Annotated in this window: 44 protein-coding genes (2 of these 44 cut by a window edge); 31 read left to right on the top strand and 13 right to left on the bottom strand. The window is 30.0% G+C overall.

Going from position 1 to position 57,671, the window contains the following annotated elements; all coding sequences use genetic code 11:
- From O3801_RS02565 to O3801_RS02525, 9 genes are all read left to right on the top strand, one after another.
- On the top strand, positions 1-178 hold the 3' end of the coding sequence (locus O3801_RS02565) for a GyrI-like domain-containing protein (protein ID WP_371453988.1). 458 nt of this gene lie to the left of the window's left edge; the window shows 178 of its 636 coding nt (coding positions 459-636); the start codon falls outside the window, past its left edge; it ends in the stop codon at positions 176-178.
- A gap of 104 nt (positions 179-282) precedes the next feature.
- The gene (locus O3801_RS02560; RefSeq protein WP_294681893.1) at positions 283-717 is read left to right on the top strand and encodes a CopY/TcrY family copper transport repressor; all 435 of its coding nucleotides are present in this window, start codon (positions 283-285) and stop codon (positions 715-717) included.
- A 15-nt stretch (positions 718-732) separates the two neighbouring features.
- Positions 733-1,506: an SDR family NAD(P)-dependent oxidoreductase gene (locus O3801_RS02555; RefSeq protein ID WP_371453987.1), complete on the top strand. Its 774-nt coding sequence runs from the start codon at positions 733-735 to the stop codon at positions 1,504-1,506.
- Between the two features lie 200 nt (positions 1,507-1,706).
- Positions 1,707-3,923, top strand: a complete 2,217-nt coding sequence (gene nt5e, locus O3801_RS02550) for a cell surface ecto-5'-nucleotidase Nt5e (protein WP_371453986.1) — start codon at positions 1,707-1,709, stop codon at positions 3,921-3,923.
- 563 nt (positions 3,924-4,486) lie between these two features.
- The gene (locus O3801_RS02545) at positions 4,487-6,301 is read left to right on the top strand and encodes an ABC transporter substrate-binding protein (RefSeq protein WP_371453985.1); all 1,815 of its coding nucleotides are present in this window, start codon (positions 4,487-4,489) and stop codon (positions 6,299-6,301) included.
- Between the two features lie 382 nt (positions 6,302-6,683).
- Positions 6,684-8,426: a 2-oxoacid:acceptor oxidoreductase subunit alpha gene (locus O3801_RS02540; protein WP_371453984.1), complete on the top strand. Its 1,743-nt coding sequence runs from the start codon at positions 6,684-6,686 to the stop codon at positions 8,424-8,426.
- A gap of 1 nt (position 8,427) precedes the next feature.
- On the top strand, positions 8,428-9,300 hold the full coding sequence (locus O3801_RS02535; protein WP_371453983.1) for a 2-oxoacid:ferredoxin oxidoreductase subunit beta: 873 nt from the start codon (positions 8,428-8,430) through the stop codon (positions 9,298-9,300).
- 10 nt (positions 9,301-9,310) lie between these two features.
- Positions 9,311-9,580: a hypothetical protein gene (locus O3801_RS02530; RefSeq protein ID WP_371453982.1), complete on the top strand. Its 270-nt coding sequence runs from the start codon at positions 9,311-9,313 to the stop codon at positions 9,578-9,580.
- Positions 9,581-9,584: 4 nt separating this feature from the next.
- Positions 9,585-10,646, top strand: a complete 1,062-nt coding sequence (locus tag O3801_RS02525; protein ID WP_371453981.1) for a M42 family metallopeptidase — start codon at positions 9,585-9,587, stop codon at positions 10,644-10,646.
- Between the two features lie 40 nt (positions 10,647-10,686).
- Here O3801_RS02525 and O3801_RS02520 read toward each other — a convergent pair whose 3' ends face one another.
- Complete coding sequence (locus O3801_RS02520; protein ID WP_371453980.1) at positions 10,687-11,970, bottom strand: FtsW/RodA/SpoVE family cell cycle protein; 1,284 nt, start codon at positions 11,968-11,970, stop codon at positions 10,687-10,689.
- 249 nt (positions 11,971-12,219) lie between these two features.
- Here O3801_RS02520 and O3801_RS02515 point away from each other — a divergent pair, with 249 nt between their 5' ends.
- The 20 genes from O3801_RS02515 (at position 12,220) to smc (ending at position 43,928) form a co-directional block, all read left to right on the top strand.
- Positions 12,220-13,842 carry an LPXTG cell wall anchor domain-containing protein gene (locus tag O3801_RS02515; protein WP_371453979.1) on the top strand — a complete coding sequence of 541 codons (1,623 nt, stop codon included), beginning with the start codon at positions 12,220-12,222 and terminating at the stop codon, positions 13,840-13,842.
- A 217-nt stretch (positions 13,843-14,059) separates the two neighbouring features.
- Complete coding sequence (locus tag O3801_RS02510; protein WP_371453978.1) at positions 14,060-15,715, top strand: hypothetical protein; 1,656 nt, start codon at positions 14,060-14,062, stop codon at positions 15,713-15,715.
- A gap of 959 nt (positions 15,716-16,674) precedes the next feature.
- Entirely contained in the window at positions 16,675-17,601 is a 927-nt protein-coding gene (locus O3801_RS02505) for a helix-turn-helix domain-containing protein (protein WP_371453977.1), read from the top strand.
- An 81-nt stretch (positions 17,602-17,682) separates the two neighbouring features.
- Complete coding sequence (locus tag O3801_RS02500; protein ID WP_371451868.1) at positions 17,683-18,609, top strand: helix-turn-helix domain-containing protein; 927 nt, start codon at positions 17,683-17,685, stop codon at positions 18,607-18,609.
- A gap of 258 nt (positions 18,610-18,867) precedes the next feature.
- Positions 18,868-19,143, top strand: a complete 276-nt coding sequence (locus O3801_RS02495) for a hypothetical protein (protein WP_371453976.1) — start codon at positions 18,868-18,870, stop codon at positions 19,141-19,143.
- 155 nt (positions 19,144-19,298) lie between these two features.
- Positions 19,299-20,228 carry a helix-turn-helix domain-containing protein gene (locus O3801_RS02490; RefSeq protein ID WP_371453975.1) on the top strand — a complete coding sequence of 310 codons (930 nt, stop codon included), beginning with the start codon at positions 19,299-19,301 and terminating at the stop codon, positions 20,226-20,228.
- A 165-nt stretch (positions 20,229-20,393) separates the two neighbouring features.
- On the top strand, positions 20,394-23,156 hold the full coding sequence (gene mutS, locus O3801_RS02485; RefSeq protein ID WP_371453974.1) for a DNA mismatch repair protein MutS: 2,763 nt from the start codon (positions 20,394-20,396) through the stop codon (positions 23,154-23,156).
- Positions 23,157-23,161: 5 nt separating this feature from the next.
- Entirely contained in the window at positions 23,162-25,285 is a 2,124-nt protein-coding gene (gene mutL, locus O3801_RS02480; protein ID WP_371453973.1) for a DNA mismatch repair endonuclease MutL, read from the top strand.
- A gap of 8 nt (positions 25,286-25,293) precedes the next feature.
- Complete coding sequence (gene miaA / locus O3801_RS02475) at positions 25,294-26,187, top strand: tRNA (adenosine(37)-N6)-dimethylallyltransferase MiaA (protein ID WP_371453972.1); 894 nt, start codon at positions 25,294-25,296, stop codon at positions 26,185-26,187.
- 223 nt (positions 26,188-26,410) lie between these two features.
- Positions 26,411-28,069 (top strand): SulP family inorganic anion transporter, encoded by a 1,659-nt coding sequence (locus O3801_RS02470; RefSeq protein ID WP_371453971.1) that lies wholly within the window; start codon positions 26,411-26,413, stop codon positions 28,067-28,069.
- Between the two features lie 298 nt (positions 28,070-28,367).
- Positions 28,368-29,261 (top strand): Mbeg1-like protein, encoded by an 894-nt coding sequence (locus O3801_RS02465; RefSeq protein ID WP_371453970.1) that lies wholly within the window; start codon positions 28,368-28,370, stop codon positions 29,259-29,261.
- Positions 29,262-30,854: 1,593 nt separating this feature from the next.
- Positions 30,855-31,313: a MarR family winged helix-turn-helix transcriptional regulator gene (locus O3801_RS02460; protein WP_371453969.1), complete on the top strand. Its 459-nt coding sequence runs from the start codon at positions 30,855-30,857 to the stop codon at positions 31,311-31,313.
- 2 nt (positions 31,314-31,315) lie between these two features.
- On the top strand, positions 31,316-32,044 hold the full coding sequence (locus tag O3801_RS02455) for an ABC transporter ATP-binding protein (protein ID WP_371453968.1): 729 nt from the start codon (positions 31,316-31,318) through the stop codon (positions 32,042-32,044).
- Entirely contained in the window at positions 32,044-33,558 is a 1,515-nt protein-coding gene (locus O3801_RS02450) for an ABC transporter permease/substrate-binding protein (RefSeq protein WP_294682862.1), read from the top strand. Before O3801_RS02455 ends, O3801_RS02450 begins: the two co-directional genes overlap by 1 nt.
- A gap of 687 nt (positions 33,559-34,245) precedes the next feature.
- Positions 34,246-35,547 (top strand): YkvI family membrane protein, encoded by a 1,302-nt coding sequence (locus tag O3801_RS02445; RefSeq protein ID WP_294683573.1) that lies wholly within the window; start codon positions 34,246-34,248, stop codon positions 35,545-35,547.
- Between the two features lie 242 nt (positions 35,548-35,789).
- Positions 35,790-36,575: a RecX family transcriptional regulator gene (locus O3801_RS02440; RefSeq protein ID WP_371453967.1), complete on the top strand. Its 786-nt coding sequence runs from the start codon at positions 35,790-35,792 to the stop codon at positions 36,573-36,575.
- A 12-nt stretch (positions 36,576-36,587) separates the two neighbouring features.
- Positions 36,588-38,405, top strand: a complete 1,818-nt coding sequence (gene lepA, locus O3801_RS02435) for a translation elongation factor 4 (protein ID WP_371453966.1) — start codon at positions 36,588-36,590, stop codon at positions 38,403-38,405.
- Positions 38,405-39,538, top strand: coding sequence for a radical SAM family heme chaperone HemW (gene hemW / locus O3801_RS02430; protein ID WP_371453965.1), 1,134 nt, complete (start codon positions 38,405-38,407; stop codon positions 39,536-39,538). Before lepA ends, hemW begins: the two co-directional genes overlap by 1 nt.
- Positions 39,539-39,638: 100 nt before the next feature.
- The gene (rnc, locus tag O3801_RS02425) at positions 39,639-40,352 is read left to right on the top strand and encodes a ribonuclease III (RefSeq protein WP_371453964.1); all 714 of its coding nucleotides are present in this window, start codon (positions 39,639-39,641) and stop codon (positions 40,350-40,352) included.
- 21 nt (positions 40,353-40,373) lie between these two features.
- A complete protein-coding gene (gene smc, locus O3801_RS02420; RefSeq protein ID WP_371453963.1) occupies positions 40,374-43,928 on the top strand; it encodes a chromosome segregation protein SMC in 3,555 nt (1,184 codons plus the stop codon).
- 68 nt (positions 43,929-43,996) lie between these two features.
- Here smc and O3801_RS02415 read toward each other — a convergent pair whose 3' ends face one another.
- From O3801_RS02415 to mbhE, 12 genes are all read right to left on the bottom strand, one after another.
- Positions 43,997-44,908, bottom strand: a complete 912-nt coding sequence (locus O3801_RS02415) for a TDT family transporter (RefSeq protein WP_371453962.1) — start codon at positions 44,906-44,908, stop codon at positions 43,997-43,999.
- A gap of 103 nt (positions 44,909-45,011) precedes the next feature.
- Entirely contained in the window at positions 45,012-45,962 is a 951-nt protein-coding gene (locus tag O3801_RS02410; protein WP_294683504.1) for a metal ABC transporter substrate-binding protein, read from the bottom strand.
- 216 nt (positions 45,963-46,178) lie between these two features.
- A complete protein-coding gene (locus O3801_RS02405; protein ID WP_371453961.1) occupies positions 46,179-47,012 on the bottom strand; it encodes a metal ABC transporter permease subunit in 834 nt (277 codons plus the stop codon).
- Positions 47,005-47,733 (bottom strand): metal ABC transporter ATP-binding protein, encoded by a 729-nt coding sequence (locus O3801_RS02400; protein ID WP_371453960.1) that lies wholly within the window; start codon positions 47,731-47,733, stop codon positions 47,005-47,007. The genes O3801_RS02405 and O3801_RS02400 overlap by 8 nt, the downstream gene beginning before the upstream one ends.
- Positions 47,734-48,477: 744 nt before the next feature.
- Entirely contained in the window at positions 48,478-49,821 is a 1,344-nt protein-coding gene (gene glmM / locus O3801_RS02395) for a phosphoglucosamine mutase (protein WP_371453959.1), read from the bottom strand.
- Positions 49,822-50,029: 208 nt separating this feature from the next.
- Positions 50,030-50,398 carry a cation:proton antiporter gene (locus O3801_RS02390; RefSeq protein WP_371453958.1) on the bottom strand — a complete coding sequence of 123 codons (369 nt, stop codon included), beginning with the start codon at positions 50,396-50,398 and terminating at the stop codon, positions 50,030-50,032.
- Positions 50,385-50,675, bottom strand: coding sequence for an MrpF/PhaF family protein (locus tag O3801_RS02385; protein ID WP_371453957.1), 291 nt, complete (start codon positions 50,673-50,675; stop codon positions 50,385-50,387). The genes O3801_RS02390 and O3801_RS02385 overlap by 14 nt, the downstream gene beginning before the upstream one ends.
- Positions 50,668-51,165 (bottom strand): Na+/H+ antiporter subunit E, encoded by a 498-nt coding sequence (locus O3801_RS02380; protein ID WP_371453956.1) that lies wholly within the window; start codon positions 51,163-51,165, stop codon positions 50,668-50,670. Before O3801_RS02380 ends, O3801_RS02385 begins: the two co-directional genes overlap by 8 nt.
- Before the next feature lie 2 nt (positions 51,166-51,167).
- Positions 51,168-52,649 (bottom strand): proton-conducting transporter transmembrane domain-containing protein, encoded by a 1,482-nt coding sequence (locus tag O3801_RS02375; RefSeq protein WP_371453955.1) that lies wholly within the window; start codon positions 52,647-52,649, stop codon positions 51,168-51,170.
- Positions 52,642-53,001: a Na(+)/H(+) antiporter subunit C gene (locus O3801_RS02370; RefSeq protein WP_003147003.1), complete on the bottom strand. Its 360-nt coding sequence runs from the start codon at positions 52,999-53,001 to the stop codon at positions 52,642-52,644. Before O3801_RS02370 ends, O3801_RS02375 begins: the two co-directional genes overlap by 8 nt.
- Positions 53,001-53,426: an MnhB domain-containing protein gene (locus O3801_RS02365; RefSeq protein ID WP_371453954.1), complete on the bottom strand. Its 426-nt coding sequence runs from the start codon at positions 53,424-53,426 to the stop codon at positions 53,001-53,003. The genes O3801_RS02370 and O3801_RS02365 overlap by 1 nt, the downstream gene beginning before the upstream one ends.
- Positions 53,416-55,782 carry a hydrogen gas-evolving membrane-bound hydrogenase subunit E gene (mbhE, locus tag O3801_RS02360; protein ID WP_371453953.1) on the bottom strand — a complete coding sequence of 789 codons (2,367 nt, stop codon included), beginning with the start codon at positions 55,780-55,782 and terminating at the stop codon, positions 53,416-53,418. Before mbhE ends, O3801_RS02365 begins: the two co-directional genes overlap by 11 nt.
- Before the next feature lie 391 nt (positions 55,783-56,173).
- Here mbhE and deoD point away from each other — a divergent pair, with 391 nt between their 5' ends.
- Positions 56,174-56,884 carry a purine-nucleoside phosphorylase gene (deoD, locus tag O3801_RS02355; protein WP_294683496.1) on the top strand — a complete coding sequence of 237 codons (711 nt, stop codon included), beginning with the start codon at positions 56,174-56,176 and terminating at the stop codon, positions 56,882-56,884.
- 25 nt (positions 56,885-56,909) lie between these two features.
- Positions 56,910-57,671: the 5' end (the start) of a phospho-sugar mutase gene (locus O3801_RS02350; protein WP_294683495.1), read on the top strand. Its footprint extends 960 nt past the window's final position; 762 of the gene's 1,722 nt are visible here — the first part of the coding sequence; the start codon lies at positions 56,910-56,912; its stop codon lies off the right edge, out of view.

The following is a 57,671-nucleotide window of genomic DNA, read 5'->3' as shown; positions in this document are numbered from 1 at the left end:
TTATGATAAAGAGCCAGAAACTGTCGCTAAGATGCATGAATATATAATTTCTGAAGGGTATGAATTGGACATTAATGAGATGAGATTTCACCATGAAATTTATATATCTGATGTGAGAAAAACATTACCAGAGAAGCTTAAAACAGTTATTAGACATCCAATTAGGAAAAAATCTTAAACTTGATTCTAGTCTTGCTAGAATCAAGTTTTTTATGAATTGACATTATATGATTAAAATAGTATTATAGTTACAGATGTAACTGAAAAAAAGGATGATAATAAATGGAAATTAATATTTCGGAAGCGGAATGGGAAGTAATGCGAGTAGTTTGGAGTAATAAAGAAACTACAAGTAAATTTGTAATTGATACTCTAGGTGAAGAAAAGTCTTGGACACCTTCTACTATTAAAACCCTATTATCAAGGTTAGTGGAAAAAGGATTTTTAGAAACTAGAAAACAAGGGAATAAATTTTTATATTCAGCAAAATGTGTGGAAGACGAATGTTTAGATATATTAACACAAAATTTTTTAGAGAGAATTTGTGAAAGAAGAACTCATATTATTGTTAAAAACATAATTGAAACTGATAATTTAAGTAAAAGTAATATTGATGAAATTATTGAGTTGCTGAAAGAAAAAAGAAAAACAGCACCTGAGGTAATTACGTGTAAGTGCCTAAAAGGGCAATGTAGCTGTGCAGCGAAACACGGATAAGAGAGGGATTATTGCATGGAAAATAGTAAACAAAAGATACTTATAACAGGAGCTTCAAGTGGTCTTGGTCGTGAATTGGCGCACCAATATGCACAAAAAGGTAATGTGGAATTGATATTGGTAGCCCGCAGAAAAGAAGCGCTTGAAAAAGTGGCTAAAAAATGTGAAAGTTTTGAAAATGTTAAGACTAGAGTATATAGTGTGGACATCGGTTCTCAAGATCAAGTAGATCAACTTCTTTCGGCAGTTGATGATGTAGATATCCTAATAAATGGTGCTGGCTATGGTATTATGAAAGACTTTAGCGAATTTTGCGATGCTGATGTAGTAAATATGTTTGATACTAATGTCATCGGAACTATTCAATTAACTACTGAAATTGCTAAAAGAATGAGAGAAAGAAAATCTGGAATTATTGTAACTATAGCTTCTCTAGCAGGAAAAATTGCAACACCAAAGAGTTCTGTCTATTCAGCAACTAAATTTGCTCTAATTGGATATTTTAATTCTTTACGTTTAGAACTAAAAAATGACAATGTTCATGTTATGACTGTAAATCCTGGGCCAGTAGCTACAAATTTCTTTAATATTGCCGATGAAGACAAGAGTTATCAAAAAGCAATGGGTGGTAAAACATTAACGCCTAAACTAGTTGTCAGTAAGATAATAAAAGGTATTGAACAGAAAAAACGTGAAGTTAATTTACCATTTAAGCTAGTTTTAGCTGTTAAAATTAGTCAATTATTCCCAAGATTAAGCGATAGAATACTTTTAAGAATGTTTAAATAAGAATATTGAATCGAGATTGGATTATATCTAATTTCGGTTTTTTTATTTTCAAAATAATATTAATAAACAAAAATTTTAAAATAGTACGTTTTTAAATCGTTATCATAAGAAAATATTTAAATTTTAGTTGAAAAACACGTATTATTGTGATATTATGTAAATACTAAATTACAAATAAGAAAGTGAGAAAAAAAGTTATTATGAAGAAAAAAAATTACACACTAGCATCAGCTACAATAGTAGGTTTAGCAATAGCAACTTCAGGAGGAGCTGCATTCGCGGATGAGTCAACACCAGCTCCAGCAACTTCACCAGTAGCTGCACCATCATCAGAGCCGTCTGAGGTTTCAGTAGCTCCAAAAACAGGAGATGTAAAACCATCATCATTACCAACTGATACTACAGAACCATCTACAGCATTAGTGCCAAAAACAACTGAAAAAGATTTAGTATTAATTCACACTAATGATGTTCACGGACGTATCGTAGAGGAAAAAGGTCGTGATAAAAACACATCAGTTGTTGGGGATGCAAAACTAGCAACAGTAATTGAAAATGAACGTGCTAAAAAAGATCAAACAACAGTAGTTCTAGATGCAGGGGATGCATTCCAAGGGTTACCTATCTCAAACTCAACAAAAGGGGAAGCGCGTGCTGAAATTTTAAACAAAATGAATTACGATGCTATGGCCGTAGGAAACCATGAGTTTGACTTTGGTTTAGATGAAGCTAAAAAGTATAAACAAATTTTAAAATTTCCTCTTTTAAGCTCAAATACTTATGTTAATGGCGCACGTTTATTTGAAGCTTCTACAATCATTGATAAAGATAAAAGTGTTAAAGGTGATGAGGTTGTTGTTATTGGGGTAACAACACCAGAAACTGCTACAAAAACACACCCTAAAAATGTTCAAGGTGTAACGTTTAAAGATCCTATCCCAGAGGTACTAAATGTAGTTAAAGAAATCCAAGCAAAAGCAAAAGCTACTGGTGATGACTATAAAACATATGTTGTTCTAGCTCACCTTGGAGTGGATACAACAACACCTAACGAATGGAGAGGTTCTACTCTTGCTGACGAACTATCTAAAAGTCCTTTATTAAAAGGAAAACGTGTAGTAGTAATCGATGGTCACTCTCACACAGTAGAATCAAAAACATATGGAGACAACGTTACTTATAACCAAACAGGAAGTTATTTAAATAACATTGGTAAAGTTACGTTAAAACCAAAAAGTTTATTAGGAACTCCAAGTCTAATTAAAGCTTCAGAAACTACTAATGTAACGCCTAATCCAGAGGTGAAAAAATTAGTTGATCAAATTAAAGCGAAATACGATGCAGAAAATGCTGTTGTTGTAGTGAAAAATAGTCCTGTTGAGTTAAGTGGTACTCGTGAAAATGTTCGTGTACGCGAAACTAACTTAGGAAATGTAGTAGCTGACTCACTATATGAATACGGACAAACTGGATTTAAAAATAAAGCAGACATCGCAGTAACAAACGGTGGTGGTTTACGTGAAACTATCGCTAAAGACAAACCTATCACAAGAGGTAGTGTAATTGCTGTTCTTCCATTCGGTAATACAATTTCTCAAATTAGTGTTACAGGTAAAGACGTATTAGCTATGTTTGAAAAATCTCTAGGATCTATTTTACAAGTTGATAAAGCTGGTAAAACTGTCTTAGATGAAAATGGACAACCATTATTAGAACCAAGTGGTGGTTTCCTACATGTATCAGGGGCTAAAGTATACTACGATACAAACTTACCATCAGGAAAACGTGTATTACGTGTAGAAGTTAAGAACCACGATACAGGTGCATATGATAAATTAGATTTAAATAAAACATACTACCTAACTACAAATGACTTCTTAGCAGCAGGTGGAGACGGATATACAATGTTAGGTGGGGCTCGTGAAGAAGGACCATCTATGGATGAAGCATTCAAAAATTATTTAGAAAAAGCTGATTTAACTAAATATGCAGTAGTAAATCCAAACTCACGTACAATTTCTGTAGATTCAAAAACTTATAAATTTGATACTGAAAAACCTCAAACATCAAATGGACAAGATGCTCCAGTTTTAGTAAAAGAAGAATTAGTTGTAACACGTCATATTGATGCAACAGGAAATGAACTTGCACCAGTAGAACTAGGAGAAAAAACACCTAAAGTTCTTAAAGGATATAGCACTGTTTCAACATCTAAAAAAGATGGAATTACAACTCATGTGTACGGAGTAGAAAAAGCTAGTGTTAAATCAGGTGAAAAAGTTGCTGGAAAAGCTAATGTTGTTAACAATGAGAGAAAATTACCTAATACAGGTATGAATTCATCTAGTACAACTGCGCTAGGGTTAAGTTTAATTGCGCTTGTTGGAATTGCCGTTAGACGTAAACTTTCTAAATAATAAAGTTAATTTGCTAATAAAATAAATTAAGAGTATGGATAATTCTATACTCTTAATTTTTTGGAGTTTTATTATAAATATTCCCATAGTGCTGATATAGTAAAGTATTAGTAAAAACTAATTTTTTCTGTAGTGTTGTAATTAATAGTGTAATGTAATTTATTCTTTATAATTTACTTTCTGTAATAATTTTACTATATCGTTTCTAAAAAAAATATTGACAAGGGTTTCTTATCTTGATATACTTAAAACACAACAAAAAATTACACTTTGAAAAGAAGAGTAGTAGTTGATATTTGCTTAGAGAGTCTCGGTGGGTGAAATGAGATCAAAGATGATACTATGAAGATGGTCTTTTCGTGTTAGTAGTTGAATAGTTAAACTACTACGGGATAGCCCGATACAGCTAGGAGTATTAAAATGGTATTTTAGTACTTTTTGAGATGGTATTTGTGAAAATACTATAAATCAAGGTGGTAACACGTCTATAGATACGTCCTTGTGGAAGTTAATAGCTTCTACAAGGGCTTTTTTCTTTGTGTAGGAAAAGTGAGGTAAATTTTATGAAAAAAAATAATAAAAAAATAACAAAAGTTGTTAGTTCTAGTTTAGCTTTAACATTGTTATTAGCAGGTTGTGCTACTAATCAAAATAAGAAAACAGGGGATATTACAAAACCATCGGTTGAATTTAAAACTTTGGTTCAAAATGATGGAAATGCGGTATCAGATAGTCATTTAAAAGTAGGAATCTTATCAGCAGATCCACTTACAGGAATGTTTAATCCAATATTCTTCTTACAAGCAACGGATTATTATGTTATGAGAGATACAATGCTTTATACTTTTGCATTGGATAAAGATTACAGATTAAAACAAGATGATAATGATGCTCCTGCGAAATTCCATTTAGATAAAGAGAAAAAAGAAGCAACGATTACTCTAAGGAAAGATCTGAAATGGAACAATGGTGAAGATGTTACTGCTGATGACGTAATTGCTACATATAATTTAATGGGGAATCCTAAGTATGTAGAAAACATCAGATATTCTTCTGATTATGAAGTAATCGAAGGAATGAAAGAATATCACGAAGGTAAAGCTTCATCGATAAAAGGTATAGAGAAAAAAGATGATAAAACAGTAGTAATTAAATACACAGACGTTAGACCATCATTACTTTGGGGTAACGGCTTTATCACCACATTCTTAAATAAAGCACAGGTCGAAGAAGCGTCTAAAGATTTTGCTAAGTTTTCTGGTGCTAATCTAAATACAAAACCATTATCATATGGTCCATATTACTTAGACAAACAGGTTAATGGAGAAAGTGTTCTAGCCAAACAAAACCCACATTTCTTTAATAAAGATAAAGTAAAAGTAAAAGAAATAGAATTTAAAGCTGTGTCACCATCACAAGCAGCATCAGTTATTAAGAATGGAGACGTAGACTACATTCGTTCACTTAGTCCAAATATTTGGGAAGGAATAAAAGACTCTAAAAATGGAGATGTTTTAGGTCAAACAGATCTTTATGTGTCTTATGTAGGATTTAAATTAGGTAAATTTGATAAAAAAGAAGGAAAAGTTCTAACTGATACAAGTGGAAAATTAGGCGATGTTAAATTAAGACAAGCTTTTGGATACGCAGTGGATTGGGATCAAATTAATGATAAACTATTTAAAGGATTAAGATATACACCAACTGGTTCAGGATTCTTCCCACCTAGAATAGAATTAGCGGTTAACCCTAATGGTAAGAAATTCAAAAAAGATGTAGAAAAAGCTAAAAAATTATTAGATGAAGCAGGATATAAAGATACTGATGGAGATGGATTACGTGAAAACAAAAATGGTGAGAAATTAGTATTTAATTATGCTGCAAGAAATACTGGTAGTGATTTAGATCAAGCGTTAGCAGATAATTTTATTAAATCATGGAAAGAAGTAGGTCTTGATGTTAAATTGGTAGATGGTAAATTATTATCACCGAAAGATTGGTCAACAAGAGTACAAGCAGATGATCCTTCTATTGATATTTTCCAAGGAGCATGGGGATTCTTTAATAATCCAAACCCTAACTATATAGCTGGTGGAACTTCTAAATTAAATTTACCTAGATATATAGATGAAACTCTAACGAAAGATTTAGAAGCGATTGATTCAAAAGATTCATTTGATGATAATAAAATAAAAGAAGCATTTAATAAATTTGATAATGATTTTGCTGAGGTTGCACCATGGATACCTTTAAGCTGGAGTACAGATATAGTATGGGTTAATAAACGAGTGAAAAATATAGATCTTAAAAAATACAATACTTTTGAACAACAATTCTATGAACTAGAATTAACTTCAGATAAAGGTATTAAAAGCTAAATATAAATAAAAACATACGTTACTTGATAAGACTTATGAATAAAGTTTAAATACTGATAGTTAGGTAAAGTGATTCAGATAAGACTAAAATTTATAATCTAATAAAAAATATGTTGAGCGGCTTAATAAAATTAATTCCTAAGGGATTGTAATTTTTGAGTCGCTCTCTTTAAAGGATTATTCTCCCTAAATATTATACAAATTTTTTAAAAAATGAAATAAAGGTCTTTATCAAAATAAATTGTGAAATAATAATATCTTATAAGAATTATTGTACTGATAATTAATATTATTGGATGGAAAAATTTTCTTAAATATGGTAAAATAAAGTATTGAGAAATCAACGATTAAATTTCTAATGAAAGAGATTAAAGGAGATTATATGATTAATAAATTAGGATGGAAAATTGGTGGAGAACAAGGTGAAGGGCTAGAAAGTACAGCCGAAATCTTCTCTACAGTAATAAATACACTAGGTTATCACATGTATTCTACAAGAGACTTCGCAAGTAGAATTAAAGGTGGACACAGTAATAGTAAAATTTGTATTTCAGAAGAAAGAATTAATGTTATTGACTATAAGACAGATATTCTTATAGCCTTTGACCAAGCTACATTAGATAGTTATATTCCAGAATTGGATGAAAACAGTATTATTATTGCGGATGCTAAAATTAAACCAGAAATTTCAGAAGAAATTAAAGGATTAGTTGCGGTATTCCCAATTACTGATATAGCAAAAGAGATTGCAAATCCAATTATTAAAAACATTATCACACTTGGGATTTGCTCAGCATTATTAGATATTGATTCAAAAATATTCTACGATATGATTGAAGCAAAATTCTCTAGTAAAGGTGAAGAAATCGTAAATATTAACATTCAAGCCTTCGATAAAGGTCGTGAAATCATGAATGAGTTCATGGCTGAAAATAATATTAATGATAGGTATTATCTAAAAAAATTAAATCCAACTCACAAAAATATGTGGTTAGTTGGTAACCATGCAGCGGGTCTTGGTGCACTAGCAGCAGGATGTAGAATGTATGCAGGATATCCAATTACACCGGCTACGGAAATTATGGAATATTTATTCGATAAACTTCCACTAGTAAATGGTGCATATATCCAAACAGAAGATGAGATTGCAGCGTTAGGTGTAGCTATTGGAGCGAACTTCGCAGGTGTTCGTGCTATGACAGCCACTTCAGGACCTGGTATTTCATTAATGACTGAGTTCTTAGGTATGGCAGCGATGGCAGAGCAACCAGTTGTTATAGTCGACGTTCAAAGGGGTGGACCTTCTTCAGGGCTTCCGACAAAAACTGAACAATCAGATATTTTCCACGCAGTTTATGGTGGAACAGGAGATGCTTCTCGTATTGTATTAGCACCAACATCTGTAGAAGATTGTTTCTATACTATGATTGATGCATTCAATATGGCAGAAAAATATCAAACACCCGTTATTGTCTTAATGGACTTACAATTAGGTATGAACAAATCTACAGTACCTAACTTTGATTTTAGTAAGGTTCAAATCGATCGTGGAAATCTATTAAAACAAGAAGAAATCACAGAAGAAGATATTATTTACTTCAAACGTTATGCGACAGATGTATTAGTTTCAAACAGAACTATCCCAGGTCAAAAAGGTGGAATTCACAACGCGAACAGTTATGAACACTCTGTTGTAGGATTACCTTCTGAGGTTAAACGTAACACAGTACGTCAAAAAGAAAAACGTTCTAATAAGATTGAATCTGCATTAGTAGAAAAACCATTTATCTTAAACGAATATAACGATGAAAAAGATATTCTATTAGTAGGTGTAAATTCAACATATGGAGTTCTAAATAAAGCCGCTAAGCAATTACAAGAACAAGGTATGAAGATTGATACTATGCACATTCGTCAAATTTATCCAGTTGCTCAACCTATTCGTGATGCATTTGATAAATATAGAAAAATCTATATTGTCGAGCACAACCACAATAAACAGTTACGTACAGTAATAGCAAGTAAATATCACAATTCAGAAAAAATTGGTAGTTTACTGAAATATAATGGAGACATTTATTATACTCACGAACTTGTTGAACAATTACTAGAGGAGGAGAAATAGTTTGAAAGTAACATTAAAAGATTATAAAAACGATGTTAAGCCCGATTGGTGTGCCGGTTGTGGAGACTTCTCGGTACTTGCGGGTATAAATAGAGCTGTTGTAAATCTAGGGATTAAGCCTGAAAATGTTGTAATCTCAGCAGGGATTGGATGTTCTGGGAAAATTAGTGGATATACAAAAGCATATGGAGTTCAAGGATTACACGGACGTTCACTACCAATTGCTCAAGGGATAAAACTAGCTAACCAAGATCTAACAGTTTTCGCTATGGGTGGAGATGGTGATGGATATGCTATCGGAATTGGACATGCTGTTCACGCTATGAAACGTAACGTAAACATGACATACGTAGTAATGGATAACCAACTTTATGCCTTAACAAAAGGTCAAATGTCGCCTAAATCTGATGAAGGTTTAGTAACGACAACAACTCTAGAAGGTGTAATGGAAAAACCGTTATCAGCTATGAAAATTGCCTTATCTTGTGAAGTTACATTCTTAGCGCAAGCATTCACAGGTGATATGAAAGAAATGATGCAAATCTTCGAAGAAGCTGTTAATCATGATGGATTCTCACTAGTTAACGTGTTCAGCCCATGTAAAACATATAACTATAAAAATACACCAGCATGGTATAAAGAACACTTAACAAAACTTTCTGATATCGAAGGTTATGATAATACTAATAAATTAGAAGCGTATAGAGTCTTAGAAGAACATAATGACCTTGTAACAGGGGTAATCTACAAAAATGAGAAAAAACCTCATTACGAAGACACTTTACGTAATTATAAACGAGATGAACCTATTGCTCATCAAAACCTAGAACTTAGTGAGGAATTATTTAACTCGTTATGTGATGAATTCAGATAAGAGGTAAAATATGAAATTAAAAAGAATATTATTGCCATTAGCTGCAGTTTATGTAGGATATCGTGTTTATCAAAAAACAGAAGAACAAGAATTAAATAATGACCACATAGACAGGTGTAGAAATAAATTAATCGCATTAGGTTACGATGTTATAGATAGCTATACGCTAAACTTAAAAGAAAACTCATATTTAATGTTCTATTTTGACAATAACAATATCGAATATGAAGTACGTTATGATAAAGAAAGTGAAACAATAGAGTACATAAAAGAGGTATAAGAAAATGAGTAAATCAATAGAAAGATTCAGAGAATTAACAATGTTAGACGGAACATCAGGATTTGAAAGTGAAATTTCAAAATATTTAGAAGAAAATTTATCTAAATATGCTGATGAGATTAAGTTCGATAATCTTGGTGGAATCTATGCTATTAAAAAGTCTAAAAAAGAAAATGCTAAAACAGTTATGATTTCAGCTCATATGGATGAAGTTGGATTTATCGTAACTAAAGTATTACCAAATGGTATGCTTAAATTTGAAACACTTGGTGGTTTTAGGGAAGATGTTCTTTTAGCTCAAACTTACACAGTAACTTCATATGAAGGGAAAAAATTCACTGGAGTAATAGGTTCAATTCCTAAACACTTCACTGCAGGAGTAGCGCAAAATGTAAAAATTAGCGATATGACTATAGATGTAGGTGCAGCTTCAAGAGAAGAAGCTTTAGAAATGGGAATTCGCGAAGGTGCATTTGTTACACCAAAAACAACATTCGAACAACTTACTGAAAACAGATTTATGAGTAAAGCTGTTGATAACCGTTACGGATGTGTAATTATTACAGAAATCTTAGAAGAATTTTCTGATAAAGAATTAGACTTCAACCTAGTAGTTTGTGCTACTGTTCAAGAAGAAGTAGGTCTTCGTGGAGCAACTGTGGCAGCAAATATGATTAAACCTGATGTATGTTTCGTTGTAGACTGTAGTCCGGCAAACGATATGGATGGAAAAGAAACTAGTAACGGACGCTTAGGAGAAGGATTCTTAGTAAGATTAGTTGATAGAACTATGGTACTTCGTGCTAACATGAGAGAAAAAATCGTTGCACTTGCTGAAGAAAATGGAATTAAATACCAATACTTCACTTCACCAGGAGGAACAGATGCGGGTAATATTCACCAAGCATTAAATGGTATTCCAACAACTGTAATCGGTATTTGTGCACGTTATATTCATACTCATAATGCAGTATTCGATATCCGTGATTACTACGCAGCTAAATCAATTTTAGGAAAATTATTAGAAACTATTGATGATAAATTCATTGAAGATGTAAGAAAATAAAACGAAAAATGAGGATAGAAAAAATTTCTATCCTCATTTTTTATCTTTTTCTTTTGCTTCTTCGATATTGTTGAGGTTCTTCCTCATAATAGTTATTGTTGTTATTCTCGTATATAGGATCTAAAGGATGAGAATCATCAATATATTGATCTTCATCATATTCTTCTTCGTAGTTTTCGTAATATTCATCTTCCAAATATTCTTCGTGAATCGTAGCGTTTATTTTAACGATTATTCCGAAGAGAATACTGTTGGCTATTAATGAACTTCCACCATAACTTATAAATGGCATACTTATACCAATTACAGGAATAATACTAAGTGTTGAAAAAATATTGATGAAGAATGAGAAGCAAAAACTACAAATAGCTAATAAAATAAAGTAATAGCTGTAGTTACCTTGTTCACATTTTTTCATTATATTGAATAATCTTAGTATGAATATAAAGAATATAGTTAAGAAGATTGCCGCACCGATAAATCCAAAGTTTTTAGCAACTATAGAAAAGATAAAATCATTAAATTGTTCATCTATATAGTTTTTATTTTTAGCAAATGTACCAGTAAGTCCACCTAATTTAATCTCACTAAGAACTTGAGTGATTTGGTAAGAGTAATCTAGCTTGTAAGCTTCAGGATTTAACCATGAAAGGATACGATTAAGCTGATAAGATTTTAATCCAACTAGACTTAGAAGTCTTGGGAAATATAAGGCAGCAAGAATAATAATTGCTAGACCAGCTATAACTACAGAGTAAATTCTGAATAATGTCTTCCCTTTATTACAGACTAAAAATACTAAACCTAAGAATAAAAAGATGAAAAATAAGCCATTACCTAAGTCATTTTCTTTAGCGACCAATACGAAGGGTATTGAAATTATTAATGCTATTTTTAAAAGTTTTACAGTATCTGTATTATCTTTGAAACTCTTTTCTTTAATCAACATACTAATCATAGCTACTGTGGCTATTTTACCAAATTCTGAAGGTTGTAAAGTGAGTAGTCCAAGATTGTACCAGCTACGTGCACCATTTACGATAGGAGCATAATTATTAGGTACTAAGAATATCCCAACCAAAAGAACTAGTGCGAATATATAGAATGCTATAGAGAATTTTTCTATATAATCTATTGGTATTTTTTGAAGTAAATATATTATTCCAAGACCAATTAAATAGAAAACAAATTGCTTAAGGAATAATGTAGGTGTTTTATTGTTATTATATTCAGCTAGTAATATAAATAATAAACTAGAAAAACTAAATATAAAATAAAAAATTAATATTGATAAATTTGTTTTATTTTTTATGAAATTTAACATAAGTCAACTCCTTTGTTGTAATTATACAATATTGAAAGAATATACGCAACTTATGAGGTGGTTTGAGTGATTTTATGAGGTCAAATAATAGGTTACAGATTTGTAACTTTTTCTTAAATTCAAGGTTGTTAAAACAGAGAAATATACAATTTTGTAATATTTTATAATTTTTCTAAGTAATTATAGTAAAATATACTTGTCTTATTATATTAATATTTATGATAAATTAGATAGAAGGAGAAATTATTAATGAAGAAAAATACAAAAACAACACTTAAAGTGCTATCAGGGATAGCTTTAGCAGGGACTGTAGCAGTATTAACAGATAGTAATGCTGATGCTAAAACTTATAAACCAGAAGTAAGATATCAAGATGGAAAATACTTCGTAAAAACTTCTGATCCAGCAACAAAAGGTAAACTAATGGCTTTTTCTGTTAAAAAACCAAATTCAGATGAATTTTTACGTATCTCAGACGAAGTAAATTATAATAATCAAGAAGTTGTAATTAAAAAAGGATTCGATGAACAGTTTGAAGGAGAAATCTCAGACAATACGCTTGTTGCTATTCAGGACCAAGAGAAAAGACCTAATGGATCTGAGGATGCTATAGATAATCCAGCAGAACTTGCGAAATACAAACAAGAAGAAAAAGAATTTTTTGCCGAAGCAAAAGCTAGTGGAGTTACATTTAAGGATGCAATGAAGAAAGAAGACAAACCGAAAGAAGAGGCAAAACCGGCAACTACTTCAACAATAGCAGAACGTTTCATTGATTCTTTAACAGGAGAAGTGACACCTGAAGGGAAACTTGTTTATACGATTAAAAGCAAAGAGCCTTTAAGTGGTGATGTTGCTTTACGAATATATAATGATAGAAATGGTAAAACTGATAATCATTTACATTTTAATAAAACAGATGATAACACATATGTTGGAGAATATAGTATTAGTAATCTGCAAAAAGGAGTTTATAAACCATATGAGCTAAGTTTTACAGATTCTACCAATAAGGCCCATATTTTAAATAGTTTTGATTTAATACCATTTCAGGATAAATCGAAGGTAGCTGTTGGAGAAGCAATGGAAGAACCAATTAATAGGCCACAATTACAAGGAAAGAAAATTGGAGTGTTTGCAAATTATAAAAAGGTAAAAAGAGGAACAGTAGTAAAATATACTTTAAAAATAGCAAACGATAAATTAAAAGATAACGATTATCTTCTTTTACATAAGGAAGGACAATTTGATCATGTTAATGCATCTGGAAATCATTTATATGATATTAATGGTAACAGGATAGTATATATAGAAACAGATCGCTTAGATCCTGGTATCTATAATGTATTTGGCTTTGAGGGTAACAGCGATTATAAATTAGAAGATATTTATAATGAAGATGGTTGGTTTGAAGTAGGAAATGAAGATGTTCGTCGTGAGGGACCAGCTGTTAGTGATACAGTTCCAACTACTAAACCAGATGAGACACCAAAACCAACTCCGGAGCCACAACCAGAGAAACCAAGTGAAACACCAAAACCGACTCCGGAGCCACAACCAAAGAAAGATGAAACGCCAAAACCAGGTAAAGAAGAAACATTAAAACCAAGTGAAACACCGAAAGGTGATAAAAAAGAAACGACAAAATCTGAAAAAGACTACAGTTCGAAGCCATTTGCTCAAGGACAAAAAGCAAAAGAAGATTCAACTGAAGTAAAATCTGAAGGTGGAGAAGTAGCTACAAAACCTGTGAGTAACAGAAAAGAAGGGAAAGCATTACCTAACACAGGATTACAAACAACTTCTTATGGATTCTTAGCAGCAATCGTAGGATTATTCGGGGCTGTAGCTTTAAGAAGAAAAAATAAATAATTTAGCTATAGATAGACTACAGACAATGTGTTTGTGGTTTATCTTTTTTATAAGTTTAAGGTTACAGATTTGTAACTTTCGCAAAGAAAAATACAATAAATATGATAGAAATATCCAATTTTGTAACGTTTTATAATTTATATAAGTATTTATAGTAAAATATAATTGTCTTATTATATTGACATTTTAGTTATTATTTTAAAAAGGAGAACAATAGATGAAGAAAAAATTATTAACAAGTGCAGCAATTGCATCGTTTTTAACTGCAGCTGGTGTAGTAATACCTCAAACAGATATTTTTGCAGTGGATACACCAAATACACCACACCCAAGTACACTTTCAAATGAACAGCCAAGTGAAAATACAAATTCAACAGAAAATAACGGTCTAGTTAAAGAATGGAATAAAATATATGATAAAAAAAAGGTTGATAGTTTTGCTGATTATTGGATAGAAAGTATCACAAGAGATAAAAACTATCTTACAATAAAAACTAAAGATCATAATAGTGTTGATTATGTACATTATGTTGACGCTGAAAAGATTCCTACGCAATGGGATGCTCCAGGAGCACATATGTTAAACGCTACTAAAATTGCCGATGATTTATATCGAGTAGATACAAATGAACTTGTTAAAGGAGAAAACGAAAATAAGAAGTTTATTTTGAATGCAATAAGTTTAGTACCAGATTATTCTGATGATAAAAATAATTATACAACTCAAAATAGTAATATACTTAAAAAATATAAGGATAGTAATGGAAATATTAAGGAATCTTTTGCATACGCTGCAGTAGAAGAATTAGATTTTAAAGATTTACATAAGTATGCTGATATAACACGAGTTGTAGGACCTAAAGCAACCGTAGAAAATAAACAAAAGTCACCAGAAGTAGGAGATAAAGATTATGTAGTTTATACGGATAAATCTCAAGTTGAATTAAATGGTACTATTAAAACTACTATAAAATATAAACCAGGAGTGAAAAAATACTCTGATGTGTTAATTGAAAAATATGTAGGAAAAACAAGTGATGGAAAGCTAGGATTCGAAAATATTTATGGTTATATTTCTAAAGACTTTGTAATCAGTTTTGCTAATGATAAAGACGATAAGGATGATAAGGAACTAAATCTTCCAGGTTGGTATTCAATGGATAGTGAAGGAAATGATGTATTTTATACATGGTTAAAAGGAATGGCTCCTGGTCATTATCATATTACAAAATTATTTGGATTAGATTTAACAAAAGGTAACTTAGATAATTCAGAATTTACTATTGGTGAAAATGAGAAATTTGTTTATAGAACAGAAAGTGATTCAACTAAACCAAAAGATAGTAACCCAATTATAGAATCTACACCAACATCAAAACCAGGTGAAACACCAAAACCAAGTGAGACACCAAAACCAGGTGAAACACCTAAATCAAGTGAGACACCAAAACCAGCCGAAACATCGAAACCAAGTGAGACACCAAAACCAAGCGAGACACCAAAACCTGATGAAACACCAAAACCGGATGAAACGTCAAAACCAGGAAAAGAGGAAATATTAAAACCAGGTGAAGCGCCAAAACCAGGAATAGAAGAGACATTAAAACCAAGTGAAACACCGAAAGGTGATAAAAAAGAAGAGACAAAATCTGAAAAAGATAACAGTTGGAACCCATTTGCTCAAGGACAAAAAGTAAAAGAAGGTTCAACTGAAGTGAAATCTGAAGGTGGAGAAGCAGCTGTTAAATCTGTAAGTAACAGAAAAGAAGGTAAAGCTTTACCAAACACAGGATTACAAACAACTTCATATGGATTCTTAGCGGCAATCGTAGGATTATTTGGAGCTGTAGCTTTAAGAAGAAAAAATAGATAATATTTAATATTATTTTTAATAGACTATAGAGCATTAATTGTTCTGTAGTCTATTTTTTGTTAATGAGGTTATTGCTTTGTAGATTTAGTATTAAGTAGTTACAGATTTGTAATTTTTCACCTTAATATGATATAAAAATGATGAAAATCATCAAATTTGTAATATTATATTAGTTAGTTTAGCAATTAATGTAAAATAAAATATAAAGATCAAGAAAAGAAGAAAGCCTAAGGTCGATGAATATCTATGAATAACAAATCTGAATATGGGAAAATATTTAAAAGCTGTGTTTAGAGTGAGAATTAAGACTAAAAGAAGTGGCAGGAGATATTATTTTTACGCAAAGATTAAGATGTTTCGAAGCTGATGAAACGAGTATTTTATTAGTTGTTTTTAAAAAATTGATATTGTAATGAGGCGGAAGAGGCATGTAGAAAAATGGTAGAAATTTTAGATTCAATAGATATTACCTTGAGTCATATTAAACCAACATTTGCTGTTCATACTTATATATTACTTGCCTAGATTAAACTTACCCAAAATCAAGTTGAAGTCGTAGAATTGGTAAATAAATGCATTCGTCAAATAGATGCATCAATAGATTTATATAATAGTAAAAAAGAAATAAATAATAGGAAAGATTATGTTGAGAGTTTTTATGAACTAAACAAAACGGGGTTTGAGTTTGATTTTTAAAAGTAGTATAAATAGGTGTAACTCTAGATTTCTATTAAAATCTTTAAAATCTGCTACGAATGGTGTTTTATGTCTAATTTGATATTGATAGTTACTTTTAAAAATACTTTATGATAAAATATAAGTATATTATGATTTTACGAAGGTATTATAATAATCAACTTAGAGATCTAATCCAAATATTATACGAGTGAAATACTATATTTATAAATATATTGATTGTTTAGCGTTTAATTAATATTTAGTTTAACTAGGAGAAAAGAATGAGCGAAAAAAATATGCATGGAAGAATTTTTAAAAAGCTAAGAGAGGAAAGAGGTTATAAACTAAAAGATGTTGCAGGAGATGTTATTTCTACAAGAACATTAACACGTTTTGAGGCAGATGAAACAAGTGTTTCAGTAGTAGTTTTTGAAAAATTATTAAAAAATTGTGATTTGGATTCAGTTGACTATTTAATATATTATGTCAAGAATACTGAAATAGAAACTACGGAGTTTGCAAAAAGAATGCAGGGGTATATAGAATCTGGTTCTTCAGTAGAGATAGTAAATGAATGTATGAAAGAATTAAAAAAGAGTGATATTAAATTTGCTGTAAGGTTAGATATTTTAAATTTCATGCAACTAATAGAATGGAATGGTAGAAGTGAATTATTTGAAGAAAACAAAAGAATAATTAAGGAGAAGATAGAGTCAACGAGTAAATTGGGATGGAGTGAGATACACGGACTCATAAATCTAATAAACTCAGCCTCAAGTGAGGATTATTCATGTGAGTATATTGATAGAGTTATTGAGGACTGTTTCCAAAATATTTATGATGGAAATTATCCGAATAGTTTATTTAATGGGGCATACGGTATGTTATTAATCTCTTCGTTATCATTTTTATCAAGAAATGGATACTATGAATTAGTGGAAAAGCAATGTAAAGAAACACTTATTAATTTTAATAAACTATCATCCTTATATGATAGATCAAAATATTATATTGATGTTACAGAAATATTAGCTATGGTATATTTAAGTCAAAATAAAGAAGAAGGTATAGAGATTGCAAATAAAGTACTAAAATATCGTAATACACTTGCAGAAAGTATTAATAATCCCTTATATAAACAGAAAAGAGATATTAGTTATGAAAAATTTTGTGAAGTAAATAAAACCGGTATTGATTTTGAATTTTAGTGTATAATTAATTAGAATAAACCGTTAAAATATACGAAGAGATATTAAAAAATAAAAGTATTTTAAATATGGAGAAGAAAAATGGAGAAGAAAAATAAACATGGAAGTATTTTTAAAAAATTAAGGGAGGAAAGAGGATATAAGTCAAAGGACGTTGCAGGTGATGTTATATCTACAAGAACATTAACTCGTTTCGAGGCAGATGAAACAAGCCTACCTATCGCTACATTTGAAAAATTATTAGAAAATTGTGGTATACTTCCTATAGATTATTTAGCATATTATAATAATTATATCGAAGATGAGAATACTGAATTTTCAAGAAGAATGGATAAATATCTGCAATCAGGTTTTACAGCAAAGGTAATAAATGAATGTAAAAGAGAGCTGAAAAAGAAGGGAATTGATTTTGTAAGAAGGATATATATATTATTATTCATGATTATTTTAAATCATAGAGATGATAGTGAGTTTTTTGATGAAAATAAAAGAATAATTAAAGAAAAAATAGAGTCAACGAATAAATTAGGATGCAATGAATTGGGTTTGCTGGCTATATTAATAGATATATCTTCACGAGAAGACTTTACTGTTGAGTATATTGATAGGATAATTGAAGAATGTATACATAATATTTCTACCATAGATTATCTGAGTAAATCTATATCTTTTGGGTATTGTGGGTTATTATTAGCCTTGTTAAAATTTTTATCAAGAAATGGTTACTATAGCATAGGTGAAAAGCGATGCAAAGAAGTGCTTAATTATTTAGAAAAACATCCACAGTTATTTAATTATGAGCATTTTTATTTTAAAGTTATTGGATTATTGGCAATGATATATTTGCATCAAAATAAAATAGAAGGTGTAGAACTTGCGAATAAGATGTTAAAATATAAGAATGTGGAAGTAGAAATTATAGATGACCCTTCTGTTAAAGTGATGGCTGATATTGATTATAAGGTTTTATGTAAAGCTAATAAAACAGGTATTGATTTTGAATTTTAAACGTTATATGATATAGATATAATGTATCAGGAGAGTATTTAAGATGATTAATTTTTCTTAAATACTTTTTTTTGTTTGTTTTATGATGAAGTTCGTTTTTAGATAATATTAATCGGACAAATTTGTCTGATTATTTTTATTTAGCCCTTATTTTCAGCTATATTTATTTCGAATCGGACAATGTTTTCTGATTATGAAAAAAGTGCTTTAATCCGTGATAAAATAAGCATACGATAACTTATAGAAATGGAGATGCTTATGAAAAATAGAAATCAACACTTATTAAATGAGAGACAATGTGGCTTAAGTATGTATCTATTTGGATTAAGCATACTAGGGGAATTATCTGATAACTTTACAAAGGAGAGTAAATTCATAGAAGATCAAGATGAAACTATACAAAGTGTTGTAAATGGTATTTCAAAGGTAACAACACTAAAATGTAACAAGATCCATAGTGACAAAAATGACCTTGTTGATTATAAGAAAAAAGAGATCTCGACTGTAGTAGGATTATTGTCGGTGTTTAATTAGTCGAATTTATCAAATTTGTAAGTTTTCGATGTATTCTAGTATAAAAATGATGAGAAATTATCAATTTTGTAATATTTTAATAGTAAATTTTGTAATTATTGTAAAATAGTATTATAGGTAAAGGATTGAAAGAAAATATTGGGTGGAGGAAATTTATGACAAATAAATCAATTCATGGGAAGGTGTTTAAAGAATTACGACTTGAACGTGGAGTCAAATTAAAGGATGCAGCTGGAGAAGTGATTTCTGCACAAACACTAAGAAGATTTGAAGCGGATGAGACGAGTGTTTCGCTTGTAGTATTTGAAAAACTGCTTGGAAGTCTTGGGATAGGCTATATTGAATATTTAACAGAATTACTTCCTAGATTAGAGTCTGATTATAAGGAATTGACAATTGATGTACTAAAATTTGCTAGAGTTGGTAACTATTCTGGAATGATGACTCATCTAGTTAGAAAATTAAAGGATGAGAAAATCACCTTATCCGAGAGATTATTTATAGCTGTTATGATTACTGGATATTCAGGGATACTTCCAGAAAAATTTAAAGAAAATAACAAGATTCTTTTAAAGTATTTCCAAGGGATTGAAATGCTAAGCTTGAATGAAAAAGCAGCTCTAAATGGGATAATTACTACTAGTAGTACAAAAGAGATACCGTTAGAATTTGTAAGAAGGACTATAGCGGACAGTCTAAGTTATAATCCAGATGTTGAAGGGATAAATATTATATCAACTATTATTTCATTTAGAATTTTACATAGCAGTATTGGATTTCTGCTAAGAAGTGGAAATTGTAATGAAGCAGAGGAAATATGTAAAAAAGTAATCGAAATACTAGATTTAATAGATATTACATTAAGTCATATTAAACCAACATTTGCTGTTCATACATACATACTACTTGCTCAGATAAAACTTGCTCAAAATAAAGTTGAAGGTGTAGAGTTAGCCAATAAATGTATTAGACAAATCGATGCCTCTATAGACTTATATAATAGCACTAAAGAAATAAATAACAGAAAAGATTATGTTGAGAGATTCTATGAATTAAATAAAACAGGAGTCGAATTTGATTTCTAAATGAATGTTAAATATTTAAAGAGTTACGTTAGTAAGCCGTGATTTACTAGCTAACTCTTTTTTATATGTTTTACCACATGTCACACTACTAAAAAATAACGATTTATGCTAAAATTATATATGTTATAAATACATGGAAGAAATAAAGAGAAAGGAACTTTTGAGATGAAATATACTCCAATGATAGAACAATATCTGAAGATAAAAAAAGATTATCAGGACATGTTTTTATTTTACCGTCTTGGTGATTTTTATGAGATGTTCTTTGAAGATGCGACTAGAGCGTCAAAAATATTAGAAATAACCTTAACTGCTCGTGATGGAGGAGCTGAAAAAATTCCTATGTGTGGAGTTCCATTTCATTCCTCAGCAACGTACATTGATACTTTAGTAAATAACGGATATAAAGTAGCTATCTGTGAACAAGTTTCAGAACCTGGTCAAGGGAAAATTGTAGAGCGTAAAGTAGTTCAAGTAATCACACCAGGAACTTATATGAACTATAAAAACTATGATGAGAATAATTACCTTGGTAGTGCATATGTGAAGGATAATAATATCTATTTCGCATTTTGTGATATTATGACAGGGGATAGCCGTTGTACTGTCCTAAAAACTATGGCTGATCTACAAGACGAAGTATTAAAAAATAATATTAAAGAAGTAATTAGCATAAAAGATCAAGAGTTGGATATTAGTGCTTATATTACTGAAGTTGAATTAACTAATGATATTACTAAGGAAAAGACGAGTAATCTTACTGACAACAATCTACGTGTAGCATGTGATGTTCTTTTAGACTATATTGAAAAAACTCAAAATAAAGATATTTCAAGCCTTAAAGATTTTGAAGTATATTTCAAAGATAAGTTTGTTTATATGACAAACTACTCATTAAAAAACTTAGAAGTTACTCAGAACATGGCTAATGGTGGTAAGAAGGGTTCTCTTCTTAGTATTGTGGATAAGACTTCAACAGCTGCGGGATCAAGAAAACTTAAAAAATGGTTAGAAAATCCATTACTAGATCTTAAAGAAATTAAAAAACGTCAGGAAATCGTAGAAGATTTTACTAAACATTATTTTGAAAAAGCTGATGTGAAAACTAGTTTGAAAGAAGTATATGACCTTGAGAGAATTTCCACAAAAGTTTCTTATAATATTGTAAGTCCTAAGGAATTATTGAATCTAAAGAAAACATTGGCTCAAATACCAGAAATTAAGAAATTGTTATTAGGATTTGAATCTAATAAATTAAAAGATATCGCAGAGAATATCGATGAATTAACAGATTTATACGACTATCTTGAAGCGACAATCCATGAAGAAGCTGGTCAAACTGTTAAAGAAGGAAATGTAATTAAATTAGGCTTTAATGAAGAGTTAGATAGTTATAAGAATGCTAGTAAAAATGGTAATAGAATTTTACTAGAAATTGAAGAACGTGAAAAAGAGAGAACTGGGGTTAAAAATCTAAAAGTTGGATACAATAAGATTTTCGGTTACTTTATCGAAGTATCTAAAGTAGGGCTTAAGACTATAGATCCAACAGAACTAGGTTATCATAGGAAACAAACACTTTCTAACTGTGAGAGATTCGTATCTGAAGAACTAAAAAAAGTTGAAGAACATATCGTGAATTCTAAGACAAAAATTGAAGAGTTAGAATTACAATTATTCCAAGAAGTTAAGACAAAGATTCATAATTATATAGTAAGATTACAGAGAGTTGCGAATACTTTAAGTGATATTGATGTGTTCGTTTCATTATCTGATGTAGCGGAAGAATATGGTTATGTAAAACCTGAATTTAATGATAATAATATTATTGATATTGTTGATGGTCGTCACCCGATTGTTGAGAGAAATGTGAGTGCTGATAGTTATATTAGTAATGATTGCAAAGTAGACAAAGATAATAATATCTTGCTTATTACAGGGCCGAATATGTCTGGTAAATCTACTTATATGAGACAGCTTGCTCTTATAGTGATTCTTGCACAAATCGGGTCATTTGTTCCAGCGACTTCTGCGAATTTACCGATTTTCGATAAAATATTTACGAGAATAGGTGCGAGTGATGATCTTGCTGGTGGTAAATCAACGTTTATGGTTGAGATGATTGAGGCGAAGAATGCTTTAGTCGAATCTACTAAAAATTCATTATTAATTTTTGATGAAATTGGTCGTGGAACATCGACTTATGATGGTATCGCCTTAGCTCAATCGATATTAGAATACATTAATAATACAATTAAATGTAAAACATTATTCTCAACTCACTATCATGAGCTTACAAAGTTAGAAAATATTACCCAGGGAATAAAGAATATCCATGTTTCTGCAAAAGAAGATCATGGGAAATTAATTTTCTTATACAAAATTAATGAAGGGCCTATCGAGAAGAGTTATGGTATTCATGTAGCTCAACTTGCTCATCTACCAGAAGATGTTATCGTAGGTGCTAATAAAATATTAAGAGAATTAGAAAGTGGGAATAAGGGTAGTGAGGACCTTGTTGATAATGCTAGATATAATAAGGTATTATTAAATGAAACTTCATCACAAGAATCTGAAGAAAAACTAAGAGAAAAAATACGTCAAGAACTTGAACAAGAATACAGCAGTCGAGTAGTTAAAGAAGAAGTTGTAAAAATAGACGAGGAAGCTTTAAGACAACAACTTCGTTCTGAATTAGAAAAAGAACTTAAAGAAGAGTTAGAGAAAACTATTAGAAAACAATTAAAAGCCGAAGAGAAATCAAAGAAAAATTATGCGAAATTACAATTGGATTTCGATGGTGATAATGAAAAATTTGATGAAATCAAAAAACAATTAGAGGGTGTAAACTTTTTAGAAACAACACCAATGCAAGCTTTCAATCTTCTTTATGAATTACAGAGAAAAATAAGTGAGGATGTGAAATAAATTAAATGGGAAAAATAAATATATTATCTGCAGAATTATCAAATAAAATAGCGGCGGGAGAAGTAGTTGAAAGACCTTCTTCTGTTGTTAAAGAGCTTGTAGAAAACTCTATCGATGCAGGAAGTACAAATATTAAAGTTATAATCAAGGAATTTGGTATTCAACAAATTAGAATTATTGACAATGGAAGTGGTATTTCTAATGATGATTTGGCACGTGCATTTTTACGTCATGCGACTAGTAAAATAAGTGCTGACTATGATTTATTTCACATAGAAACGCTAGGTTTTAGAGGTGAGGCGCTAGCGAGTATTTCATCTGTGAGTAAGGTAACGATAAAAAGTTGTGCAGGAGAAGCGCAAGGGAAGATGCTAGTTCTTGAAGGTGGAAAAGTAGTTTCTGAGGAATATTACGCACCTATTAAGGGGACTGATCTAAGTGTAGAAAATTTATTCTACAATACACCAGCAAGGCTGAAATATCTGCGTAATCCACATACAGAACAAGCTAATATTACTAATATTATTCATAAGTTTTCCCTATCTTATCCTAATGTAGCTTTTGAACTGCATGTAGATGGTAAGATTACTTTTAAAACTTATGGTGATGGTGATGTTCATAAGATTTTATCTAAGATCTATAATATGGGCGTTGCTAGAAATATGATTGAATTTAGTGGTAATAATGATGATTACAAAGTATTTGGTTATATCTCTGTACCAGAAGAGACGAGAGCTAGTAAGAACTATATAAATATTTTTATCAATGGGCGTTATATTAAAAACTACGGAATTCAAAATGCTATAATCGATGCTTACGGAACATTATTAATGATAAATAGGTATCCATTATGTGTTATTAATATAGAGATGGATCCGATTTTATTAGATGTTAACGTTCATCCAACTAAGCAAGAAGTGAGATTATCGAAAGAAGCGGAATTAATACGACTAATCAAAGAAGTTATCGCTGAAAGATTAAGTAATTATACATATATTCCGCAAGGAATGAATAATGTTCTTACGAAAAAAGAAAAAGCGAAAATTGAGAAAATAAATTTCTTAGATGAACTTGATAATAAGTTTGGAGATGTAGAAGATAACGTTATTTTTTCAGAAGAGAAGAAAGAACCTAAAGTAGATGTAGAAGTTGAACGTAGTTTTTCTGATAATCAAGAAGAATCTACAAGTCATGTTGTTCAAGAAGATGAATTTCTTTTTGGAGGAGATTTGTTAACTAATTCTGATGAAGAAAAAATACTAGTGCAAAGTAAAGAAAATACGTATGTTCAAAGAAACAAAACTCAGAAAATTAAGAGTGACTTACCAGATTTAAGTTATAGTTCGCATCCTCGTGATAATAGAAATAAGTTCGGTGATAAGCCAACTAAAAAAGAGATAGAGAACTTTATGAATTTCTCTAAAAAAGTAGATAACTCGAGTTATGATGATAGAGCAGAAAAAGTAGTTTCTAATGTAGTAAAAGACGATAGTCATTTTAATGAAATTAAAGATGCGAAAATCGTTCAAGATAATGATACAAAAGTTAGAACTCTACCAGACTTAAAAGTATTGGCACAAATCTTTAAAACATATATCTTATCAGAAGCGGATAATAAGCTATTTCTAATAGATCAGCACGCTGCTGCAGAAAGATATAATTATGAGAAATTACAACGCGAATTTATAGAAAGAAAGAATTATAAGAAACAGATGTTAATACCGCTTATGTTTGATTTTTCTGTAGATGAAGCGGCTGAAGTTCGTAATAATTTAGAAAAATTTGAAGAACTTGGTATTGCATTTGAGGAGTTTGGAGATAATTCTTATGTTGTTCGTGAATTTCCTGGTTGGATAGAAGAAGACGAAGAACAAATGATAAAAATTATTGTTGAGAAAGTTCTAAGAAATAATAATATAACTTTCAACGAATTAAGAAATGATGCAATTGCTATGGCAAGTTGTAAAATGTCTATAAAAGCAAATCAAGTTCTTACAGATGTTGAGATGAATAAGGTTATTAGTGATCTTTATGAATGCAAGAATCCATTTACGTGTCCGCATGGCCGTCCGATAATCACAAAAATGGAGAAAAAAGATTTAGAAAAAATGTTTAAGCGTATAGTGTAGGAGGTAAGATGAAAAAAATACCTTTAATAGCGATAGTAGGACCTACTGCAGTAGGGAAAACAGCACTTAGTATAGAACTTGCAAAAGAGTTCAACTGTGAAATAATTTCTATAGATAGCGTCCAGATTTACAAAAAGTTTGATATAGGTTCTGCAAAGGTGAAAAAAGAAGAGATGGACGGGGTAGTTCACCATTTAATAGACGAACTAGAACCTACTGATACATGTTCTGTCTATGATTTTCAAAAACTTGCACGTAAGAAAATTGAAGAAATACATAGTCGAGGTAAGATGCCATTATTAATCGGTGGAACTGGTTTTTATATGAATGCAGTTCTAAATAACTATGAGTTTACTGATTTAGAGGAAAAAACTTATGATATTGATGTCGATATGGCTAGAGAATATCTAAAAGTGAATTATCCAGATACCTATAATACGATTGACCTAGAAAATCATCGCCGTGTAATTAATGCATATAATTATGTGATGAATGAAAAGAAATCTGTAACGACAAACAACAATGGTGATACTGTTCTTGATTGTTATAATCCATTTTTAATAGTTCTTAATACTGATAGGGAAATTCTATATAACCGTATTAATAAGCGAGTTGAGCTGATGTTTGAAGAAGGACTTGAACAGGAAGTCAGAGATATTATGGATGAGTATGGTACGGAACTGCAAGCTCTAGGAGCAATAGGATATAAGGAGATGATTCCGTATCTTAATGGTAATGTTTCTAAAGAAGATACTATTGCAGCTATTTCTCAGAATTCACGCCGTTATGCAAAACGTCAGTTAACATGGTTTAGAAATAAAATGGATGGAACTTGGTATGATACTGCCAGTAAGGAACTATTGGCAGATGTAATAAGAGACATCGAAGAGAAGTTTAAGTAAAAATATTATAGATGATCGTCTAAGGCTTGAAGAGTGATTTTCAAGCCTTTTTAAAATTTATAACAAGATAAAATTTATTATATAATAGATTTTATTTTAGTTTTTAGAAAATATATCATGAAATTTAAAAATATTTTAGTAGGATTTCTAATTTAACTAGAGTTTTTATTAGTTATGTGCTAAACTAGTAATACTAAAGATTCTCAGGAAGTAGGAGGAGAAGATGAATTCATTTAAATATCTTAAGCCGAAGTTATTTAGTGTAATGAAAAATTATACAAAGGAACAATGCTTAAAAGATATAATTGCTGGTTTGATAGTAGCTGTTATAGCATTACCTTTATCGATTGCTTTGGCGATTGCATCTGGGGTTAATCCAGAACAAGGTCTTTATACTGCGATTATAGCAGGTTTTTTTATTTCATTTTTAGGTGGGAGTAGGGTTCAGATTGGTGGACCTACAGCTGCTTTTGTCGTTATTATTTATGGAATTATAGCTGAACATGGAATTGCAGGATTAACCGTAGCAACCCTTATGGCAGGAGTTATGCTAATTCTGATGGGGCTATTTCACTTTGGTGACTTGATTAAGTTCATTCCTAAAACAATTACTATTGGATTTACACTAGGGATTGCTATGGGAATAGTAGTTGGTCAGGTTAAAGATTTCCTAGGATTAAGTATGGGAGCAGTTCCTGCAGAGTTTGTTGGAAAATTAATAGCTTATGGTCATAATATAAAGAGTATTAGCTTTGTTACTTTAGCGATAGGATTGCTTGCGATACTAATTCAAGTATTTTGGCCAAAGGTATCTAAGAAAATACCAGGTTCTTTAACCGCAATACTAGTTACAACATTTTTAGTAGCTATTTTTAAATTGCCGGTTAAAACTATTGGTGATCTATATACGATTAAAGCAGGACTTCCTAGCTTTACAATGCCTACAATTTCATTTTCACTAATTAGAGAAATGATTTTACCAGCATTTACAATCGCGATATTAGCCGCTATAGAATCACTATTATCTGCTGTAGTATCTGATGGTATGACAGGAAGCAAGCATAAATCCAATGCAGAATTAGTTGCTCAAGGTGTAGGGAACTTTATGTCAGCACTTTTTGGAGGAATACCTGCAACAGGTGCAATTGCGAGAACGGCAGCTAACGTAAAAAATGGTGGTAGAACACCAGTAGCTGGAATGGTTCACGCATTTACCTTATTATTAATACTATTATTTTTAATGCCATATGCATCGTATATTCCGATGAGTTGCTTGGCTGCGATATTAATAATTGTGGGATATAATATGAGTGGTTGGCGTATTTGTGTACGTATGTTAAAGACTGCACCGAAAAGTGATATAGCGGTATTAATTATCACTTTCTTATTAACGTTATTCTTCGACCTAGTAATCGCGATAGAGTTTGGTATGGTATTAGCTGCGTTCTTATTCTTAAAACGTATGTCTGATATTGCAGGAGTTCGACAATGGACGTACAAAGGTTCATCTGATGATGATAAGTTATCTGAAGAAGTTGATTTAAAATATGTCCCTGAAAATACTATGGTTTATGAAATTTTTGGAGCATTATTCTTCGGAGCTGCAAATGTGTTTACAAGCTTTGAGCATGGTGAAGGAAAAAATGTTTTAATTATAAGAATGCGTAATGTTCCAGCAATGGATATTTCAGGATTAGAAGTATTAGAAGAAATATTGGAAACTTGCAAAAGACGTGGTTTAACATTAATACTTTCGCATGTAAATGAACAACCGTATCATGTTATGGAAAAGGCAGGATTCATAGAGAAAATTGGTGCTGAAAACATATGTGAGAATATTGATGCATCTTTAGAACGAGCGGAGAAGTTAGGGAAGAAATAACATAAATACTCCTTAGAAATTTATATTATTAAATTTCTAAGGAGTTAATTCTTTGAAATGAATATTTAAATAATTATAATAGTTTTATAGTGTTTTATATTTTTTGGAGAGAAGAAAATATTTAGGACAAAAGTAAAAAAAATTGTAAGTACTATATTTAACATATTAAAATAAAAGTACGGAATACTTGCGTAAATGATTTAACTTAAATATTCTTTGTAGTTATTTAATAATAAAGGGAAATAATAAAAATCGGAAAATTATCTGAATAGAAAATTTAAATAATGAGGAAAAAAGAATGTACAAAACAGATAAAATACATAAAGAAATAGCAGAGTTAGCATATAGAAAATATAAAATTGGTGAAGTAGTTAAAACAAAGTCTGGTTTTAAAATTGGTAAAGTTATTGATTTTAATAATAATAGAAGTGATAATGGAGAATACATATATACTATTGTTAATGATGGACCAACAGTATTTTTTTCTGCGCCTATTGATGAAAGGATAAAAGTAAAGGAAATTACTATAATATATAGAGGATCTGCCAATCCATTTGGAATAATTTTAGGAAATGCGAATAAAGTGAGAAGAGACTGGATTGAGAATAATATAGTATTATTTATGAAAAGGTTAATGAAGAAAAAAGGCGTAACTGGACAGTTAAAAGCTTCTGCAGATTATTTAAATGAAATAATAGAAAAGTATCCAAAGGCTAAAATTAATTTATATGGACATTCACTGGGCTCAATGAATGTGCAATACGCTTTATCATGTGTTACTGATTATTTAAGAATAAAGTGTGCGTACATTTATAATGGACCAAATATTTATAAATTTTTATCATTTAATGAAAAAGTAAAGGTTAGTATATTGTATCCAAAAATACATAATTTTATTGATTCAAATGATATTATAGGAATGTGGTATGAGGAGGAAAAAGGAGCAGTGGGACAAATATATAAATTTAGAGGTTTGAATAGAAAAACTCTTCCAACAATTTTAGGATCAGTTTTATTAGGCGGATTTGGAGGAGTTGCTGCACGTGGATATGGATCATTTTTAGTTCAACATCTCTGGGGTGGGTATAATTTTAATGAAAATGGAAATCTATTAAATAAAGATGGAAAGAAAGTAATACCATGGAAGAAATCAGAAGAAATAGCTCAATTAGAAAAATTATCTAAAAAATAGAAGTTTGTTACTTAATATATATATTATAATAAATTTAAGTAAGTTTTAATTATAGTATAAAGTTCATATAAGGTAAGAGATATATAATATAAACATAACAAAACTTAATAATATTTTTTTTCATAATATATGGTCCATCGAAAGATGGACCTTTCTCCATTTTCAGGTTGATTTTTAAGATAGAATTTAAAATAATTAGTTACAATAATATTTTTTTATCGGTTAGTCGTAATTCTATCAAATCCAAAGGATGAAGATAGAATGTACGAATAACACATGCTACAGAAACTAGAATTTTAAGGACAAAAGGACGAGAAAATTCTTAGTTTCGAATCAGTATAATATATTCTTTATCTAAGGATTGTTTTTTTAATAAAACTTTTCAAAATTTTTCAACTTTAATTTCATTTTAATTATAGTGTAAAGTTCATATAAGGTAAGAGATATATAATATAAACATAACAAAACTTAATAATATTTTTTTTCATAATATATGGGACTGATTATTCTATCAGTCCCTTTCTCCATTTCAGGAATAGTTTTTAGTTTTTAATCAGTATAATATATTCTTTATCTAAGGATTGTTTTTTTGAAAAAACTTTTCAAAAATTTTCAACTTTAATTTCATTTTAATTATAGTATAAAGTTCATATAAGGTAAGAGATATATAATATAAATATAACAAAACTTAATAATATTTTTTTTCATAATATATGGCTCATCGAAAGATGGGCCTTTCTCCATTTTTAGTGATGCTTATATTCTGATTCGTATAATCTGTGACGAAGATTAAGTTATAACACTTTTTTATGCAAGTTACATGTGGGTAATTTTTTTACAGGCAATGTGATATAATAAATTTAAATGGAGGTGGATATAATGAATTTAGAAATTATTATTGAAGTATTTTCGATGATATTCTGTATTTTTTACTTGAGATAGTATTTGGAATATCTAGAGAGATGATAAAAAAAGAGAAAATACTTTTAACAAAGTTATCAGATGAAGAGATAGAGCATTTTAGTTCTAAGGAGACCAACACGAAAATATTCTGGATGGTAAATTTAGGGACAGTTATTCTGTGTTGTATCTATCTATGTATCTCAATTATAAATAAAGGACTACTGATAGGATTCTTTGGAGAAACATTAAATAAAGTAATAAATTCTATTATTATTGTTATTATTTTATTACCATATTTATTGGAACGTATCAATGTTATTCGTCGCTATAACAAGATAAAACAAAGGATAGAGAACAAATAGGCGTTAATATTTTTAAATATGAATTTAATAAAATTTTAAGACAATTGGTAAAATATTTATCGATTGTCTATTTTCATGAAAACTAAATTATTGACAATTGTAGACTATAGAGGTAGAATGAACTCATTAGTATTTAAAAAATTACTAATAAGTTTTTTAATAAGATAATAGTCAAAAGATTTTACTGATTTGGAATTGCTTTCCATTGTTCATAAAAATGAAGAATAAATGAAAAAACAAAAAATACCTTTGAAGTTTTAAGATGAAGAGTATATCCAAAGTATTATTACTGAGAATAATTGTGGCTTTAGATAGGGAGTGATTATAAATGAATAGTCTATTGAAAAACTCAAATATGTTTTCTAGAAAAAAAGATGAAAACAACTCATTATATGAGTACTATGCTAGAAAAAATGGTTTGCAAGGCAAATCATTATTAATATTAAGTTGTCTTTACTATACAAAAAATGGGATAACTCAAAACACTATTTGTGAAAAAACCTATTCTACGAAACAAGTAGTTAGCGCAGCTATAAAGACGTTTAAGAATAAAGGATATATTTATTTTGAGGAGAAAGAAAAAGATAGGCGAGAAAAAATAGTTAAATTAACAAAAGAAGGTTATTTATATGCATCAAAAATTTTGGATCCACTTAGAGAGTCTGAAGAAAAAGCAATAGGTAAACTTTCAAGTAAACAACAAGAATTATTTATAGAATATTTTACGATATTTAATGATAATATGAAGTTGAATATTGAAAAACTTGTTTCGAAAGGAGAATTTTAAAAATGATTAAATATAACGATGTTTCATTATGCTGTTCCACAAATGGTTTAATACTTGACGGATTAAATTTTGAAATACAAGAAGGAGAATTTTTTGTTCTTGTAGGACCAAGTGGAAGTGGAAAAACAACAACATTAAAATTAATAAATAGATTGATAGAACAAACTGATGGTGATATTTATTTTGAAGATAAGAGATTGAAAGACTATGATTTAAGAGAATTAAGGCTTAAAACTGGCTATGTTCTTCAACAAATTGCACTATTTCCGAATCTTACGGTTGCAGAAAATATTGCGTTAATTCCAGAAATGAAAAACTTTGATAAAAAAGAAATTAAAGAAAAGACGGAGGATTTACTTCAAAAAGTAGGATTGGATCCGAAGCATTATATGAATCGTCTTCCTAAGGAACTTTCTGGAGGAGAAAAACAGCGTGTAGGAATATTACGTGCAATTATCGCTAATCCTAAAATTCTACTGATGGATGAACCATTTTCTGCATTAGATCCTATTAGTAAAGTTCAACTTCAAGATTTAATAAAACAACTACATGATGAGTATAAAAGAACAACAGTTTTTGTAACTCATGATATGGATGAAGCGATGAAACTTGCTGATAGAATTTGTGTTTTAAAAGAAGGTAAAGTAGTTCAAATTGCTACACCAGAAGTATTAAAAGAAAACCCTGCGGATGACTTTGTTCGCGAATTTTTTGCAAGGGGGAATAAATAATGAATTTAGTAAGTACATTTTTAGAAAGAAAAAGTGATTGGATAACAGGTTTATATGAACATCTTCAAATTTCATTATTATCACTTATTATTGCAATTTTTATAGCAGTTCCGTTAGGGGTAATTATTTCAGGAAATAAAAAGACAAGTGAATGGTTTTTACAAATTACGGGTATCTTCCAAACTATTCCTTCTCTTGCATTACTAGGTTTATTTATTCCGTTTACGGGTATAGGGACATTACCAGCAGTCGTGGCATTGGTAATATATGCAATATTCCCAATACTACAAAGTACGATTACTGGATTATCGGAGATTGATCCATCGCTAGAAGAAGCTGCAACAGCCTTTGGTATGACAAAACTAGAGAAGTTGAAAAAATTTAAACTTGCACTGGCTATGCCAATACTTATGAGTGGTGTTAGAACTGCGAGTATTATGATAATTGGTACAGCAACTCTTGCCGCTTTAATAGGAGCAGGGGGATTAGGTTCATTTATCTTACTAGGAATAGATAGAAATAACTCAGCATTAATTTTAATTGGAGCTATTTCATCTGCAATATTAGCGATTCTATTTGGATTATTAATTAAATTTTTACAAGATAAAAAACCGAAAACTATTTTAGCTTCATTACTTGCAGCTGTAGTTGCTTTAACTATCAGTTTCCTTCCAATTGGAAAAATGTCTAATGATAAACTAATAATAGCTGGTAAAATAGGAGCAGAACCTGAGATATTAATAAATATGTATAAACTTTTAATAGAAGATGAGACTAATATTGATGTTGAGGTTAAACCTAATTTTGGTAAAACAAGCTTCTTATATGAGGCGTTAAAAGGTAAAAGTATTGATATTTATCCAGAATTTACAGGTACAGTTACTACAACATTATTAAAAACACCTCAGACTGTTGCTTCTAATGATCCTGATGAGGTTTATGAAGTTGCTAAAAATAAAATTTTCGAACAAGATAATCTTGTGTACCTAAAACCTACAAAATTCCAGGATACTTATGCTTTAGCCGTAACAGAAGATTTTGCAAATAAAAATAAATTAAATAACATTTCAGATGTAAAATTAGTAGAAAATTCTTCAAAAGTTGGATTCTCATTAGAATTCAATGATAGAGAAGATGGTGGTATAGGACTTAAAAATCTTTATCACTTGAATCTTAATGTTAAAACTATGGAAATAGCGTTAAAATATCAAGCTATTTCAAATGGTGATGTAAATATTATCGATGTATTCTCAACGGATAGTAAAATAATAACTAATAAGCTTAAATTATTAAATGATGATAGACATTTATTCCCACCATATCAAGGGGCACCGTTATTAAGGGAAGAGACATTGAAAAAACATCCTGAACTTGAAAAAATCTTAAATAAACTTGCTGGAAAAATAACAGAAAAAGAAATGACTGAAATGAACTACAAAGTAGATATTGAAGGTAAACCTGCATATGATGTAGCAAAAGAATATCTACAAAAAGAAGGATTAATTAAAAAATAACGTAGTATCTTAGTTGAAAATAAAAATTCTCAAGTCTTATGGTTTGGGAATTTTTTTCTTTCTACCATTTCCTTTTTTATGTAATTTTTGATAAAATTATATCAGTGTATAAACTTAAAAATATAAGAAAATTCTTAAGTTAGTTACTCGTGTGTTCTCCTATGATGTTTAATCTTTTATTTTCTACTGATATGACAAGGTTTTTTAATTTTTTTTTATGGTATTGTTTAGAGTTATTATTAAGGTTTTGAATTATTTTTTCATCTCTTGAGTCTTCATTCTTGATTTTTTTTATCTTTAATTGTATTATGGAATAATATGCTATTAAGAAAACTTTATTCTTCATGCGATAAATTCTTTTTAAAAAGTAATCGATATTGTAAATTTTTATCGTACTTATTACAGTAATAAAAATACATGATAAGGTTGTAGCTGGATATTGAAAAGATAAGAAAACACGAGGGAGGCTGACTCAAAAGTCCTAAATTTTAAAAAAAGTGTATATGATAATTCATAGACGCAGTGGTTTATTGATATCTAAATTCGCTTTATGAAAGCTTTTTAGATATCTAATAAACTGTGCGGGGGTGACTCGACAAAATCTTGTTTCTAGAAATCACGATTTTTGAGTCACTCCCATAATAAAAGATATTTATAAGTAGTATATAGCAAGAAAGGTAGGTCAAAATGAAAAATGAATCATTAAGAATAGCACTAGCTTATGTTGGTGTGATAGTTGGAGCAGGTTTATCATCAGGACAGGATATTCTACAATACTTTTTAAGTTTTGGTAAAGTAGGATTGATTGGTGTTGTAGTTTTAGGAATCTTGAATATGATTTTTGGGAAAATTATATTGACATTAGGCTCTTATTATCAAGCTGATAATCACCAAGAAGTTTTTGGAGAAATAACTACACCAATTTTAAATAAGATAATTGACTGGACTTTAATAATTTCTAATTTTGTTATAGGTTTTGTTATGTTAGCTGGAGCTGGATCGAATTTAAAGCAACAATTTGGAATACCGAATTGGGTTGGAGCGCTTCTTTGTGCAGTTATGATAGTAATTGTGGCATTTTTGGATTTTGAGAAGATAACTAGTATTTTAGGGATTTTCACTCCGATAGTGTTTGTATTGATATTGTTAATAACAATTTATACATTTGTAGGGAAGAGTTATGATTATGGTATGTTGGATGAAGTTTCTAAAACTATTCCATCTTCGATGCCAAATATTTGGATATCTGTAATTAACTACTTCTCTCTTTGCGTGTTAACTGGTGTGTCTATGGCATTTGTTCTAGGTGGCTCAGTCGTAAGAATAGGTGTTGCTAAAAAAGGTGGAGCTCTTGGTGGTATAATGGTAGGGGTTTTAATTCTGTTCGCAACAGCAACTCTTTTTGCTAATAGTGCTGATATAATAGATGCTGAAATACCGATATTAAAAATTGTAAAGGATATTAATCCGTGGTTGGCTGTTTTTTATGCATTAGTTATTTTTGCTTTAATCTTTAATACTGCTTTTAGTTTATTTTATGCAACAGCGAAACGTTTTTCTTCAAATGATGATAAGAAGTTGAAAATTAATATAATTATAATAGTTGTTGTTGGATATCTATGTAGTTTTGCTGGGTTCAAAGATTTAATTTCTTATGCGTATCCCGCATTAGGATATATGGGTATCGTATTATTATTTGTATTATTTTTATCATGGACAAGAAGTCATCAAGATATAGTGAAGGAAACATTTTTACGTCGTAAAATGATAAGATTAGCAATAAAAAAACATGATGATAATAGACAATTTACTAAAAAAGATCAAGCTATCTTAGATAATTTAAGTGAAGATTCTGTTGTAGAAGGAGAGTCTTTGAAAGCTGATGTAAAGGAATATGCTAAAGAAATCGTCGATAGTGAAGATGATGTAAAGGAATTTGCGGATAAAGAATTAGAGCTAAGAAAGAAAGATCCTAAATATAAACTTTAAAAACATGAATTCTAGATAGATAAGAAGATTTTTATTTATCTAGAATTTTTTGAGTTTAACTCTACAATTTAGGTTTAGATATAAATTTAGAGTAAATAAAAAGGAAAAGGTTAACGAAACTAATTTTTGGTACTAGTTAGATTTCGTTAATCTTTTTTTCTAACATTTCCTTTTTTAAGTGATTTTTGATAAAATTAAGAGTAAGAGTTTTTTAGCGAGAAATGTAGAAAGTAGGTGTGAATTTGCAAGTTACAAATATAACAAAGCTAAAAGTTAAGTATAAAATAGATTTGGAAAATGGTAAACATTTTTATGTTTCTGAAGATACGATAATTAAGTATGGACTTATAAAAAAAATAGATTTATCAAAAGAGCAACTAAAAGAGATCATAGCCCATGAAAGTGTAGAAAGTGCCTATAGTAAAGCAGTACATTATTTACAATTTGGTCTAAGAACTAAGCAGGATATAAGAGAATATCTTCAGAAGAAAGAGATTGCTAATAATGTTATAGATGAAGTGATAGAAAAGTTAATAGAAATTGGTTATTTGAATGATAATCACTATGTAGAAGCTGCGGTAACAGATTATTTTAATCTGAATTTAAAGGGTCCTTATTGGATACAAAGAAAATTGTTAGAAAAAGGCTTGGATAAAGATGTTATTGAAGATAATATCGCTAAGATTTGTACAGAAGAAGCAATGATTGAAATGCTTTATAAAATTATTGAACGCGAGTATAAAGTGAGAAGAGAGACGAAAAATAAAAAAGTTCAAAAAATAACACAAAAACTTTATACAAATGGCTTTACATCTGATATAATAAGAAAGGTGTTTGACATATTTTTCGAAGACTATGAGGATGAAAATGAAGATGAAATATTGGATGAGCATTTTAGAAGAGCTTATCAAAGTTATAGTCGAAGATATGAAGGATATGCGCTTAAACAAAAGCTGATTGAAAAGCTAATAAGGGATGGTTTTTCGTATTATACAGCTAAAGACTACGTAGAAAAACAAGATTTGTAAAGGAAGAATAAAATGGATAAAAGAAATGAAAGGCAAAAGAAAATAAGGAACTTTTCTATAATTGCACATATTGACCACGGGAAATCGACTCTTGCGGACAGAATTTTAGAAAAAACAAAGGCGTTAGAACAACGTGAGATGAAAGCACAACTTCTTGACTCAATGGATATTGAGCGTGAAAGAGGTATTACAATTAAACTTAATGCGGTTCAATTACAATATACTGCTAAAGACGGGGAAGAGTATATTTTCCACTTAATCGATACACCGGGACACGTAGACTTCACATATGAAGTATCACGTTCTCTTGCAGCATGTGAAGGTGCTATTTTAGTAGTTGATGCTGCTCAAGGTATAGAAGCACAAACTTTAGCTAACGTATACTTAGCATTAGACAATAATTTAGAAATTATTCCAATTATTAACAAAATCGACTTACCTGCAGCGGATCCTGAAAAAGTTAAGACTGAAATCGAGGATGTAATTGGATTACCAACTGACGATATCGTGCTAGCTTCAGCTAAAGCGGGTATTGGTATTGATGAGATCTTAGAACAAATCGTAGAATATGTTCCAGCTCCATCTGGTGATGCTGCGGAACCACTTCAAGCGTTAATCTTTGACTCATTATACGATGCGTATAGAGGAGTTATCGTTTCAGTACGTATTAAGAACGGAACTGTAAAAGCTGGAGATAAAATCAAGATGATGGCTACTGGCGGTGTGTTCGAGGTTACTGAAGTTGGTATTCACACACCTAAAGAGAAAATCGTTGATGAACTTACTGCAGGGGATGTAGGATTTATCTGTGCATCTATTAAAAATGTAAGTGAAACTCGTGTAGGGGATACAATCACATTAGCGAATAATCCTGCTAAAGAAGCATTACCTGGATATAGAAAATTAAATCCAATGGTATTCTGTGGATTATATCCAATCGATTCATCAAAATATAATGACTTACGTGAAGCATTAGAAAAATTAGAACTTAATGACTCTGCTTTACAATATGAAGCAGAAACGTCACAAGCACTTGGATTTGGATTTAGATGTGGATTCTTAGGAATGTTACACATGGAAATCATCCAAGAACGTATTGAACGTGAATTTAACATTGATATCATCGCTACTGCACCATCGGTTATTTATAAAGTTGAAAAAACTGACGGAACTTTGGTAGATGTATCAAACCCATCAGAGATGCCAGACCCACAAAAAATCAATAAGATTACTGAGCCATTTGTTAAGGCGAGTATTATGGTACCAAATGACTATGTAGGTGCTGTTATGGATCTTTGTCAGAAGAAACGTGGGATCTTCTTAAATATGGAATATATCGATGATACAAGGGTTAATATTACTTATGATATACCTTTATCAGAAATCGTTTTTGATTTCTTCGATCAACTTAAATCTAATACAAAAGGATATGCATCATTCGACTACGAATTAACTGGATATAAAGATAGTAACCTTGTTAAGATGGATATTCTATTAAATGGTGAACAAGTCGATGCTTTAAGCTTCATCGTTCACAGAGAATTTGCTTACCAACGTGGTAAAGTTATTGTAGAAAAACTTAAAAAACTTATTCCAAAACAACAATTCGAGATTCCTATCCAAGCTGCAATTGGAAATAAAATTATCTCTCGTGAAACTATTAAAGCGATGCGTAAAAACGTTCTTGCTAAATGTTACGGAGGGGATATTAGTAGGAAACGTAAACTATTAGAGAAACAGAAAAAAGGTAAAGAGAGAATGAAAGCTGTTGGTAGCGTAGAAGTTCCTCAAGATGCCTTCATGGCTGTTCTGAAAATGGACGAAGAATAATGAAAAGTTATCCACGCGGAGTATATATTCATATTCCATTTTGTAAGTATATTTGTTCATACTGTGATTTCAACAAGTTTTATATACAAAGACAACCTGTTGATAAGTATATAGATTGCTTAATTAAAGAGATCGAGAGTATGGAAAACATTCAAAATGTTGAAACTATCTATATTGGTGGTGGAACACCGAGTGCATTAAGTGATGAACAACTTCACCGTTTGCTAACTGCATTAAGAAATAAAATTCCACAACAACTGCGTGAATTTACTTTTGAAGCTAACCCTGAGGATCTTGTTGATTCTCGGGTTGCTTTGGTAAAGGGCTACGGAGTTGATAGAATTAGCATGGGGGTTCAGACTTTTAATAATGAGTTGTTAAAAATTCTTGGGCGAGGACATGTTGCTGATGATGTAGACATGGCGATTGCTAATTGTAAAAAACATGGCATTGAGGATATTAATGTAGATTTAATGTTTTCACTACCGAAGCAAACTATGGATGACTTATATGACAGTATGAAGAAGGTTGCAGAGTACAATATTAGTCATATTTCATGTTATTCATTGATTTTGGAACAGAAGACTAAGCTTTATAATCAGGTGAGAGATAAGAAAGTTACATTGCCTTCAAATGAAACTGAAGAGAAGATGTACAATGAGGTTATTAATTTCTTAACAGAAAATGGTTATGAGCAGTATGAAATCAGTAATTTTGCTAGACCTGGTCATGAGAGTGTTCATAATAGCAGCTACTGGAAGAATATAGAGTATTATGGTCTTGGGGCAGGCGCACACGGTTATATTGATGGAGTGCGTTATGCTAATCAAGGAGCATTAAAATTCTATATCGACAGTATGTTAGAGAAGGGACATGCTAGACGTGAAGAGAATACAGTAACACCTAAGGAGAGAATAGAAGAGGAAATGTTCTTAGGTCTACGCCTTTTAGAAGGTGTGGATTTAGATATTTTTGAAGAAAAATATGGAAGAAGAGCTGAAGAAATCTTCAAAGGTGTGATTGATAAAAACATAAGAGAAGGGTACTTAGAGATTGAAGGTAACAAACTTCGTTTGACTAGAAAAGGACTATTCTATGGAAATAATGTATTCTCTGAGTTTTTATTGGATTAATAACGTATTTTAATAATGAGAATAATTTTAGGGGAGAGACTTGATGAATTTGAGTAAAATTGTTGAGTTTCTCCTAAAAATAAAAGAAAGGAGAACTATTATGGAGCGAACATATATAGAAAGATTACTTAATAATTTGAATGAAGAGTATGGTTTTAACTTAAAATTCAGTGGAAATTTTAAAAATGCATTTTCTCATTCTTCTTATACTAATGAGAAAAGAATCGCGAAACACCTGAATTATGAGCGTTTGGAATTTTTAGGAGATGCTGTTGTTGAACTTACAACAAGTGAATTTTTATTTAAGAAATTTTCAGAGCTTCCAGAAGGTGAACTAACTAAGTTGCGTGCATCTATTGTTTGTGAAAAAACATTGGTTAAATATGCTTTGCAGCTTGGTTTAGATAAATGTATCTATCTAGGAAAAGGTGAAGAAAAGATGGGTGGAAGAAATAGAGCAGCTTTACTTGCTGATATTTTTGAATCTTTCACTGGGGCAATGTACCTTGAGTCAAATCTAGATGTTGTAAAAACTTTTTTAAATAATACATTATTTACAGAAGTTCAAGATCTTGAATATCATAGTTTTGTTGACTATAAAACTATATTGCAAGAGTATATTTCAAAAATTAAATTGGGTGAGATTGAGTATGTAGTACTTGATTCAAGTGGACCATCACATTCTAAAACTTTTACAAGTGCAGTTCTAATTGGTGGTAAACAGTATGGAAGTGGGACAGCTACTACAAAAAAAGAGTCTGAACAACTTTCAGCAAAACAAGCATTAGAAAAGCTTGGCTATAAAGATATTTAAAATTAATGAAAGGAAAAAGAGATGAAATTAGCAAAGGTTGAAGTTACTGGTTTTAAATCTTTTCAGAAGAAGACAACGTTTGAATTTAAAAATAATTTAATTGGTGTTGTAGGGCCGAACGGTTCGGGAAAAAGTAATATAATTGATGCTATTCGTTGGGTTTTAGGGGAGCAATCTGCTAAAAATTTACGTGGTAGTAGCATGAAAGATGTTATCTTTTCGGGGACTGAAGATGCGAAAAGAAAAAACTTTGCTGAAGTAGCGGTAACATTTTCTAACGGAGAAGATAGTTGTGAAATTAAAAGACGTTTATATAGAAATGGTGATAGTGAGTATTACATTGATAATAAACGTGCAAAATTAAAAGATATTACAGATATGTATCTAGACCTTGGTATTAATAAAGAGAGTTATAGTATTATTACTCAAGGTAAGGTAGAAGATATTATTTCATCTAAACCTGTCGATCGCCGAGCAATTATAGAAGAGGCATCAGGTGTATTAAAGTATAAAAACAAGAAAAAAGAAACTAATCTAAAATTAGAAAAAACAAATGATAACTTGATGAGGTTAAATGATATTTTTTCAGAAATTTCAGGTCGTTATGAAATCTTAGAAGATCAAAAGAATAAAACACAAAAATATCTAGATTATTCTAAAGAACTTGAAGAAAAAGATATATTATTAAATGTTTATAATATAGCTGAATATCAAAAAAGACTTGCAGATTTACTACAAGTTAAACATGAGAAAGAATCTGAAAAACTTGGACTTGAAAGTAGACAAGAAGAACTTATTAAAGATTTAGAGACTATTAAGAATAGTTTAGTTTCTCTAGATAGAACTTACATGAAATATCATGATGAAGAGTTAGAATTGGTTCAGAAGAAAGAATCTCTTCAATCGCAATTGAGCGTTATTGAGGAAAGAAAAAATAATAGAACTCTGAGAAGTGAAAAAATTAACGATGATATTAAATATCTTGAGGAAAGAAAGCAAAACCTTGAGAGTAAGTTAGCGGAAAGAGAAAATCTGAATGCTGAAACTAAAAGTAAAATTCAAAAGATTAATAAAGAAATCTCTTCTTTAGAATCAGGTGAAGAGAGTAAACTAGAATTAATTGAAAGAAATATAGAAGAATTAAAAGATAACTATTATAGTTTAATAAACGAAGAAACTAAACTGGAAAATAGTATAGAGTTCGCTAAGAAAAATCTAGAGAGTGCTGATGAAAACAGTAAAGAAATTCTAGAAAATATAGAAAGACAAAAACAAGTTTTAGCTTTAAAAACGGAAGAGCTTACAGCTGCTACCGAAGAACAAAAAGTTCTAAATGAACAGCTAACTAATCTTCAAAAAGAACTCGATATATTAGTTGAAAAAAATATTTTAATTAATTCAAACGGAAAAAATATCGAAGATCAAATTCGTACAGGATATAACTTCAAGAGTAACCTGGAAAATCGTAAGAAGTTTTTAGAAGATCAGATTAATAATTTAAGTTTTTACAATATTGGAGTAAAAGAAATTCTTGCTAATAAGGATACTCTAGATGGTGTTCACAATAGTGTAGCGAATATTGTAAAATTTGAAAACGAGTATGCTGTTGCTATTGATATTGCTTTAGGGCAAGCACAACAAAATATTATTGTTGAGAATGAGAATGTTGCTAAACAATGTATTAATCATCTAAAGAAAACTAATAAAGGTAGGGTTACATTTTTACCATTAAATAATATTAAAGCAAAAGCTATAGCGAATGATGTTTATAGAACAGTTGTAAATGAAGAAGGATTTATCAATATTGCTGAAAATCTTATCACTGTTGATAGTGAGTATAAAAACATAATATCTCACTTATTGGGGCTTGTTATTATTGTAGATAATATGGATAATGCCAATAGAATAGCTCGTAAGATTAATTTTAGAAATAGAATTATTACACTAGATGGACAAATCATTAATAGTGGTGGATCTATCACTGGTGGTGCTATTAATAAGAATAACAACTCATCTATTAAACATAAGGCTGAACTTGACGAACTTTCACAAAATCTTGTTAAAATCAATGATAAGATCGAGAAATTAGCTGATGAGAAGAATCTATTAGAGAGTCAACAACAAGAAGTAATGGATGAAATTCTGAATTCTAAATCTGTGAAAGAAGAGGCGATTTTAAAACTTAAGCAATTAGAATTAAGCATAAATCATAAAAAATCTGAAATTGCAGATATTAAAGCAAATATAGAATTAAATGAGAAAAAATTACTAGAATTCAAAGATACTGAAGATAATACGAGTAATATTGTTGAATTAACTCAAAGCCTTGAAAAGATTAGAGCAGAACTACAAAAACTTGATGAGAAAATTAAAGAAGAAAGCAGTAAGAAACAAAATGCTCAAAGTGCTGAAGAATTGTTCTTAGAGAAAATTGCTGAACTTAAGATTGAAAAATCAAAATTAGAGGAAACAACTAAGCATGGTTTAGAGTTAATAGAATCATTATTAGCTGATATAACAGATGTAAACGAGCAACTAGCAAGACTAGAAATGTCTAAAGATGCTGAGTCTTTAAGTGAGGAAGATGAGCAAAAGATATTAGAAAATAACTCTAAAGTAATTGCTGAGTGTAGTGAACGTTTAGCGATGCTTAAGACGTTACTATCTGATCTTGACATGGAAAAAACAGGGTTATTCAAGCGAGAAAAAGAAATTACCGTAGCTCAACAAAGAAATAACGAAAGCTTACGTCAGAAAACTTCAGAATTTGAAAAATTAACTGTAGAACAGACGAAGATCGAAGTCAAGATTGATGAATATTTAGAAAATCTTGTTTCTAATTATAATGTAACGTATGAAAGTGTATCTGATAGATTGACTGCTGATAATATTGAAGAAGTACCTTCGTATAAGGATGATGTAGTAAGACTTCGTAAAGAGATAGTAGACTTAGGTAATATTAACCTAAATGCTATAGCAGAGTTCGAAGAGGTTAAAGAACGTTATGATTTCTATAATGAGCAAATTACCGATCTTGTAGAAGCGAAAGAAAAACTTGAAGAGACTATTGCAGAGATTGATAAAGAAGTAAAAGAACGCTTCTTAACGACATTTGTTCAAGTAGCAGAGAACTTTAATAAAATATTTAAAGAATTATTCAAAGGTGGTTATGCAGACATGACATTGGAATCACCGAATGATATATTAAATACTGGGATAGTAATCGAAGCTTCACCTCCTGGTAAAAAACTTCAAAACCTTTCATTATTATCAGGTGGAGAGAAATCTTTAACTGCAATAAGTTTATTATTTGCGATATTACAGGTTAAAAATCCTCCATTCGTAGTGCTTGATGAGGTTGAAGCGGCACTGGATGAGGAGAATGTTAATAGATTTGCTAAATTCTTAAAAGTTTATGCTGAACATAATCAGTTCTTAGTTATTACGCACAGACGTGGAACTATGGAAGCTATGGATACTTTATATGGTGTAACAATGCAAGAAAAAGGTATTAGTTATATCTTAGAATTAGAGTTAAAAGATGTTATCAAGAACTTCGAAGAAGTTATAGAGTAAGTAGATAAACTTTATATAATAGGTTAAAAGACACGATTAAGTTTAAACTTAATCGTGTCTTTTTGACGTTAATTTGAATAAAATAAATTCTTAATAAACCCATACCATACATAAATTACAATAATTATCGCCAGTAATTCACTTAGATGAATTAAAATATTCAAAATAGAAAATTCAGCTATTTGATAGTATATTCCAGTTTTTTGAAATGCTATTGCGCAAATCACTAATGGGAATGTGAAAGCAGAAAAGCTTGGATAGAATTTTCTTTTTAGTAGATAAGGTAATTGAATTAAGACAAAAATAAACAATAATATTGTAAGTGGTATTAATATTGCTAATATTATATTGCTTTTTTGCGTAATCCCAATCATATAACTAGCCAGTAATAGTCCACCAGGTGCTGAAAATACAGTAATAGTAGGATAATCTCCATCATTATAATGTTTATACCTATAAACTCTATAAAGAACAAAAGGTAATAATACTAAATAGTTAATATATGAAAAATAGAAATAAATTAAACCTAGTGTTTCTAAGTTATAATTTATTGCTGTTACTGTTACAACAGCAGGTCCAACGAATGTAATGAACCAAGTTGGATAAATATTTTTAATATGCCTTTCTTTCAGAATAAAATTATAAATTGCATAACATACAACAAAAAAATCTAGAAAGATTCCAATTATCCAAAAGGGTATACTGTAAACACCTATAAATTTTTTTGAAAATGAACTTAAAAGCATAATACTCATTGGGTATGTTGCCAGTACAGTTGCTATAACAGGTTTTTTCATTTCCTTTTTTAGTTCATCGAAATTTAATGTAAACTTTATAGTTAAAAGTACAACTATTATCAAAGATAATAGATTAAATAATAATTGTAGTGAAGTGGAATATGATTGTAGTAAATTTCCTAGTGCAACCGAACCTAATGCTAAACCAGAGATAGGCGTGGGTAACCTTTTAATAATATTCATAATAGCTCCTAATAATAATTATATATATAATATTTTATATTATTTTATTTTTATGTCAATAAAAATCTCATACATAGTTGTATATGCATGAGATTTTTTAATATTATTTAGCTAATCCTTCAGAAATTTTATCTAAATTCCATTTCATCATACTGTAGTAGCTATCTCCGTTTTGTCCAGGTTCAGCGATTGAATCAGTGAAGATTTTTTCGTAAATTGGAATGTTAGTATCTTTTGATACAGTTTGCATTGGACGTTCATCTACACTACTTTCTACGAATAGAGAAGGTACTTTAGTTTTACGTAGTTTTTCAACTAGAGTTTTAATTTGATCTGGAGTTCCTTCTTCTTCAGTATTGATTTCCCAAATGTAAGCAGACGGTACATTGTATGCTTTAGAGAAGTATTTGAAGCATCCTTCACTAGTTACTATAGTTTTTTTCTCTTTAGGAATGTTGTTGAATTTTTCTTTAGCTTCTTTGTCTAATTTAGAAAGTTTTTCTAAATAAGTTTTAAGGTTAGCTTCATAGAAATCTTTATTTTTTGGATCTTTAGCTTCTAATTGTTTTGCAATGTTTTTAGCATAAATCATACCATTTTCAAGATTTAACCAAGCATGTGGATCTTCTTTACCTTTTTCATTTTGACCTTCAAGATAAATTACATCAACACCTTCACTAACAGCGTAGTAATCTTTATTTTCTTCTTTTTTAGCATTTTGTACTAATTTTGTAAACCAAGCGTTACCACCAGTTTCTAAGTTAATACCGTTGTAGAAAATAAGATTAGCTTGAGATGTTTTTTTAACATCATCAGGAAGTGGTTCGTATTCGTGTGGATCTTGTCCAACTGGTACGATACTGTGTAAATCAATTTTATCACCAGCGATATTTTTTGTAATATCTGCGATGATTGAGTTAGTTGCTACTACTTTTAATTTAGTAGCTTCGTTGGAACTAGAACCTTGCTTAGCGCTAGAACAAGCAAATAGTCCAACAGCTAGTGTGAAAATAAGCGCTAGAAAACTTAATTTTTTAAAACCTAATTTTTTCATATTATAGGCCTCCTTTATTAATTTTATAATTTTATTCAAAAATAAAATAGATTTACATAACTAATAATAATCATTATCAATTAGAGCTTTCATAATAACACCTCTAAATAAACTTGATCTGGAAGTATTTTATATATTAATAAGTTTATTTAAAGGGATTATTATATTTAATATATGATATTCTACTTTATTCTTGAGTATTATTATCTAAGTTATTTATTTTTTATGTTTAACAAAGCGTTGTTTTGGAGCAATAAAGAAACTTATTGCGAAAACCACGGCTAGTGTTAAAACTATACTAGATCCTGCAGCAATATTGAATGAATAACCTATAAACAATCCTAATACAGAACAACTTGCCCCGATAGTAGATGATAAAAATATCATAGTTTTTAAGCTATTTGCATAAAGATATGCAGTTGCTGCTGGCGTAATTAACATTGCTACAATTAAAATTGTACCAACACTTTGCATTGCAGTAACAGAGACTAGAGTTAATAGTATCATTAGTAAGTAATGATAGAAGTTAACTTTCATACCCATTGCTTTTGCTAATAATTCATCAAATGAAGTCAAGAGTAATTCCTTGAAAAATAGTTTAATAACTAAAAGAACAAAAACTCCAACCCCTATAGTAATATACATATCTATATCTTGTACTGCTAGAATATTACCAAACAAGATATGGAAAAGGTCAGTAGAACTTTTCGCTACACTAATTAAGATAACTCCTAGAGCTAAGAATGAACTAAATGTTATTCCTATAGCTGTGTCACTTTTTATTATAGAATTCCCTTTAATAAATGTTATGATTATTGATGCTAATAGACCAAATACGATTGCACCAATAAAGAAATCTATACCTAATATAAAAGATAGTGCTACACCAGGAAGAACTGCATGAGAGATTGCATCTCCCATTAATGACATTCCTCTAAGAACGATAAAACACCCAACGGCTCCAGCTACGATTCCAATAACAATAGCGGTGATTAAAGCATTTTGTAAAAAATGAAAACTATATAATCCGTCGATAAATTCTTTAATCATTAGTACCACCTCCCATAAAGAATAAGTCGGTACCGTATGCTTTTGTTAAATTTTCTCTAGTGAAAGTTTTTTCAGTTTCACCATATGAGATAACTTCTTTATTTAGTAATAATACATTATCGAAATAAGAATGAACTTTTCTTAAGTCGTGATGAACAATTAATATTGTATGACCATTTTCTCGAAGATTTCTTAATGTATTCATTATTATTTCTTCACTAACTGAATCGATACCAACAAATGGTTCGTCTAGAAAGATATATTTTGCTTCTTGAACAAGACAACGAGCTATCAACACACGTTGGAACTGTCCACCAGATAGTTCACTAATTTGTCTATTAGAGAATTTCTCTAGACCAACTAACTTCAAAGCGTCGTCAACTTTTTGCCAATCAGATTTTTTTAATTTTTTTAGTATTCCAATCTTAGAATATAAACCAAGAGAAACGCATTCTCTAACTTTTATTGGAAAGTTATAATCTATATTGATTTTTTGTTCAACATAAGCGACATTGTCAAGATTTTCTTTTGCAATCTTGTCATCAATTTTTGAAATACCTATTGAAGGTATTATATGTAGAACGGCTTTTATTAAGGTAGATTTACCAGCACCGTTAGGCCCTATGATACCTGTAATACCAGGTCCTGTAATTTCTAAATTAATATTAGAAAGGGCAGGAGTTTGGTTATAGGTAACAGTTAAATTTTCTATCTTTATCATACTTGTCCCTTCTCTTCATATTTTTTCTGTATACATTAAAGTTTACCTTAGGAAAGAAAATAAGTCAAGTGAATTTTGTTGTAATCAGAAAAAAAACATGACTAAAGCTAAAAAACGATAAAAAAAATGAACTTTTAAAGAAAAATAAAAAAACCTACCTTACAAAAAATATTGTAAGGTAGAAATAAGGGAGTAAATATGAAAAGTCTTTATTATAAGCTAGGGAGACTTATAATAAAAGAACATATGAAGTAATATATTAATTACTTCACTTATAAGTATAACAGAAGTATATACAAAAAACAAGAGGAAAATAAAATTTTTTTTGAAATATTGAAAAAATTTTTTGGTAAAATATTAATAAAACTCGATTTATATAAAAAGATTAAAATTTTGATAATAATATACTAATGAATTTGTAGTTTAACTACAATCGATACTATTATTACAGTAAAAATAACTAGAATTTGGTTTACTGTAAAGATGTAAATATCTTGTGTAGATGTATACATTTTGACTACACTAATTACTCATTAAAAAAAAATTAATGTAATATTAAGTATACAATTATAGAAAAAGTAAACATAAATATAAAAAAATGTTTATAAAATAAGTTTGCTTTAAAAACATCATTTTTAGGCTATAAATTTGTCTTTATGATGAGGTTATTTATACAATTGTATACCTTGAGAATACAGAAAATAAAAAGAAGTTAGTTTTTGAATTCTAACTTCTTTAAATTTTTTATTTTACTTCAAATTTTTCACGAACAATTTTAGCTACTTGTTCACAATATTTATCAGTTAGCTCATCGCTACTTGCTTCTACCATTACTCGAATTAGGTTTTCTGTTCCAGATGCACGTAATAAGATACGACCATTGCCTTCAAGTTCTTTTTCAACTTTTTCACATTCAGCTAGAATTTCAGAATCTTCCATAGCAGCTTTTTTATCTATTACTTTGATATTTACTAATTTTTGTGGATAGATACTAACTTCTGATGCTAATTCTTCAAGAGATTTTCCTGTAGATTTTATAATATTAGCAAGTTTAACAGCTGTTAGAATACCATCTCCAGTAGTAGCATAGTTCATTAGAACTATATGTCCTGACTGCTCTCCACCCAGTGAATAATCATTTTTTCTCATTTCTTCTACAACGTATCTATCTCCAACTGCAGTTTTAACAGATTGTAATCCATTTTCTTCAATTGCTTTGTAGAACCCTATGTTACTCATTACAGTAGAAACTACCATGTTATCTTTTAGTTCACCTTGTTCTTTAAGATGTTTTGCAAGAATGAACATGATTTTATCACCATCTACAATATTACCGTTAGCATCAACTGCTAAAACTCTGTCACCATCTCCATCAAAGGCAAATCCTACATCAACGTTATTTTCTCTTACGAATGTAGAAATTGTATCGATTTTAGTAGATCCAACATTATCGTTGATATTAATACCGTTTGGTTGACAACCAATAGTTTCGATATCAGCTTCTAAATCACCGAAGATATAAGGTGCAACGCCAGTAGTAGCACCATTTGCACAATCTAAAGCAATCTTTATATCAGATAAATCTCCAGAAATTGATTGTTTAATATGTTGAACGTATTTTTGACTTAATTCGCTACCACCATATAATTTTCCGATTTTTTCAAAACTTGCGTTTTTAATTTGCTCTGAATTATCAATTAATGATTCGATTTCTAATTCTTGCTCGTCTGTTAGTTTGAAACCGTCGGGACCAAAAATTTTAATTCCATTATCTTGATAAGGATTGTGTGAAGCAGAAATCATAATTCCGCTATCAGTTTCGATTGTTTTAGTTAAATAAGCAATTGCTGGAGTAGGGATAGTACCAACTGTCATTACATTGACACCTGTACTTGTAAGTCCTGCTGTTAATGCTTGTTCAATCATGTCACATGAAATTCTAGTATCTCTACCAATTACTACTTTTGGATGTTCTTTTTTTTCAGTTAGTAATTTACCAAGAGCTTTACCTACTTTAAAACTCAAATCGGCTGTTAGTGATTCTCCTGCGATACCACGAATACCGTCAGTTCCAAAATATTTTCTCATAAAAAAATGACTCCTTGTTTTATAATCTATATGAATATTACTATATAAAATGAAATAAGTCAAGGTTTAGGAGATATTAGAAGGATATGAAAGCATTATATCGGTTAATTCAATATATATTTTATCTTTAATAGAAAAGATTAAATGATGTATTAGTTTTATTATGATAAAAGAGGAATGATTTTTGTTAATCATTCCTCTGACTAGTTTATTTATTTAATTTTTCAATATCGTCTAGTACTTTTTTAGCTTCATCTTTATTATTTTTAGAATATACTTTTTTATTATATATAATAGCGCTTATAGAAATCATATGAGCAGAAACAGGTGCTGCTAGAAATAAGAATGCTATTGCTAATAAGAATTTGAATTCAAAAACATGTAAGTATCTATAAAAATAGATAAATCCAGCTATAAGAATTAACTCAACAGCGAAAGATCCTGTAACTCCAGCGGCATGTATTTTTGTCATTTCATCAGGTAATCTAATGAAACCAATTACCGTTGATAGCATTGCAATCACTGAAACTAAAATTAGAAGTATAATAATAATGTCTAAAATACTATTTAGTATCATCACTAAAGACCTCCTTTTTAGCTAGGAATCTAGCAGTAACAACCGTACCCACTAAACATATAATAGCTATGATAAGTATAAGTGAAATATAAGAGAAAGTTTTGTAGTACATACTAACTAAAACTATTAAGCACATTAGTGGCATAGCAAGAAGGTCACTTGCGATTAATTTATCGAATATGCTTGGTTTCTTAACGATATAAACTAATAAGAATAATATCATGGCAATACTAGCGAAAATACCTAGTAAAATCGAATAATCTAAAACTTTATCCATCTAAATCAACCTCCAGTATTGCTTTTTCAAAACTATTTTTTATACCTTCAATTTCACCAGGAATATCGTCAGTATCTAGACAGTGAATATGAAGTGTTTTGTTATCATGTCCAACGTTAACTGTAAGTGTACCAGGTGTTAGAGTTATCATATTGGCAAGTAATGTAATTTGCCAACTTTTTGTCACTTCTAAAGGATATTCAAAAATGACAGGATTTACATCAAGATCTTTTTTGAACATTAATTTTAGTACATTTACATCTGCTTTTAGTAATTCTATTAAAAACATTAAGATTAATTTTATCCATTTGTATACATAAATGTAGTATAGTTGTTCTCCTAAAATATTTTTAATGAATGTTTTTCTGAAGATGAATAGAAGAACCATTCCCCAGAAAAAACCTACTGCAAAATATTCAGAATTATAACTTCCTGAAAAGAACATCCATATTACACCAACTAATATATTAATTAAAAATTGTAGTGCCATAATTATGCTCCTTTCTTAAGTACTAAGTCAATATAGTGCTGTGGATTAAGTACCATTTGTATCCCTTTATCGAAGAAACCATCTAATAGATTAGTACTTACTCCGATAATAAATGCTATTGCTACGATAGCGACAAGAGGAATTTGAACACCTTTTGGAAGAGGTTTTAAAATTAGGCTCTTATTGATATTATCGTAGAATACATTTAAGAATATTCTAATTAAAGAGTAAAATACAACTAATCCAGATAATGCTACTAATATAGCAATAAATGTATTATTATTTGTAACTAACCCTTTAATTATTAGTGCTTTACCATAAAATCCACTGAAAGGTGGAACACCTGCTAATGATAGAACTATAATAAAATATGTCCAACCAAGAAGAGGATATTTATTGATTAATCCACATTTTTGGAGATATTTGACTCCACTAACGTAAATTATTAATCCAACAACTATGAATAATGCAGCTTTTAGTAATATGTCGTTTACTGCATAGAATAATGCTCCTTTGACACCGAAAGTATTTAGTGTTGCAGTTCCACATACCATAACTCCAAGAGAAATTACGATATTAAAAATTACTATTTGTTTTAAATCTTTTTGATATATAGCTCCGATACAACCAGCTATGATTGAGATTGCTCCAAGTATTAATATATAAGACTTGATGAAGTTTGATTCGTAATAGAATAATCCATACGTTCTAATTATTGAGTAAAGACCAACTTTTGTTAGCAATGCTCCAAAGATTATTGAGATTGCAATTGGTGGTGCGGCATATGATCTATTCATCCATGTGAATAGTGGGAATAGAGCACCTTTCATACAGAATACAAATATCATTACAGCTCCAACAAGGTATAATCCACGACGATCAGACATTGATGAGATCGTTTGTGATATGTATGCCATATTTAAGCTACCAACAATCGTATATAGATATCCAATACTAATAACAAATAAGCTACCAGCAAACACATTCATCAGTACATAACTAATAGAAGATTTAAGTTGTTCTTTATTAATACCTACTAACAGTAGTAAGTAAGATGACATAAGTAAGATTTCATAGAAAACGAAAAGGTTAAATATATCACCTGTAGTGAAAGCTCCGTTTATTCCAACCATAATTAATAAAAATCCTGGATAGAAGAAACTAAGTTCTCGAACTTTATCAATTGTTTTAAATGAATATATTAATGTTGCAAGAAATACAACTGAAGATGTTGTAACTAAAACACTATTAAGTCCATCTAATGTTAAAGTAATACCAAATGGACTAGCCCAGTTCCCCATTTCTAAAATTAGTATTTGGTGTTTATTTACCATATAGATATTTAATATAGAAAATGCTAAGACTAGTAATGTAGCGAATGTTGTTAATAAACGTTGCATTGCTATTCTTTTTCTAAATAATACCGTTACTGCTGCGAATAGAAGGGGGATAAATATTGGTATAACAGGTAAATTACTATGCATTATTTCTTTCCTCCTTCATATTTTCTACATCTTCAAGATCAATTACATTATCGCTGCCTTTTAGTTTGTAGTTAGCGATATAGATTGAAATTAATAGACAAGTTACCGCGAATCCGATAACTATGGCAGTAAGAATAAGTGCTGCTGGAATAGGGTCTATATAATTCTTACCTAATTCTGAAATAATAGGAATATCTCCATCATATAAACCACCTGCGATAAGAATAATTAGGTTAGCAGCATGACCGAAAAGACCAACCCCAATAATAATACGCATCATACTCTTAGAAAGCATAAGGTAAACACCAAATCCAACAAGAATACCACATAAGATAATCATATAAAATTCCATTATTTACCATCCTTTCCAAAAGCTAAAATAACTGACATAAGAACTCCAACAACTACAAAGTATACACCTAAGTCGAATATTGCGGCTGTGTGTAATTCCATCTCTCCCATTAACGGAACATGAATATGTGTAAAATGGTGTTTAAAGAAATTTTTTCCAACCACGACACCACTAAATGCAGTTCCTATAGAGAAAAGTAATCCAATAGCAGTTACATAAACATAGTTAATAGGTAGAAGTTTAGTAACTTTATCGATTCCATATGTAAACATTGCTAGAGCTAATGCCATTGTACAAAGGAGTCCTCCGACGAAACCACCACCAGGAAGGAAGTGACCACCAAAGTACAAACTAAGAGAAAGTAAAAATATACATCCTGAAATAATTGCAGATAATGATTTTAAAATTACGTCATTAGTTTTCATCTTTAGGTCCTCCTCGTTTAATAATTTTGAACATAGCATAAATAATTAATGCTACCATTGTCATAACTGTGATTTCAAACAGGGTATCAAATCCCCTGAAGTCTACGATAATAACATTTACTATGTTTCCACCACCAGATGCGACAACATTATCGAAATAAAATTGACTAATTTCTGATGGATTTTTATAAGCGTATGATACTAACCCCACGATTATGAAACTAATACCAGTAAGTGTAGCAATTATTGCATTAGTAAGTTTAAAACTATGTTTTTCTACTTGTTTTGTTTTATCAGTTAATAGAATAAATGCTATTAAGAAAATAATAGTAGAAATTGATTCGATTACAAATTGTGTCATTGCTAAGTCTGGAGCTCTAAATGTAACATATAGCGCAGTCATCATAAATCCAATTCCAGAAGAAAGGATAATAAGTACTAGTCTATTATAAACTGTAGTTAGAGCGACACAGCATACGACAATACATAGTCCTATAAAAATATTCATGTAGTGAATTGTAGAGAAGTTATTAATTAACATAGGTCTACCAATTGCAAAGTAACCACCAATAATAGTTACTGATAACACTACAAAAATATAACTCATATTTCTTCTAAGTTGGTTTGTAACAAATGTGTCATGAAGAGTACCACTTACTTTATGTAGTAAATTACCTAAGTTATTGTATGCGCCGTGAATAGAAATAATAGTAGGATTTATACTATAAATTCCATTTCCACTAGCGTATAATTTGTAGATTGCAAAACTTGCAATAATAACAACAATAGAAGTAAGAAGTTCACTTGAGAAGAAACTATCATGGTGAGCATGAGATATTACTTCGTTATTAGTTATTTTTATAGCAAGGGCAGCTTGTTGTGCTGGAATAACTACGTAATCTTTTATGAATGTATTAATAATTACAAAGCCTACAAGTATTATTGGAGATATAAAGATACCATTACTTGGAAGATGTAATTTCTTAGTCCCCACTATAGAGTTATCGAACTTACCTAGGAATGGTTTGAAGGCTAATATTAATGAATAAATAGCAGTTCCTAAAGCTCCAATAACTACAGCTATTACGATAACCATATATAACATGCTTGATTGTGTCAATCCATAAACAACTGTTAAGAAGTATTCTTTTGAGTAGAATCCACTTAAAGGTGGGATACCTGCCATAGAGAATCCAGCAATGATACTTAGTATAAAGCTAAGTGGCATATATCTTCTAATGCCACGAAGTTTTTCGATATCACGTGTATGGAATGAATGATCAATAATACCAGTAATCATAAATAAACTTGCTTTAAATGCTGCATGGTTAATAATATGGAAACATACTGCATAGAATGCAAATGTATAAACGTAGTGGTTATCATTGTATAGACCTAGGTTTGCTATACCTATCATAAGAGTCATCATACCAAGTTGACTAATAGTTGAATATGCAAGAATTCCTTTTAAATCTTTTAGGAAAATTGCAGAAATAGATCCTATTAGCATAGTGATAGTTCCGAAAATAATTAAGATATTACCGAATGAAGCGGTAAATGAGAAGACAATCCCAATTCTCAGTAGTAGATAAATCCCTGCTTTAACCATTGTGGCAGAATGTAAATAGCTACTGATCGGTGTAGGTGCAGCCATTGCATCAGGTAACCAAATATGGAATGGAAACTGCGCTGATTTTGTAAATGCACCGAATATAATAAGAATCATCGCTATTACATATTTATTGTTGTATCCATGGTTTTTAGTGAATTCTATAATTTCACTAACATTAAAACTTCCAGTGATATTATTTAACACGAAAATTCCTGCTAGCATTAGTACTCCACCAAAGACAGTAATAATAAGTGATTTTAGTGCTCCTTTTCTAGAAGTATCATTTTCGTGCCAGTAACTAATTAGTAGGAAAGAAGAAACAGATGTCATTTCCCAAAACATATACATACTAAGCATGTTGTCAGATAAAACAACACCTAACATGGCCGACATGAATATTAGTAGAAATATATAAAATTTATGTAGTTTTTCATCTGTTATACTCATATAGTAACACGAATATAGTATTACTAAAGTACCGATTCCCGTAATTAGTAATGAGAATAGGAGTGATAAACCATCGAGATTTAGGTTGATATCGAGTCCTACATTAGAAACAAATGCTAATTTCTTATAGATTGTTCCACCTGAATAGATATACTTAAGATTTGAAATAAAATATCCAAACAGTATTAATGGTACAACTATAACAAATTTTCCAGTATGGATTGTTTTGAAGTTTTTCCTTAAAAAAGGAACAAAAAACATCGCAATTACTGGTAAAAAGACAGCTAATTGTAACATAAAAAAACCTCTTTCTAATTTATTTTTTTTATAACATTAATTATATAACAAAATAGCTTAAAATACTATTGATATTCAATTTTTATATAATTATTTTTCAATAAAATATGGTTGCTAAGATAAAGAAATATTATAAAAAGTTATGAAAACGATAAAATAAAGTATTGATTATTTTATAAAAATAACAAATTTATTTATATAAGATAGAGATGGATTAAATATAGTAATATTAGAGATTTAAAGGTGAGAGTGGTAATAATATCAAAAAGAAGTTGTTGTTTTCAGAATATTCAACGGAAAATATAGACAATTATTTTTTTAATATCTCTTGTTTAAGGTGAGAAAAAAAGGTATAATAAAGTTATTAATATATTTACAGGGGGACTAACTGATGTCACATAAACAAACACCACATATTAAACCAAACGGAGTAGAAATCGCGGAAACGATTCTTTTACCAGGGGATCCTTTAAGAGCGAAATTTATTGCAGAAACATTTTTAGAAGATGCAGTTTGTTTTAATGAAGTGCGTGGTATGCTAGGATATACTGGAACATATAAAGGTAAAAAGATTTCTGTAATGGGAACAGGTATGGGACCAGCTAGTATCGGTATTTATTCTTACGAATTAATCCACACTTTTGGGGTTAAGAACTTAATTAGAATTGGAACATGTGGAGCATTACAACCAGAAGTAAAATTATATGATGTAATTTTAGGAATGGGATCTTCTACAAACTCAAACTACATGCACCAATACAATATTCCAGGAAATTACAGCTTAACAGCTTCATTTGATTTATTATTAAAAGCTTATAACAAAGCTCAAGAAATGGGACAAGCAGTACATGTTGGTAATATTTTATGTAGTGAAATTTTCTATAATGCTGATGAAAAAGCTATGGAAAACTGGATTAAAATGGGAGTATTAGCTGTTGAAATGGAAAGTGCAGCATTATATGCTAACGCAACTGCTGCAGGTGTTAATGCTTTAACAATTTTAACAGTAAGTGATTCATTAGTAACTGGAGAAGAAACTACTCCAGAAGAAAGACAAACAGCATTTACTAAGATGATGGAAATTGCTTTAGGTCTAGCATAAAATTAAATTTTAGAGGTAATATTATATGAGTAACTATCAAGAATTATATGAAAAATGGTTAAATAGCTCAGCTTTAACTGAGGAAGAAAAACTTCAATTAAAAAGTGTAGCTGATGATGAAGTTGAAAAAGAAGATAGATTTTATAAAGAATTAGAATTCGGAACTGCAGGATTACGTGGTAAAGTAGGAATGGGTTCTAATAGAATGAATAGATTCATTATTGCTCGTGCTACAAAAGCATTAGCACAAACTATTATCGACAATGGATTACAAGAAAAAGGTATTGCTATTGCTCACGATCCACGTCTTTTCTCAAAAGAATTTGCAAAATTAGCAGCTTTAGTAATGGCTAGTAATGGAGTTAAAGCGTACTTATTTGAAGACTTACGTCCAACTCCAGAATTATCATTTGCAGTTCGTTATTTAGGAACAGCTAGTGGAATTAACATTACAGCAAGTCACAATCCTAAAGAGTATAACGGATATAAAGTATACTGGCAAGAAGGATCTCAAATTAAATCTGATATCAGTGATAAAGTTTTAGAATATATTAACTCAATGGATATTTTCGATAACTATGTTACATTAACAGAAGAAGAAGCAAAAGAAAAAGGATTATTAGTATATATTGGTGAAGAAATCGATGAAGAATTCTATAAAGAATCTTTAAACTGTGCTATTAATGATGAAAACATTGATAAAGATATTTCTGTAGTATATACACCACTTAACGGTGCTGGATATAAAGCTGTAACAACAGTTCTTGCACGTCGTGGATTCAAAAAT

Source organism: Gemella sp. 27098_8_149, assembly GCF_041433745.1.
In the GTDB taxonomy this organism is placed as follows: domain Bacteria; phylum Bacillota; class Bacilli; order Staphylococcales; family Gemellaceae; genus Gemella.
Note: the sequence above shows the minus strand (reverse complement) of the source record. Positions and strands in the feature narration are given on the sequence as shown.

Bases quoted from the DNA above. Each gene is read 5' to 3' on its own strand.
- O3801_RS02560 (WP_294681893.1), top strand. From the start codon at position 283: ATGGAAATTAATATTTCGGAAGCGGAATGGGAAGTAATGCGAGTAGTT.
- O3801_RS02555 (WP_371453987.1), top strand. From the start codon at position 733: ATGGAAAATAGTAAACAAAAGATACTTATAACAGGAGCTTCAAGTGGT.
- nt5e (WP_371453986.1), top strand. From the start codon at position 1,707: ATGAAGAAAAAAAATTACACACTAGCATCAGCTACAATAGTAGGTTTA.
- O3801_RS02545 (WP_371453985.1), top strand. From the start codon at position 4,487: ATGAAAAAAAATAATAAAAAAATAACAAAAGTTGTTAGTTCTAGTTTA.
- O3801_RS02540 (WP_371453984.1), top strand. From the start codon at position 6,684: ATGATTAATAAATTAGGATGGAAAATTGGTGGAGAACAAGGTGAAGGG.
- O3801_RS02530 (WP_371453982.1), top strand. From the start codon at position 9,311: ATGAAATTAAAAAGAATATTATTGCCATTAGCTGCAGTTTATGTAGGA.
- O3801_RS02525 (WP_371453981.1), top strand. From the start codon at position 9,585: ATGAGTAAATCAATAGAAAGATTCAGAGAATTAACAATGTTAGACGGA.
- O3801_RS02520 (WP_371453980.1), bottom strand. From the start codon at position 11,970: ATGTTAAATTTCATAAAAAATAAAACAAATTTATCAATATTAATTTTT.
- O3801_RS02515 (WP_371453979.1), top strand. From the start codon at position 12,220: ATGAAGAAAAATACAAAAACAACACTTAAAGTGCTATCAGGGATAGCT.
- O3801_RS02510 (WP_371453978.1), top strand. From the start codon at position 14,060: ATGAAGAAAAAATTATTAACAAGTGCAGCAATTGCATCGTTTTTAACT.
- O3801_RS02505 (WP_371453977.1), top strand. From the start codon at position 16,675: ATGAGCGAAAAAAATATGCATGGAAGAATTTTTAAAAAGCTAAGAGAG.
- O3801_RS02500 (WP_371451868.1), top strand. From the start codon at position 17,683: ATGGAGAAGAAAAATAAACATGGAAGTATTTTTAAAAAATTAAGGGAG.
- O3801_RS02495 (WP_371453976.1), top strand. From the start codon at position 18,868: ATGAAAAATAGAAATCAACACTTATTAAATGAGAGACAATGTGGCTTA.
- O3801_RS02490 (WP_371453975.1), top strand. From the start codon at position 19,299: ATGACAAATAAATCAATTCATGGGAAGGTGTTTAAAGAATTACGACTT.
- mutS (WP_371453974.1), top strand. From the start codon at position 20,394: ATGAAATATACTCCAATGATAGAACAATATCTGAAGATAAAAAAAGAT.
- mutL (WP_371453973.1), top strand. From the start codon at position 23,162: ATGGGAAAAATAAATATATTATCTGCAGAATTATCAAATAAAATAGCG.
- miaA (WP_371453972.1), top strand. From the start codon at position 25,294: ATGAAAAAAATACCTTTAATAGCGATAGTAGGACCTACTGCAGTAGGG.
- O3801_RS02470 (WP_371453971.1), top strand. From the start codon at position 26,411: ATGAATTCATTTAAATATCTTAAGCCGAAGTTATTTAGTGTAATGAAA.
- O3801_RS02465 (WP_371453970.1), top strand. From the start codon at position 28,368: ATGTACAAAACAGATAAAATACATAAAGAAATAGCAGAGTTAGCATAT.
- O3801_RS02460 (WP_371453969.1), top strand. From the start codon at position 30,855: ATGAATAGTCTATTGAAAAACTCAAATATGTTTTCTAGAAAAAAAGAT.
- O3801_RS02455 (WP_371453968.1), top strand. From the start codon at position 31,316: ATGATTAAATATAACGATGTTTCATTATGCTGTTCCACAAATGGTTTA.
- O3801_RS02450 (WP_294682862.1), top strand. From the start codon at position 32,044: ATGAATTTAGTAAGTACATTTTTAGAAAGAAAAAGTGATTGGATAACA.
- O3801_RS02445 (WP_294683573.1), top strand. From the start codon at position 34,246: ATGAAAAATGAATCATTAAGAATAGCACTAGCTTATGTTGGTGTGATA.
- lepA (WP_371453966.1), top strand. From the start codon at position 36,588: ATGGATAAAAGAAATGAAAGGCAAAAGAAAATAAGGAACTTTTCTATA.
- hemW (WP_371453965.1), top strand. From the start codon at position 38,405: ATGAAAAGTTATCCACGCGGAGTATATATTCATATTCCATTTTGTAAG.
- rnc (WP_371453964.1), top strand. From the start codon at position 39,639: ATGGAGCGAACATATATAGAAAGATTACTTAATAATTTGAATGAAGAG.
- smc (WP_371453963.1), top strand. From the start codon at position 40,374: ATGAAATTAGCAAAGGTTGAAGTTACTGGTTTTAAATCTTTTCAGAAG.
- O3801_RS02415 (WP_371453962.1), bottom strand. From the start codon at position 44,908: ATGAATATTATTAAAAGGTTACCCACGCCTATCTCTGGTTTAGCATTA.
- O3801_RS02410 (WP_294683504.1), bottom strand. From the start codon at position 45,962: ATGAAAAAATTAGGTTTTAAAAAATTAAGTTTTCTAGCGCTTATTTTC.
- O3801_RS02405 (WP_371453961.1), bottom strand. From the start codon at position 47,012: ATGATTAAAGAATTTATCGACGGATTATATAGTTTTCATTTTTTACAA.
- O3801_RS02400 (WP_371453960.1), bottom strand. From the start codon at position 47,733: ATGATAAAGATAGAAAATTTAACTGTTACCTATAACCAAACTCCTGCC.
- glmM (WP_371453959.1), bottom strand. From the start codon at position 49,821: ATGAGAAAATATTTTGGAACTGACGGTATTCGTGGTATCGCAGGAGAA.
- O3801_RS02390 (WP_371453958.1), bottom strand. From the start codon at position 50,398: ATGATACTAAATAGTATTTTAGACATTATTATTATACTTCTAATTTTA.
- O3801_RS02385 (WP_371453957.1), bottom strand. From the start codon at position 50,675: ATGGATAAAGTTTTAGATTATTCGATTTTACTAGGTATTTTCGCTAGT.
- O3801_RS02380 (WP_371453956.1), bottom strand. From the start codon at position 51,165: ATGGCACTACAATTTTTAATTAATATATTAGTTGGTGTAATATGGATG.
- O3801_RS02375 (WP_371453955.1), bottom strand. From the start codon at position 52,649: ATGCATAGTAATTTACCTGTTATACCAATATTTATCCCCCTTCTATTC.
- O3801_RS02370 (WP_003147003.1), bottom strand. From the start codon at position 53,001: ATGGAATTTTATATGATTATCTTATGTGGTATTCTTGTTGGATTTGGT.
- O3801_RS02365 (WP_371453954.1), bottom strand. From the start codon at position 53,426: ATGAAAACTAATGACGTAATTTTAAAATCATTATCTGCAATTATTTCA.
- mbhE (WP_371453953.1), bottom strand. From the start codon at position 55,782: ATGTTACAATTAGCTGTCTTTTTACCAGTAATTGCGATGTTTTTTGTT.
- deoD (WP_294683496.1), top strand. From the start codon at position 56,174: ATGTCACATAAACAAACACCACATATTAAACCAAACGGAGTAGAAATC.